This is a genomic window from Amycolatopsis sp. NPDC003865, assembly GCF_053605345.1.
Window position 1 is genome coordinate 151,810 of record NZ_JBSGJA010000018.1, and the last position, 54,515, is coordinate 206,324.

The window sequence follows — 54,515 nt, forward strand, 5'->3', positions numbered from 1 at the left end:
CGAAGACCGGCGGACGCAGGCGCTGGCCGTGGGCATGGCCGGCGCCTGGGAGAACGGCCAGATCGCCGTGCGCTACCGGCCGCTCGCGCGGCTGGCGGACGGCGAGGTCGCCGGGTACGAGGCCCGGCTGCACTGGGACCGGCCGGGCGAAGCGGCCCTGGAGCACGAACGCTGCGCGGAGCTCGCCGAGTCGACCGGGTTGGTGCTGCCGCTCGGGGACTGGCTGTTGCGCGCGGCGGCCCGGCAGGGCGAATGGTGGCGCCAGCGCGCCGGTTCCCGGTTGCCGGTGGTGGCCGGGCTGACCGGTCACCAGGTGTCGGACGAAGCGCTCGGCACGCGCGTGACGCGGTTGCTCTCGGACACCGGCCTGCCGCCGGAGCAGCTGATGCTCGGCGTCCCGGTCGGCGCGCTGAAGGTGTCCGGTGTCCTCGAGAACGTCACCGCGCTCGCCACGCTGGGGGTGACGGTCATGCTCGACGAGTTCGGGCTCGGCCCGGACGACCTGCGCGCGGTCGAAGACCTGCCGGTCGGCATCGTCCGCGTCGACCGCAGGCTCGTGGAGTGGCAGGCGTGGTCGGATTCGACGTTCCTGAGCGCGCTGGTCCCGCTGGTCCGCCAGGTCGGCGCCACCCTGGTCGTCGACGGGATCCACACCGAAGACCAGGCGAGCTGGTGGCGCACGGCCGGCGCGGAACTCGGCACGGGCAGCTACTTCGGCGTCGCGAGGGCGCCGGGCGAGCTGGCGGCCAGCTTCGCCTGAGCCGGACGGCGGGTCCGCGTCAGGCCGACCGCGATCAGCACCACCACCATGCCGCCGAGCACCCGCGGGGACAGCGGTTCGCCGAGGAAGAGCGCGCCCAGTGCCACCGAGACCACCGGGAGCAGGTAACCGACCGTCGCCGCCGCCGTCGGGCCTTCGTCGGTGAGCACCCGGTAGTTGAGGTAGAAGGTGATGCCGGTCCCGAACACGCCGAGGACCGTCACCGCCACCAGCGCCGTCACGTTCAGGTGCGGGGCCGTGGTCGAGACCGGCAGTGCCAAGGCGGTCAACGCGGTCGCCGTCGTCAGCTGGGCGGCCGAGACCGCGAGCGGTGCCCCGCCGGGCGGCAGTTTCCGTGCCATGTAAGCGAACGCGATCGCGTAGCTGAGGCCGGCGCCGAGCAACGCCAGCGCGCCCGTGCTGAGCAGCCCGGCCTGCTCCCAGGGCGCGAAGATCAGCAGCACGCCGGCGAAACCGAGGGCCAGCCCGAGCAGCCGCGCCGGGCCGAGGCGGCGGTCGGTGCCGAGCAGGACGCCGATCAGCAGTGACCACAACGGTGTCGTCGCGTTCATGACACCGGCGACCCCGGAGTCCACCGTGCGTTCCCCGATGCCGAAGAGCGCGAACGGCAGGGCGTTGCAGAAGAACGCGGCGACGACCAGCCGCCCCCACGTCCGGCGGTCACGCGGAAGCCGCTGGCCCGCCGCGACGGCCAGGACCAGCAGCGTCAGCGCGCCGAGGGCGCAGCGGATCAGCGTGAGGTGGACGGGGCTCAGCCCGGTCAAGGCCAGCTTGATCCAGAGGAACCCCGAACCCCACAGCAGGGCCAGCACGGCTATGCGCATCACGTGATCCACGGTGCCGAAGTGAACCCGTCAGGACAAGTGAAGAGTTCTGGAGCGATCTTTAAGACTTGCTACAGTTTTCGGGGGCCAGAGCCGGTCGCCGAGCAGCGCCAGGGCCGCCGGGAGCAGGACGCCGCGCACGAGGGTCGCGTCGAGGAGGATCGCGAACGCCATCCCGAGCCCGAGCATCTTGTACTCGATCGCCGCCAGGCTCAGGAAGACGCTGAACACGCCGGTCATGATCAGCGCGGCGCTCGTCACGACGCCGGAGCTGCGCGCGGTGCCCTCCACGATCGCGTCCCGCGCCGAACCGCCCGCGAGCCTGCGTTCCCTGATCCGGCTGAGGATGAAGACGTGGTAGTCGGTGCTGAGCCCGAACAGCAGCACGAAGAGGAACATCGGCAGCCAGCCGAGGACCCCGCCGTAGGGCGTGAAACCCAGTAACGGCGCGAGAAAGCCGTTCTGGAAGACGAGCGTGAGCACGCCGTAGGCAGCGCCGACCGAGAGCAGGTTCAGCAGGATCGACACCGCGGGCACCGCGACCGACCGGAACACCGCGAGCAGCAGCACGAACGCGAGCAGCAGGATGAACCCGAAGACGTACGGCGCCCGCGCGAGCACCTGCGCGGTGAAGTCGTGCGCCTCCGCGGTCCGGCCCGCCACCGCGTAACCGACGCCGTCGACCCGGCCGATCGTCCGGGGCAGCAGGGTTTCCCGCAACGTCGAGAGCGTGCGGCTCGCGGCTTCGTCGTTGCCGGTGCCGCCGAGCGGGATCCGGACGACGAGGGCCTGGTCCACCGGCACGACGACGGCCGGTTTCGGCGTGCTCGCGGTGAGTTCGCCGATGGCCCGGCGGACCGCGGGCGTGTCGACCGGGCCGCCGCGTTCGTTCCAGACGACGACGTGCGCGGGCATCGTCACGCCGGGAAACGCTTCCTGGACGCGCGCGGCCGCGTCGATCACCGGGATGCCGCGCGGCAGGCTTTCGGTCGGTGCGGGGTCCTGCAGCCGGATTCCCCAGGCGGGCAAGGCGAGCAGAACCAGTGCGGCGGCCGCGATTCCGCTCCAGAGTGCCGGCCGGCGGGTGACGACCCCGGCCACCGCCGCCCAGAACCGCGAGCGTGTGCCGTGGTTGCCGAGCCACGGGATCCGGCCGCGGTCGACGCGGTGGCCGAGCAGCGAGAGCGTCGCCGGCAGCACCGTCACCGCGGCCAGGACGGCCAGGCCGACGACCAGGACGGTGCTCACCGTCAGGCCGCGGAGGTTGTCGAGTCCGGTCAACAGCAATCCGGTCACGCATAGCACGACGGTGAGCCCCGACACGACGATCACGTGTCCGGACGTCCGCGCGGCGATCCGGATCGACTCGTCGGCACCGCGGGCGCGTTCTTCCCGGGCCCGGCGCAGGAAGAACAGCGAATAGTCGACGCCGACCGCCATGCCGATGAGCAACGTCATCGCGGAAGTGGCGCTGTTGACCGGGATCCAGTTGTCCACAAGGGACAGAAAGCCGAACGCGGCGGCCACCGTCGTGCCCGCGAGCAGCACCGGGATCGCGGCCGCGACCAGGGAGCCGAACACGACCAGCAGGATCAGCACGGTGATGGGCAGCGACCGGGTCTCCGACCGCTTGATGTCCTCTTTGATGCTCTGGTCGACCGCGCCGGACACGCTGAGGTCGCCGGCTTGGGCCAGGTGGGCGCCGGGGTGCCGCGAAGCGACGGCCTGAACGGCGGCGGTCGCCGTCGCGAGGTGGGCCCGGACTTCCGTGCCGGTGCCGAGGATCCGGAACGTCACCAGGCCGGACCGGCCGTCGGCGGAGACCCGGGCCGGGTCATCGAGCGGGGAGCGGATGTCCGCGACCGCGCCGGACGTCGTCAATGTCGTCACCAGGTCGGCCACGGCCGGGGAGTCCCGGGGTACGAGGACGTTTTCGAAGAACGGTTCCCGGGTGGCTTGGCGGTCGAGGACGGCTTGGCCGGTCCCGGCGTCACCGGCGGGGTTCGAGCGCGCGTCGGTGCCGGGCACGAAGGTGCCGACGGCCCAGGCGAAAATGACGAGTGCCAGCCAGCCGAGGATCGCGGCGGCGCGGTGGCGCAGCGACCAGTTCGTGACGCGTTCGACCAGCGGGGGTTTCGCGGGCAGCATGAACTAAGGTCCTTCCGTGAAGGAGTGATCCGATGAGAGCTCGCCCTCGGGCGAGTGGGTGCTTCTTCCTCCTGGGCCGCCGAGTTGCCGCTCGGTGGCCCAGGGCCTCAATTCAGTCGACCTCCTTGAGCACGTGCTCGATGGACCGCAGCCGGTCCTGGACGTCCTTCAGCTGCCGTTCGGTCTCCTCCTGCGTCCGGACGGCTTTTTCGGCCAGCGAGCGGTATTCGCTTTCGCGGGCGAGCGCGGCCTTGGCGCGCCAGGTCGAGGCCAGCTGCACGATCGCGATCGACAGCACGACGGTGATCAGGACGAAGACCCCGGTCACGCCGATGATCTCCTGCCACTGGTGCCAGTTCATGTCCGTCCCTCCTCGCCGTCCCCCTGGACGGATTCCGGTGTGGTCAGCGTCGGCACGGCGGCCGCGATCGTCTCCGGCGTCAGCACGACGGAGAACGGGGTGAGCTCGTAGAACCGCAGCGTCTTGCCGTCGTCGCCGACCTCGAAGCTGGCCCGCACCAGGCCGGCGGCTTCGAGCTTGCGCAGGTGCACCTGCAGCAGCGCGCGGCTGATCCGCAGCTCGCGCGCGAGCTTGCTGACGTAGGTGCGCTCGGCGCGCAGGGCGGCGACGATCCGCAGCCGGTGCGGGTTGCCGAGGGCGCCCAGCTGCCGCAGCAGGTCGTCGCCCGTGGTCCACATGCCAACAAAAGTTAGCAGGTGCCGCCGGTCAGGGGTATCAGGGTGATCCCCGGTTTCACATCGGGTGGTCCATCCAGACGTTCGGCTCGACGTACGTCGCGGTGTCGTAGGTGGTCGACGCGTACACCGGGGCGATGCCGCCCGGGATGAAGTTCTCGCCGTCCTCGAGCTTCACGCCGGTCCACGCGCGCCAGTCGGCGAGGGAACCCGCCAGTGTCACCGCGAACGGGCACACCTTCACGACTCGCGCGCCGAGACGCTCGTGGGTGCGCAGCCAGCGGTCGGCGAGCAGGCCGTCTTCGCGGCGGCGGGCCGCGTACTCCGGCATGGGGACCGCCGGTTCGGCCTCCTTGCCGATCGGGCGGACCGACACGATCAGCTTGCGCAGTCCCGTTTCCGCGGCGCGTGCCTTCAGCGCCTTGAGCATCGGCGCGGCCAGCCCGCGGCCGCGCACGTGTGGCGCGATGACGACTTCCAGGGCGCACAACGCAGTGGGCGCACGGCCGTCCATCACGTCCTGGGCGGCCCACTCGATCGCCTGGTCCCAGCCGTGGTCGGGGAGCTCAGCGCGGTCTTCCGCCGGGAACGCGAGCGGGACCGACAACGCGCGCGCCATCGGGACGCCGTCGTCGTCGAGGGCGATCAGGAAGTAGCGGGCCCAGTGCCGCAGGAACCGCTCGCCGGTGATCATCCGGCCACTGGCGCCCTGGTAGATGAACTGGCCGCCGACGTCGCCGAGGCCCAGTGCGGCGTCGAGCAGATCCGGACGGGAGGCAAGATCGACAACGCGCATGCGCCCAGTGAAGCGAAAAGATCACCGGGCGGACACCGGCAACCGGGCGACGCTCAGCGCAGGGCCTTGAGCCGGCGGGTGAGCGCCGAGGGGTCGAGGTTGGCGCGGGTGCCGGCGTCGTGGCCGTCGAGGTAGCCGCTGCCGGACAGCCGCCGGGGCGCGGCCGAGCGCAGGTCGCCGTACTCGGCGTCGAAGGCATGCTGCACCATCTGCGCGCGGTCGCGGACGACCAGCTCGGCCGACTTCTCTCCGGGCGCCGCCGTGCGGACCGCTTCCTGCTCGGCCTCGGACAGCCGCTCGTGCACCGCGCGGGCGAAGCCGTGCAGCCAGGTGCGCCGGTAGGCGGCGAGCGACTCGCCGGGGAAGAAACCGTCCGGCCGCACGCGTGTCAGCTGCGTGCTCGCCTGCAGCAGCAGGCTGGTGAACAGCAGCTCGACCCGGCCGAGGTCGGAGCGGTAGCCGAAGACCGTGACGCTGTCGACCTTCTGGCCGTACCGGTGCAGCAGCGTCCGGCAGCGCAGCGGGTAGGCGACCGAGGTCAGCAGGCTCGCCTTGTCGCGGCTGTAGGGGTCGTTCATCGGGATCTTGAGCGTGCCGATGTCGTCGGAGCTCGCCCCGGACGCGGCGAGCATGGCCTGGTCGATCCCGTACCGCGCGACCAGCTCGGCGGCCTTCTTGTTGTAGGCCTCGGCCTCCGCCTCGGTGACCGCCGGGTCCTCGGCCTTCGCCAGCAGCTTCCGGATGCGCTCGAGCTGCGGGTCTGACTCGGTCATGGAGGGCAGGGTATTCGATCAGGTGTTCGGACGCGCGCACCGGGGGTCGGCGTGTCCTGGAACACTGGAGGTGACGACCGGAGGGGGAGCTTTGGACTTGGAGATCGTGCGGTTCGACGCCGCGGCGGCCGACATCGCCCGCTGCCACGACCTGCTGGTGGCGTGCCACCACGCCGACCGGCCCGGCGAACCGCCACTGCCGCTGGCGGAACTGGCCGGGCGGTGGACGCGGTCGCTGCCCGGCATGGGGCCGGCCGAGCGCCTGCTGGGCTTCCGCGGGGGCGACCTCGTCGCGCTCGCCCAGGTGTACTTCCTCGAAGCCGAGAACAGCGCGATCGGGTTGACGCACGTCGTCGTCCACCCGGCCGCCCGGCGCGCGGGGATCGGCGGCGCGATGCTGCGCGCGGTCCTGCCCCTCCTGCGGGAGCGGGACCGGCGGGTCATCGAAGGCTGGGAAGTCGTCGCCGGCACCGCGGGCGAGCCGTGGGCCGCGGCGATGGGGTTCCGGCCGGTGCGCACGATCGTGCGGCAGGAGCTGGTGACCGCCGAAGCCGACCGGTCGCGCTGGGACGTCCCGGTTCCGGCGGGCTACCGGCTGCTGCGGTGGACCGGTGCCGCGCCGGACGCGGTGCTCGATTCCTACGCCGCCGCGCGTGACGCGATCCACGACGCCCCGCTCGGGGAGTCGGACCTCCGCTGGCCGCAGTGGTCGCCCGCGCGGGTGCGGGCCGCCGAAGCCGAGGCGCGGGCGCAGGGCCTCGAGCAGCGGATCGTGGCCGCGGTCCACGAGCGCACCGGGGACGTCGCCGCCTTCACCGAGGTCTGCGTGCACCCTCGCCGGCCGGACTGGGGCTACCAGCGGGACACCGCCGTGGTGGCCGCGCACCGGGGGCGGGGCCTCGGCCGCTGCGTGAAGGCGCACATGGCGCGGTGGCTGCTCGCCGAGCGGCCCGCCGTCGCCCGGATCAGCACCACCACCGGTGCCGAAAACGAGCACATGATCCGCGTCAACCAGGAGGTCGGCTACCGGACATTGCCGTCGATGATCGCCGTGCAGCGGGAGCTCAGCCCAGGTACGCGTCCAGCGTGACGGCCAGCGCCGACTCCGGCGACGGCGCGAAGCTCGCCCCCGCCAGGCCGCCCCACAACCACAGCTGTGCCAGCCCGTGCAGTGCCGCCCACAGCGAGGCCGCGACCAGCCGCAGGTCGGCGCCCGAGCGGGCGAGCGGGGTCGGGACCGCCGCCACCAGCACCGCGAACGTGTCGAACACCGCGCTCGCCGCCGCCGAGAGCGCCGGGTCGTCCGCGTCCACCAGGTCGCGGCGGAACATCAGCTCGAACATCGCCGGGTTCGCCAGCGCGAAGTCGAGGTAGCTGTGGCACGCGGCCGTCAGCCGTTCCCGGGGCGTGTTCCCCGGCAGCGTGTCACGGCGGGAGAGCAGCTCGGCGTACCCGCGCGTCGCCACGGCGGAGAGCAGTTCCGCGCGGCCGGAAAAGTGCCGCAGCGGCGCGCCGTGCGAAACGCCCGCGGCCTTCGCGATCCCGCGCAGCGTCACCGCGTCGACGCCGCTGCCGGCCAGCAGCTCGGACGCGGTGTCGATCAGGCGTTGCCGGGTGCCCATGCCTCGTCCCGGGTCATGGGGAGCAGCTCCGGGCGCTTCGGGAAGAAGCCGTCGCCGGGCTGGCGGCCGATCAGCCGGTTGCGCGTGCGCGTCACCGCGACCGGCAGGACCTCGCGCAGCAGCCAGTGCGCGTCGGCGCGCCAGCTGCCGGGGGCCGCGACGCCGGGCAGGGGTTCGAGCCACGCGGGGTCGTGGCTGACGCCGAGCAGGCCGAGGACGTACGCGGCGAGCCGGCGATGGCCGTGCGCGGACAGGTGCAGCCGGTCGGCGCCGAAGTACCGCGAGTCGGTGACCGCCTGGTCGGGCCACAGGTCGATGAGCAGGGCGCCGTAGCTGACGGCGGCCTCGCGGATGGCCTCGTTGAGCGCGACGATCCGCGGCCGCATCCGGCGGCCGAGCGGCATCCGGTGGGAGACGTCGCTGAGGGTGAAGGTGACCACGACGGGCGAAATCTCGGTGCACGCGCGGACGGCGGCGTCGACCCGCCGGGCGACGGTCCGCGCGTCCCATCCTCGGCTCATGACGTCGTTGCCGCCGCCGAAGAGGGCGACGAGGTCGGGCTCCAGCCGCGTCGCGGCCGGGACCTGCTCGGGGACGATCTGGTCGAGCCGCCGCCCGCGGACGGCCAGGTTGGCGTAGCGGAAGTCCGGCTCGTCCTGCGCGAGGCGGGCGGCGACGAAGTCGGCCCAGCCCCGGTAGGCGCGCCGGCCGGGGTACGGGTCGTCGAGCCCTTCGGCGCAGCTGTCGCCGAGGACGACGAAACGGTGGTAGCTCATCCCGATCTCCGTAACCCCTGGTTCACCTTGTAGACACTGTCTATCAAACTTCTGTAGACGCTGTCTACATCGGTCGTCACAATCCGGGGTCCCGCTTCGTCAGGCCGGTATGACACTCGAATCGGAAATCCGGCAGCACATCGGCAAGATCGTCGAAGGGCTGCGAGCCAAGGACCTCGAGGCACTGCGGCGGCTCTACGTCTCCGACGTCGTGTCCTACGACGTCGAGCCGCCGCTGCAGCACGTCGGGGTCGACGCGAAGCTCAAGAACTGGGCGAAGGTCTTCGCCCTCTTCGACGAGGTGGACTACGAGCTGCGCGACCTGACCGTCCTCCTGGACACCGACCTGGCCGTCGGTCACGGCTTCGGCCGGGTCAGCGGTACCTTGCGCGACGGGACGGTGGCGCAGGGCATGTGGGTCCGGGCCACCTTCGTGCTCCGCAAGACCGGCGACGGCTGGTCGATCGTCCACGACCAGGCGTCCGTGCCGTTCGACTTCGCGACCGGCAAGGGCGTGACCGACCTCGAGCCGTGACGCTCAGGCGAGGCGCGCGCGGTGGGCCGAGACGGCGGCCCGCCGCGGGTCGGCCGCCGGGAGCGTCCGCAGCAGGGCGTCCAGCACCGCGAAGTCGTCGACGCCGCAGGCGGTTTCCCAGAACGACCACAGCACACCCGGGTCGCCGCTGTTCAGCGCCACTTGGCGCACCTGGGCCGTGAGCGTCTCGCGCTCCTCGCGGATCGCGGGCGCCTCCGACTCCGGCAGCAGCGGTCCGCGGAAGAGGCGTAGCACGTCGGACGCCGATCCGGCACGCAGGCGCGCCTTGGCCGTCGCGAAGTCCGCGTCGACGTCGGCCGCCAGGCGGTACGGGCGCGTCTGCACGACCGAGGCGCCCAGCTGCGAGCGCAGGCGGTGGATCTCCGCGCGGACCGTCACCGGGTTGCCGGTCTCGCCGTAGAGCTGCAGGGCCAGCCGTTCGGCCGAAAGCCCCTTGGGGTGCAGCGCCAGCAGCGTCAGGATCTCCGCGTGCCGCAACGTCAACGGGACTTCGCGACCATCCACAGTGGTCGTGTGCGGGCCGTCGGTCAGGTACTCCAGCCGCAGCCGCGACCGCCGGCCGCCGCCACCGCCGGAAGCGAGCCGGAGCAGGTAGCCCTCGTCCAGGGGCTCGACCGTGGCGAGCCGGCCGTCGGGCAGGGCGACCGTGCCGCCGCCGCGCCGGACGTCCACTGTGGATGGCAGGAGGCACGCCTGGGCGGCCAGCACGCGGCCGCCGGCCGACAGCAGCGCGCCGGGGCGGCCGCGCAGGGATTCCAGGTGCGGCATGTTGACGCGCCGCAGGCGTTCGTCGCGGATCGCGAGCTGGGCGCGCAGCTGGCCTTCGGCGAGCTGGGCCGTCGCCGTGACCAGCGAGATCATCGCCGGGTGCACCGTGCGCAACGGCCCGCTGACGTCGATCGAACCGAGCAGGACACCGGTCTCGGGGTCGCGCACGGGCGCCGCCGCGCACGTCCACGTGTGGTAGCGCCGGACCAGGTGCTCGGCCGAGTGGATCTGCACCGGCTCGCCGGTGGCCAGCGCCGTGCCCATGGCGTTGGTGCCGATCGCCGCTTCGCTCCACCGGGTGCCCTCGGTGAGCCCGACGCGGTCGCCGCGCAGCAGCTGGCCCGCCGCGCCCTCGCGCCACAGGATCAGGCCTTCGGCGTCGGTCACGATCATCACGTGCTCGGCGTCGTCGGCGATGCTCACCAGCATCTGCCGCAGCACCGGCAGCACCGGGGCCAGTGGATGGGCTTCGCGCAGTGACGAAAGGGCGTCCGAGGAGTACACGAACGGGGCTTCGCCGTCGTCCGGGTCGACCCGGGCGGCGAGTGAGCGGTTCCACGAGGCGGAGACCACTGAGCGTGGCGAGCGCGGGCCCGGGACCCCGGCCAGCACCGCGTCCCGGACGTGCTTCAGCAGCCGCGCGTAGGACTCGGGGTCCCGCAGCATCTCCGGTTCGGGCGCCTCTGCCACGTTCACCAGCGTAGATAGCCCGCACGCCGCGGTGCAACGCGCTTGCAACGTTGCCGGACCTACGTTCGCGGCACTCCGTCACTCCGAGCAACGAGGCAGGGAAGATGGTCCAGTACGCCGCACCGAACACCGAAGGCAGCGTCGTCAGCTACGAGGCGCGCTACGACCACTACATCGGCGGCGAGTACGTGCCGCCCGCGAGCGGCCAGTACTTCGAGAACCCCACCCCCGTCACCGGCAAGACCTTCTGCGAGATCGCCCGGGGCAACGCCGACGACGTCGAAAAGGCCCTCGACGCCGCCCACGGCGCGGCGCCGGCCTGGGGCCGGACCTCGATCGAAGAACGCGCGAACACCCTGCTGAAGATCGCCGACCGGATGGAGCGGAACCTCGAGGCGATCGCGGTCGCCGAGTCGTGGGAGAACGGCAAGCCGGTCCGCGAGACCCTGGCCGCCGACATCCCGCTGGCCATCGACCACTTCCGCTACTTCGCCGGTGCCCTGCGCGCCCAGGAGGGCGGCATCTCGCAGATCGACGAGAACACCGTCGCCTACCACTTCCACGAGCCGCTCGGCGTGGTCGCGCAGATCATCCCGTGGAACTTCCCGATCCTGATGGCGGTCTGGAAGCTCGCCCCGGCGCTGGCCGCGGGCAACGCGATCGTGCTCAAGCCGGCCGAGCAGACACCGGCGTCGATCCACCTGCTGTTCTCGATCATCGGCGACCTGATCCCGCCGGGCGTGGTCAACATCGTCAACGGCTTCGGCGTCGAAGCGGGCAAGCCGCTGGCCTCCAGCAACCGCGTCCGCAAGGTGGCCTTCACCGGCGAGACCACCACCGGGCGGCTGATCCTGCAGTACGCCAGCGAGAACATCATCCCGGTGACCGTCGAGCTCGGCGGCAAGAGCCCGAACATCTTCTTCGACGACGTCGCCGCGGCCAACGACGCCTTCTACGACAAGGCGCAGGAGGGCTTCGCGCTCTTCGCGCTGAACCAGGGCGAGGTCTGCACCTGCCCGTCGCGGGCGCTGATCCAGTCCGGTATCTACGACAAGTTCCTCGGCGACGGCGTCGAGCGCGTCCGCAAGATCAAGCAGGGTCACCCGCTCGACACCGAGACGATGATCGGCGCGCAGGCGTCCAACGACCAGCTCGAGAAGATCCTGTCCTACATCGACATCGGCAAGCAGGAGGGCGCCGAGATCCTCACCGGCGGCGCGCGCAGCGACCTCGGCGGCGAGCTGTCCGGCGGCTACTACGTCGAGCCGACGGTGTTCGCGGGCGACAACAAGATGCGGATCTTCCAGGAGGAGATCTTCGGCCCGGTCGTCTCGGTGGCGAAGTTCGACGACTACGCCGACGCGCTGAAGATCGCCAACGACACGCTGTACGGCCTCGGCGCCGGCGTCTGGTCGCGCGACGGCAACACCGCCTACCGCGCCGGCCGCGACATCCAGGCGGGCCGCGTCTGGGTGAACAACTACCACGCCTACCCGGCGCACGCGGCGTTCGGCGGCTACAAGGCGTCCGGCATCGGCCGTGAGAACCACAAGATGATGCTCGACCACTACCAGCAGACGAAGAACATGCTCGTCTCCTACTCCGACCAGGCGCTCGGGTTCTTCTGATGACGCACCGAGTCGACCTGACACCGGCCGCCGCGGTGCTGCTGCGGCGGCTGGTGTCGCTCCACGGCCCGGTGATGTTCCACCAGTCCGGCGGGTGCTGCGACGGCAGCGCCCCGATGTGCTACCCGGCCGGGGAGTTCCGCACCGGCGCGTCCGACGTGAACCTCGGTTCGCTCGAAGTCGAGGGCATCGAGGACGTGCCGGTGTGGATGTCGGGGCCGCAGTTCGAGTACTGGAAGCACACGCACCTGACGATCGACGTCGTGCCCGGCCGCGGGAGCGGGTTTTCCCTGGAGGCGCCCGAAGGCGTGCGCTTCCTGATCCGCTCCCGGCTGCTCACCGACGAAGAGTCGGCGGCGCTGAACCGATAGCGCCGAACAACGCCGTGGCGAGCACCAGGCCTTCCCGGGCGACCGGGGCGAGCAGGTGCTCGTCCGGCGCGTGCTGCAGGCAGCCGGGGTAGGAGTGCGGCAGCCACAGCGTCGCCAGCCCGAGGACGTCGGTGAAGACGTGGTTGGGCAGCCCGCCGCCGAAGCTGGGCAGCAACGCGACGGGCTTGCCCGCGACCGCGTCCAAAATGGACTTGGCCCAGCTCGCCCACGGGTCGTCGACCGGCGTGCGGCTGGCGAGGAAGGTGGCGTCGGCTTTGACGTGGATCATCGGGAAACCCTGCGCGGCAAGGTGTTTCCGGATGGCGGGCGCGACGCCGTCGACGTCGGTGCCCGCGACGTACCGCAGCTGCAGGACCGCTCGCGCCCGGCCGGGGATCGCGTTGACCGGGCGGCCGGGGTCACCCGCGCCGAGCGCGAGCACCTCCAGGGTGTTCCAGCCGTAGAGCCGCTCGGCGGGGCTGAGCCGCGGGTCGCCCCAGCCCTCGTCCGCCGCGTCGACGGCCACGTCGGCCAGCGCGGCGCGCACGGTGTCCGGCAGCTCCGGCGGCAGCAGCTCCGGGACCTGGATGCGGCCGTGGCCGTCGACCAGGCTCGCGATCGCGGCGGCGAGCGTCGTCGCGGGGTTGCGCAGGATTCCGCCCCAGTTGCCGGAGTGGGCGGCGTCCGGGCGCAGGTCGGCGTCGAGGGCGATCCGGACGCCGCCGCGGGCGCCGAGGAACAACGTCGGGGTCGCCGCGTCGAGGCGTGGGCCGTCGGAGGCGATCAGGACGTCGGCTCGGAGGAGGTCCTTCTCCTGGGCCGCGAACTCGGTGAGGCCGGGGGAGCCGATCTCTTCGCCGGTCTCGAAGAGGAACTTGAGGTTGAAGCCCAGTCTTCCGCGTGCTTCGAGGAGCAGCCGCAACGCCGTGAGGTTGATCAGGTGCTGGCCCTTGTTGTCGGCGGTGCCGCGGCCGTACCAGCGGTCGCCGTCCGCGGTGAGCGTCCACGGGTCCAGGCCGTCACGCCACTGGCCCGCTTCGCCGACGACGTCCGCGTGGCCGTAGCAGAGCAGCGTCGGCAGGTCTTCTCCCTCGGTGCGGACGCCGACGAGGAACGGGCCGCCCGCCGGGTCCGGGTTGGGGTGCTGGGACACCTCGCAGCCGAGGCCGGCCAGCGCCGGGGTCAGGACTTCGTCGAGGTACGCCTGGATCGCGTCCCGGCCCTCGGGAGCGTCGCTCACCGTGGGATAGGAGACGAGCCGGGCGAGTTCGGCGAAGAAGGCGCCGGAGTCGACGTGGGCGCGGGCCTGGTCGAGCAGTTCCATGACCGCCAGCCTAAAGGGCAAAAACAATACGAACGGTCGTGCTATCTTCGGGGCATGAACGTCGACAGCGTCTACGTGGGCGAACCGAGCGTCCTGGGGTACCGGCGGGAGCGGCCGGTGCTGAGCGGGATCACGAAGGCGCTGGTCACCGCGCCGGAGCTGCGGCTGACGGAGCTGAACCTCGACGGCGACCGGCAGGCCGACCTCACCGTCCACGGGGGTCCCGACAAGGCGGTCTACGTCTATCCCGCCGAGCACTACGCGGCCTGGCGGGAAGACGGCTTCGAGGTCGGCACGGCCGACTTCGGCGAGAACGTCTCGCTGTCCGGCCTCACCGAGGACGACGTGCGGATCGGGGACGTCTGGGCCTGGGGCGACGCGCTCGTGCAGGTCTCGCAGCCGCGGTCGCCGTGCTTCAAGCTCGCCATGAAGACCGGCCGCAAGGACATCGCGCCGGCGATGATCGACTCCGGGCGCAGCGGCTGGTACCTGCGCGTGCTGCGGCCGGGTGTCGTGCCGACGTCCGGCGCGCTGGAGGTGGTCGAGCGCGCGGACGGGCCGACGGTCGCCGAGGTGTACGTCATCTCGTTCGCGAATTACGGTCAGCTGCCGGAGGAGCACGTCCAGGCGGCGCTGGACCTCGCCGATCGCGTGCTGGCGACCCCGGCGCTGGCGGAGCAGTGGAGCGCCGGCGTCCAGTCCACTGTGGACCGATGGCGGGCGCGGCGTGCCGGTTGACGGCCGCCTCGCCCGCGGCGACGCGACCCGCCGCCTGGTCCTGCGCCGGGCGGCGGACGTCGCGTCGGTCGACGGGCTGGAGGGGCTGTCCCTCGGCCGGCTGGCCACCGAGCTGGAGCTGAGCAAGAGCGGCGTGTTCGCGCTGTTCGGCTCGAAGGAGGAGCTGCAGCTCGCGACGATCGAAGCGGCTTTCGGCATCTTCGAGGCGCACGTCGTGACGCCGTCCCGCGAGGTCGGGCCGGGCCTGCCGCGGCTGCGGGCGATCTGCGAGAACTGGCTGGAGTATTCGGAAAAACGCGTCTTTCCCGGCGGCTGCTTCTTCTTCAACGTCGGCGCGGAGTTCGACGCGCGACCCGGCCGGGTCCACGACGCGGTGGCTTCGGCGAGCGGCTCGTTCGCCGCGTTCATCCGCGAGACGGCTGTCGAAGCGGTCGCACTCGGCCACCTCGACGCGGACCCGGAAGTCCTGGCTTTCGAGCTGCACGCACTGGGCCGCGCGGCCAACGCCGACGCGGTCCTCCACGGGGGGACGAAGGCGTACGCGCTGGCCAGGCGAGCGATTCGCGCCCGCCTGGCCGGTGCGTGACTACTTCCAGTCGACCTGCGGGCTCCGGTAGAAGTTGATGCCCTGGGTCACCCAGCGGGGGCTCTGCTTGGCCAGGCGCGCCCGGTAGGCATCCCAGTCGTGCGTCGCCTTCGGGGACCAGCCGATCTCCGCGATGCCCGGCAGGCGCGGGAACGCCATGTACTCGATGTCGGCGCTCGTGCGGATCGTCTCGGTCCACAGCGGTGCCTCGACGCCCGCCACCTGCTTCTCACCGACGCCCGTCACGAGCGACGCCGGGTCCCAGTTGTACCCGTCGCGCACCTCGATCAACGCGGCCCAGTCCTGGCCGAGCGGGGTCGAGGGGTTGTACTTCATGTCCAGGTACGCGTAGTTCGCCGGCGACATCAGGATCTTGCTGCCCCGCGCCGCCGCGGCCGCGACACTCGGGTTGTCCCCGCCGAAGTCCCAGTACTGCGGGACCGCCGACGCGGGCGGGTCCGACTTGGCGATCTCGTGCCAGCCGGTGACCTTCTTGCCGTACTTGGCGACGATCGGCTGCACCTTCTTCTCGAACGCGATGTAGTCCGCCGGCGGGGTGGAGTGCGCCTCGTCGCCGCCGATGTGCAGGTACGGCCCGGGGGTGATGGCCGCCAGCTCGCGCACGACGTCCTCGACGAACTTGTACGTGATCGGCGAGGAGATGCACAGCGAGCTGTACCCGACCTCGGTGTCCGTGCGCACCGGGACGGCCTTGCCGTCGCAGTTCAGCTCCGCGTACGTCGACTGCGCCGCGTTCGTGTGACCCGGCATGTCGATCTCGGGGATCACCGTGATGTGCCGCGAAGCCGCGTAGGCGACGATGTCCTGGTACTGCTTCTGCGTGTAGTAGCCGCCCGGGTCGCCGTCGACCGCGGTCTTGCCGCCGACCGTCGCCAGCTTCGGCCAGCTCTTGATCTCGATCCGCCAGCCCTGGTCGTCCGCGAGGTGCAGGTGCAGGGTGTTGATCTTGTACTGGGCGATCTGGTCGATGTACCGCTTGACCTGGTCCGGCTGGAAGAAGTGCCGGGCGACGTCGAGCATCGCGCCGCGCTCGCCGAAGCGCGGGTAGTCGAGGATCGTGCCGCCGGCGACCGTCCACGTCCGGTGCTGGACGCGCTTCGCGTCGATCGCCGACGGCAGCAGCTGCCGCAGCGACTGGACGCCCTCGAAGAGCCCGTCCGCGGTGTTGGCCTTCAGCGAGACGCCGTCGCGCGCGACCTTCAGCTCGTAACCCTCGGTGCCGATCCGCGGGTCGTGCCCGAGCTCCAGCGCGATCGCGGGCCCGCCGGCGGCGTGCGGCACGACCGGCAGCGGGTAGCCGGTGGCCGGGCGCAGCAGGCCGCGCAGGTAGTCCGCGACCTGGCCGGCGCCGCGGCCGGCGGTGATCACGGTGAACGGTGTCAGCTTGAAGCCGCCTCGCGGGTCGGCCTTCGCCGAGACGGGCGCCGGGACGACGTCGGTCACGCTGCGTTCCGGGGCGGCCGGCGCGGCCACCGCGGCAGCGGGGACGCCGACGGCCGTGAGACTCACGATCGCCGCGGTCAAGACGGCTCTGGACAAGCGCATCAGGGCACCTCCGGTCGGGGACTCCTCCCAAAGGTACAGACCAGCCGGGGCATTTGGAACAGTCCTTAACGAAGGGCGGCGCGGATGGCTTCCAGGACGCTCGGGTCCTCGATCGTGGAGGGCACGGCCTCGTCGCGCCCGTCGGCGATCGCGCGCATGGTCTTGCGCAGGATCTTGCCCGACCGCGTCTTCGGCAGTGCGTCCACAATGGACACATCGCGGAACGCGGCGACCGGCCCGATGTCCCGGCGCACCAGCGCCACGAGCTCGTCGCGCAGCTGTTCTTCCCCGATGTCCGCGCCCGCCTTCAGCACGACGAACCCGCGGGGCAGCTGGCCCTTGAGCTGGTCGGCGACGCCGATGACCGCGCACTCGGCGACGGCCGGGTGCGAGGCCAGCACGGCTTCCATCGAACCCGTCGAAAGCCGGTGCCCGGCGACGTTGATGACGTCGTCGGTGCGGCCCATGACGAACAGGTAGCCGTCCTCGTCGAGGAAACCGGAGTCGCCGGTCAGGTAGTACCCGTCGTAGCGGGAGAGGTAGGCCTCGCGGTAGCGCTCGTCGTCGCCCCACAGCGTCGGCAGCGAGCCCGGCGGCAGCGGCAGCTTGACCGTGATGGCGCCCTCGCGCCCGGCCGGCAGCTCGTCGCCCGCCTGGTCGAGGATCCGGACGTCCCAGCCGGGGACGGGCTTGGTCGCGGACCCGGCCTTGACCTCCAGGGGCTCCAGGCCCCGCGGGTTGGCCGCGATCGGCCAGCCGGTCTCGGTCTGCCACCAGTGGTCGATCACCGGCGTGCCGAGCTTCTCGTGCGCCCAGTGGTAGGTCTCCGGGTCGAGCCGTTCGCCGGCCATGAAGAGCGTCCGGAACGCCTTGAGGTCGTGCTTCTCCAGCTCGCGCGCGTCCGGGTCGACCTTCTTGATCGCCCGCAGCGCGGTCGGCGCGGTGAACAGCGCCTGGACGCCGTGCTCGGCGATGACCCGCCAGAACGCGCCCGCGTCCGGCGTGCCGACCGGCTTGCCCTCGTAGAGCACGGTGGTCGCCCCGACCAGCAGCGGCGCGTACACGATGTAGGAGTGCCCGACGACCCAGCCGACGTCGGACGCCGTCCACCAGACGTCGCCGGCGTGGACGTCGTAGATGGCGTCCATCGAGTAGGCGAGCGCGACGGCGTGGCCGCCGGTGTCGCGCACGACGCCCTTCGGCTTACCGGTGGTCCCGGACGTGTAGAGGATGTAGAGCGGGTCGGTGGCCGCGACCGGCACCGGGTCGGCCGGCGTGGCGGCCGCCGCCAGCTCGCGCCAGTCGAGGTCCCGCTTGGCCAGCTGGGCCGGCGCCTGCTCGCGCTGGAGCACGACGACGTGGTCGGGCTGGTGCTCGGTCATCCCGAGGGCGGCGTCGATGATCGGCTTGTACTCGACGACCCGCGTCGGCTCGATGCCGCAGGAGGCCGCCAGGATCACCTTGGGCTTCGCGTCCTCGATCCGCGCCGCGAGCTCCTTCGGCGCGAAGCCGCCGAAGACCACCGAGTGCACCGCGCCGATCCGCGCGCAGGCCAGCATCGCGATCGCCGCTTCGGGCACCATCGGCAGGTAGACGATGACGCGGTCACCCTTCGTGACCCCGAGTGAGCTGAGCGCACCGGCGAACTTCGCGACGGTGTCCCGCAGCTCTTCGTAGCTGTAGGTCCGTTGCTGTCCGGTCACGGGGGAGTCCCAGATCAGCGCGGCCTGGCCGCCGCGGCCGGCCTCGACGTGCCGGTCGAGCGCGTTGGCGGAGGTGTTCAGCTCGCCGTCCGGGAACCACCGGTAGAAGGGTGGGTTCGAGCTGTCCAGAGCCCGTCGCGGGACCTTCGTCCAGCTGATGTTCCCGGCCGCTGCCAGCCAGAACGCCTCCGGATCCGCCAGGCTGCGCCGGTAGGCCTCGGCGTACGCGCCCATGCCCCGCTCCTTCGCGTCGAACGTCCGCACCGACCCCATCATGGCGCGGGAGCGGCGGGCTCGCCGGATTCCGGGCAGGCTGAAGACCCGGCAACCTCACGGCGGCCGGCCGCGTCCTAAGCTGGACCGCGGGGAAATGCCGCGTGGCGGTGCGAAGTGAACACGGACAGTGAGGGGATCCGGCGGTGAACGGACTCGCGAGCGCGTTGCTCTCGCTAGCCCATTCCTTGTTCGGCCCGGGCTTCTGCCCCGGCGACTGGGTCTGGGCCACGAGTGCGGCCGGCGCGCTCGTCGCGCTGATCCCGCCGGCCGGCGCGCTCGCCGTGTCGATCATCCGGAAGGGCACCGGCAACCGCTACGACGCCACGACGCTGGGCGTCTTCGCCGCGATCGGGCTGGTCAGTGCGCTCGTCCTGCCGTGGCTGCTGTCCAACGGCGTCTCGGGCGTCTACCGCGCCGCGTTCGCCAAGGGCAAGACCGGGCTGTCGGCGACCGAGCTGTCGACGCTGCGGGGCCCCGGCGGCTGCTGGGTCGATTCCCAGGTGGACTACCTGGGTGGCCGGCAGACCGTCTTCGACGTCTTTTCCTCCCGCAGCACCGGCGCCGACGACCTCCCGTTCTTCGTCTACCTGCTGGCGTTCATCGTGCTGGGTGCCGGTTCGCTGCTGTTCGTGATGCTGCAGGGCCGCACCGCCTTCCGCCGCGGCCCGAAGTGGCCGTCGCGGTTCTTCTGGATCCCGTTCGCCGCGATGCTCGCGTTCAGCGTCGGCATGGAGGCGAACACCGCGCTGCACTTCTGGCTCGGCTTCCTGCCGTTCAGCGTGCTGGGCCTGATCCCGGTCGCGATGGTCGGGCCGCCGCCGTGGTCGGTGATCAACCGCTCGGACGCGCCGCCGCGCCGCGACCAGGAGCCGCAGGGCCCGCCGCCGTCGCAGGTCCAGCCGCGCCCGACCCCGCCACCGCCTCCGCCGCCCCCGGTCAACCGGCCGTACCCCAAGACGGCGCTTGCGTCGGCACCCGAGCCCCCGCCGATGGCCGGCGCGCTGGCCGCGGCCCCCGGCCCGATCCCGCCGCCGCCCGGCTCGCGCAACGCGGGCGGCAGCCGCTACCGCCGCGTCAAGCAGCTCGGCGCGGGTGGCTTCGGCACGGTCTGGCAGGCCGTCGACACCCAGCTCAACCGCACGGTCGCGCTGAAGATCGCGCACGCGCCGGACCGCGACACCGCCGAGCGCATGCAGCGCGAGGCCCGCGCGCTGGCCGTCGTGAGCCACCCGAACTGCGTCAAGGTGTACGACCTGGCCGAGGAGCCGGACGGGCTCGCGCTGGTCATGGAGTACCTCGAAGGCCGTCCGCTGGCCGAGCTGGTCGACGGCCAGGGCCCGCTCGACGACGTCGCGGCCGGCCGCCTGTGGGCGACGATGGCCGGCGCGCTCGCCGCGGCGCACGAGAAGGGCGTCCTGCACCGCGACATCAAGCCGTCGAATGTCATCCTCGACCCGAGCGGCCTGGCCCACCTGATCGACTTCGGCATCGCCCGCAGCCAGGGCGACTCCAAGATGACGGCGACCGGGATGATGATCGGTACGCCGGACTTCGTAGCCCCGGAGCAGGCGATGGGTTCGGCGGCTTCGCCGGCGTCGGACGCGTGGCAGCTGGCGGCGACGATCAGCTACGCCCTGTCCGGCCAGCCCCCGCGTGGCACGCGCGAGACTCCGATGGCGGCCCTGATGGCCGCGGCCCGGGCCGAACCGGTGTCCCGGCTGCCCCAGCGCAGCGCGCACGCGCGGCTGCTGGCGGCCTCACTGGACCCGGAGCCGCGCCGGCGTCCGACGCTGAACGCCGTGCGGCGCGAGGTCGAGGGCTGGCTGTCGCGGGCGGGCAAGTCGGCCGACGGCCCGGTGACGCGCGTGGTGCCGCGTCAGCCGGGCGGCCAGATGCCCCGCCGCTAAGCGGGCTTCACGGCCTCGAAGATCAGCAGCTCCTTGGGGTGGTGCTGGATCTTCACCTGCTCGAAGCCCGCCTTCTCCAGGCGCGCCGGGAACGTCGCCGCGTCGACGACGTTCATCGTGTCGCCGATGTGCAGCAGGCGGAACCTGAGGTTGAGCTGGCCGTCGCTGCCGCAGTACGTGCCGCCCGGGCGCAGGACCCGCGCGGCCTCGGCGAAGATCGCGTCCTGCAGCTCCTTCGTCGGGACGTGGTGCAGCATCGTGAAGCACACGACGGCGGAGAAGCGGCCGTCCTCGAACGGCATCTCCGCGCCGCTGCCCTCGACGACCTCCGCGCGGTCGCCGTACTTCGCCCGCAGCAGCTCGCTCGACGCGGGGTCGATCTCCAGGACCGTCAGCTTGGGGACCGCCTTGAGCAGCACGCTCGTGGTAGCGCCGAAGCCGGGCCCGATCTCGAGGACGTCGTCACCGAGGTCGCGTTGCTCCAGCCACGGCGTCAGCCGCTCCTCGACGGTGGCCGCCCATTTCTCCGAGCTGCAGATCTTGCGGTGGATCAGGTTCATCGGCATGCGTCCGACGCTATTTCGGGGCGGGAGTGGCCGGTAGCCGATAGCCTGCCAACTGATGTCGCGAAACAGCCAAGCCATGCTGATCGGCGAGGTCGACCTGCCCGCGGGCACCTGGTTCCCCTGGCACGAGCACCCGGTCCACCAGCTGGTCTGGTCCGCCCGCGGCGTCGTCGGGGTGAAGGCGGGCGACGCGGGCTGGGTCCTCCCGCCGACCCGCGCGCTGTGGATGCCGGCGGGCGTCCAGCACCGCACGGGCGCGATCGGCCGGGCGGCGCTGCGCGGCATCTACGCGGATCCCGCGTTGTCCCCGGTCTCGTGGCCGGTGCCCCGGGTGGTGGTGGTCCGGCCGCTGCTGCGCGAGCTGCTGGAGTACCTGACCGGCGACGGCGTGGCCCCGGACGCCCGGCTGCGCGCCGAGGCGGTGGCGTTCGACCTGTTGGAACCCCTGGACGTGGTGCCGATCGTGGTGCCGTCGCCGTCCGACCCGCGGGCTCGCGACGTCGAGCGCGCGGTGGTCGCGAACCCGGCGGACCCGCGGAGCCTGGCGGAGCTCGGCCGGGACGTCGGCGCGGCGGAGCGGACGCTGGCGCGCATCTTCGTCCGCGAGTGCCGGATGCCGTTCGGGACGTGGCGCACGCAGGTGCGGCTGCGTGCGTCGTTGCCGCTGCTGGCCCAGGGAGCACCACTGGAGACGGTGGCGCACCGGGTGGGCTACAGCTCGGCGAGCGCGTTCGTCGCGGCGTTCCGGCGCGCGGTCGGCGTCACGCCGGGGGCGTACTTCGCGGGGTGAGCCGGCACCAGTAGCGCAGCCGCCCGGCACGGCTGGTGTCCGCGAGAACGCCACCGTTGCGCTCGATCACGCGCCGCGAAGCGTGGTTGTCGGGAGCGCAGGTGAGCAGGACGTCGTCGATGCCGGACTCCCGGGCGACCCGCAGAGCCGCGCGCAGGAGTGCGGTGGCGTGGCCCCGCCCGCGCGCCGACGGCCGGACGTCGTAGCCGAGGTGGCCGCCGAACTCGGCCAGCTCGTCGTTGAGCCGGAGGTTGAGCCGGACGCGGCCCAGGTACTCGTCGCCGGTGACCCACCAGAGGATCCGATGCGGGACCCGGTCGCGGTCGATGGTGCCGGTGCCCCGCAGACCGGCGTCGCGCACGCTTTCGAGCCAGCGCCGGAACTGCTCCGGGTCGGCGAGCAGGTCCGGGTCCAGTTCGGTGTGCGAACCCTCCCGGTGGTACTCCCGCAGGGCGGCGAGGAACGACCGGTGGTACCGCGGCGACGGCTCGACCAGGCTCACCGCCAGGACGGCAGCCAGCGCTCGGCCTCCCACTGGCCCGTCGTGATCGCGACGCCGTTCAGGATCGGCCACAGCCACGCGAAGTTGGCCACCACCAGCCCCACGTACAGCGACACGACGAGCAGGCCCGTCCCGCGTCTCTCGAACCCGCGCCGTGCGCTGCCCAGGATCTGGCCGAGGCACAACGTCAACCCCAGCACCAGGAACGCGGCCAGCGGAGTCGCGTAGAAGAAGTACATCTGGCGGTCGATGTTGGTGAACCAGAAGACGTACCCGCCGAGGTAGCCCACCAGCACCGCCGCGTAGCGCCAGTCCGCGCGGAACACCGAGCGCCACACCGACCAGCCGAGCATCGGGATCGCCAGCCACCACATCGCCGGCGTGCCGATCAGCATCGTCGCGCTCACGCAGCGGGCCTCGCCGCAGCCGGTGACGTCGCCGTCGTAGCTGTAGAGCATCGGGCGCAGCCCCATCGGCCACGTCCACGGCTTCGACTCCCACGGGTGCGGGTTGTCCTTCGGCGTGACCAGCGTTTCGTGGAAGTGCAGGACGTTGCCCGTGTAGTCGGCGAGCGACCGCAGCGACGCCGGGACCCACGACCAGAAGCCCGGCGCGATGTCCTTGATCTCCGTGTAGTGCCGGTCGGTCGCCGTTTCGCTCGCGAACCAGGCCCAGTACGCGCCCAGGTACATCAGGAACGGGATGAGCAGGATCGCCCACAGCGCCGGCAGCACGTCCCGGCGGATCGTGCCCAGCCACGGGCGCTCGACGCCGGCCGCGCGCCGGGCCGCCACGTCGAAGAACACGCACAGCAGCCCGAACGCGACGATGTAGTACAGCGCCGACCACTTGACGCCGAAGGTCAGCCCGATCATCAGCCCGGTCGCGAACCGCCACCAGCGGAAGCCCAGCTTGGGGCCCCACACGGACTCGTTGACCCAGCCTTCGCGCACCGCTGTCGCGAGCCGGGTGCGCACCTGGTCGCGGTCGACGAGCAGGCACGCGAACGCGGCGAGCACGAACAGCGCGATGAAGATGTCGAGCATCCCCATCCGCGACTGCAGGTGCAGCACGCCGTCGCTGATCACCAGGATGCCCGCGATGCCGCCGAGCAGCGTCGAGCGCGTCAGGCGGCGGGCGACGCGGATGGTCAGGAAGACGATGAGCGTGCCGGCCAGCGCGGGCATGATCCGCCAGCCCCAGCCGTTGTAGCCGAACAGCCATTCGCCGATCGCGATCAGCTGCTTCGCCAGCGGCGGGTGGACGACCAGCTCGTAGCCGTAGTTGTCCTCGTAACCGCCGTTGCGCAGCACCTGCCACGCCTGCGGCACGTAGTGCTTCTCGTCGAAGACCGGGCTGCCCTTGTCCGTCGGCACGCCGAGGTTCTGCAGCCGGACGATGCCGCCGATGACGGTCAGCACGAGGGTGACGACCCAGCCGCGCAACCGGTCGGTCGGCATGCCGCGGCCGAGCAGGGTCACTTCGCGGTCGGTCGGCGGCCGGAGCGCCTCGACCGGGTCCGGCCGGACGCTCTCGTCGTCGGCACGGGTCAGCAGCGCGGTCACGGGGGCGATCCTACGGGCGCGGCGGGGCGTACGTCGTCGGGATCCGCTGATCAGCCTAGGCTGACCCGGTGACCTCCGGCCGCCTCATCCTCGCCGCGACCCCGCTCGGCGACGTCCGTGACGCCTCACCGCGCCTGGCTTCGGCCCTGGCGGAAGCCGACGTGATCGCGGCCGAAGACACGCGGCGGCTGCGATCGCTGGCTGCCGCGCTGGAGGTGACTCCCCGGGGCCGGGTGGTGAGCTTCTACGAGGACGTCGAAACGGCGCGCCTGCCCAAGCTGCTCGAATCGTTACGCGCGGGCGAGACGGTGGTGCTGGTGACCGACGCCGGTATGCCCAGTGTGTCCGATCCGGGCTTCCGGCTGGTGTCGGCTTGTGTCGCCGCGGACTTGCCGGTGACGTGCCTGCCCGGCCCGTCCGCGGTGACCACGGCGCTCGCTTTGTCCGGTTTGCCGTGTGACCGGTTTTGTTTCGAGGGGTTCGCGCCGCGCAAGCCGGGGGAGCGGACCCGGTGGTTGTCGACGTTGGTGTCCGAGCCGCGCACGGCGGTGTTCTTCGAGTCTCCGCACCGGTTGGCGTCGTTGCTGGCGGACGCGGTTTCGGTGCTGGGTGGTTCCCGGCAGGCCGCGGTGTGCCGAGAGTTGACGAAGACGTACGAAGAGGTGAAGCGCGGGTCTCTCGCGGAGCTGGCTTCGTGGGCCGAGGAGGGCGTGCGCGGGGAGATCACGGTGGTGCTCGCGGGCGCCGAGCCCCGCTCGGTTTCGGTGGCGGACCTGGTGTCGGAGGTTTCCGAGCGGGTGGCGTCGGGGGAGCGCCTGAAGTCCGCGGCCGCGGAGGTCGCCGAGGCCGCCGGGGTGTCCAAAAAGGAGCTTTACGACGCCGTGCTGGCGTCGCGGGTCAAGTGAGCAACGCCGTGACCGCGGCATGCGCCTTCTCCGCGTCCGGCGCATCCCCGGTGATCACGTCCGTGTACACGAACGACTCCCCGATCCGCACCAGCAGGTAGGCCAGGTCCGGCACCGGCAACGGCGGCTCCAGCCGTCCCGCCGCGACCTCCTCCGACAGCAGCTCCGCGAGCCGGGACGTGGTCCGCTGCTGGCAAACGCTTGCGCGGGTCGTCAGCAGCCGCAACGCCCGCTCCGGTTCGCGGCGGAGGAAGTCCCGGAACGGCGGCGATTCGTTCGCGAACCGGACGTACCCGCGCACGAAGTCCGCCACCCCGGCCGCCCCTCGGCCGACACACGACGGCCACAGCCGGGCGATCGACGCCGACGACAGCGACCACAGGATCTCCCCCAGCAGCAGATCCCGGGATCCCACCCGGCGGTGCAGCGTCGCCCGGCTGATCGACAGCGACTCCGCCAGTTCGCCCATGTCGACGCGGCGGCCGGACAGGAACCACTCACGTGCCCGCTCGAACTCCTGAGACATATGCCAGAATGTCTCACAGCCACCACGGGAAGGGAAACGCAGATGCGCGCAGTGCAGGTGACCGAGTTCGGCGGACCCGAGGTGCTCACGCCGGTCGAGCTGCCCGATCCCGTGGCCGGCCCCGGCGAGGTCCTCATCGACGTCGAGCGCATCGGCGTCAACTACGCCGACACCCACCAGGCCGAGAACTCCTACCTCGCGCCGTCGAAGCTGCCGCTCGTGCCCGGTGGTGAGGTGGTCGGCACGCACGATGGCAAGCGGGTCGTCGCCCTGCTCAACGGCGGTGGCGGGTACGCCGAGAAGGCCGTCGCGCCCGAGGCGACCACCTTCCCCGTCCCTGACGGCGTCGACGACCTCGCCGCGCTGTCCATGCTGGTCCAGGGCACCACCGCGTGGGTTCTGCTGAAGCGGAACGCCCACCTCGAACCGGGCGAATCGGTCGTCGTGCACGCCGCCGCCGGCGGGGTCGGGACCGTCGCCGTCCAGCTCGCCAAGGCCTGGGGCGCCGGCCGCGTCATCGCCACCGCCAGCAGCGACGAGAAGCGCGCTCTCGCGCTCGAACTCGGCGCCGACGTCGCCGTCGACTCGCGGGCCGAGGACATGACCCAGACCCTCGTCGAGGCCAACGAGGGCCGCCGCGTCGACGTCGTGCTCGACATGGTCGGCGGCACCACGACCGACCAGAGCATCGCCGCGCTCGCGCCGTTCGGCCGGCTCGCCTTCTACGGCATGGCCGGCCGGGAGGCGCCGAAGCCCGTCGAACTCCGCAACGTCCTCGGCCACAGCACGACCATCAGCGGCATGTGGCTGCCGCACGTCTTCCGCCTGCCGGGCAACGTCTTCGGGACGGCGCTGAACGAGCTGTTCGCGCTCGTCGGAGAAGGCAGGCTCAAGGCGATCCCGGGCGGCGAGTACCCGCTGTCGGACGCCCGCGGCGCGCACGAGGCCCTGCGCTCCCGCAAGACGGTCGGCAAGCTACTGCTCGACCCCGGCAAGTAGGCGTTCCAGGGGTGCCGCCTTGTGCAGGCACTCCTGCCACTCCGCCTCCGGGTCGGAATCGGCCGTGATACCGCCGCCCACGCCCAGGGACACCGTGCCGTCGGCGATCTCGAACGTCCGGATCGCCACGTTCAGCTCCAGCCCCGCCGCCGGGGACACCAGGCCGATCGCTCCCGTGTAGACCCCGCGTCCGCACGGTTCCAGGTCGGCGATCAGGTCCAGCGCGCGGATCTTCGGCGCGCCCGTCACGGAACCGGGCGGGAAGGCCGCCGCCAGCAGGAGACTGTCCGAAACGGACGGTCGCAGCGTCCCCGTCACCGTCGAGTCCAGGTGCCACACCCCCGGTGCCGGCCGGACCCGCAGCAGCGACGGCACCGTCACCGACCCCACCTCGCACACCCGGCCGAGGTCGTTGCGCACCAGGTCCGTGATCATCACGTTCTCGGCGACGTCCTTCACCGACTGGCGCAGCAACAGGGCGTTCCCGTCGTCGGCCGGGCCCCGGCGGGGGAGCGTGCCCTTGATCGGTGTCGACCGGACCGCGCGGCCGTGGCGGGCGAGGAACAGCTCCGGGGAGAACGAAACCACCGACCCCCACGGGCCCGAGACGAACGCCGCCCGCCGCGGATCCAAAGAGGACACCCCGGCCGCGAACAAAGCGGCGGGGGACCCCGAAAACGACCCCGTGAACCGGCTGCAGATGTTCGCCTGGAACAGCTCGCCGGCCTCGATCGCGTGCACGCACGCCTTCACCGCGTCCCGGTGCTCCGACGGCAACGGACGCCGCAGGGGTCCCGAGGACCAGGAAAGCGCCCCGGCCGAAGACGTCAGCAGTGACTCCATTGTGGACACCGACGGCCCGCCGCCGTCGAGGGACTCCAGGTAGCAGGTGCCCGAAGCGGACCACCGCAGCACGTGGTCCGCCCAACCCCACGCGGCCGGCGGGAGCGCGCCGGAGCCGTCGTACGCCAGGTACCCGAACCAGCCGCCGCCGATCACGCCCGGCGGGGCATCGACCTCCGGGCACGCGGGAAAGCCGCCAGGCGCGACCGCGAGCGAAGGCGCGATGACCGCCCGTGAAGAGAACCAGTCGCCGGACACCATCGCCGGTGGCGGCAGCCCGCGCGACGCGTTGTGGTGGGCAAGCACCGAAAAAGCGCGCGCGGGCGTGACTTCCGTCCGGAGTGCCCTGCTCGTCACGCGCATGGCGACATACCACCACACGTCAGAGCAGCAGGTCACCCAATGTGAACGGGTACACGACGGCGTTCTGCTCCACCGGCCCGTCGACGCCCCGCACGTCCGGGCCGTACGCGTGCTGGTGCACGCCGAGCCGCGAGTGGAACCAGCCCGGCCGCCCGGGGATGCCGTTGTGCCGGACCAGCCACAGCACGACCTCGCTGTCGGCCCAGCGGTCCGGGTGCAGCCGGTTGGCCCAGCAGTCGTGGTCGGCGTAGACGAGCACCCGCTCGATGCGCGCCGCGTGCCGGACGTGCTTGATCCACGTCTTGATGAACCGGTCGTCCACGCTCGGCGCCGCCACCTCCAGCGCCGGCGCCAGCGAACCGGGCGCGAACGCGCCGAGCCTGCTGGCCGTGCGGACGAAGTGGTCGGCCTGGTCGTGCGCCGCGCCGGGGCGGGCGTAGTGCCGGCCGCCGACGTGCAGGCCCGCCTCCTGCGCGCCGGCCAGGTTGCGCTCGGCCGCGGAGCTGGTCCAGTTGACGTTCTCGCTGATCGTCACCGACACGAACCGGGTCTCCGCCCCGCGGACGGCGTGCCAGTCGGTCACCCGCTCCCGGTGGGACAGCGAGATCCCGCGTTCGCTCTCCGGTTCCGTCACAGTCCGCCCCCGGCACGTCGGTGGAGAGCACACCATACGTCGCCGGAGGCGGACCCGCAGTGACAACCCGCTGGTTGATCAGGCGTTTTCGACAAGCGGGGGGTAGCGCTGGACGGCCGGCCGGCCCACCGCCCCGGACGACATCACCACCTCGGCGCGACGCCGGGCCGGCCAGGTCGAGCTCGCCGGCAACCTCGGTCTCCGGCGTGCGGCCGCCGCCCTGGGTGACGTAGCCGGTCGCTCGGGCACCCCCGGCCGGTCGCGGGCTCCCTCGGCCACTTGCCGGCCGGGCGGCTCGCACCACCCCGAGTCCGGCAACCGGGGCCTCCCTCCCGACAAAGCGCGTGACGCCCTCCGTAGGCTAATAAGGTATGAGCACCCCTGTGTTGACCGCGGTGGCCTGGCCCTACGCCAACGGCCCCCGCCACATCGGCCACGTGTCCGGATTCGGCGTCCCGTCCGACGTCTTCTCCCGCTACCAGCGAATGGCCGGCAACCGGGTGCTCATGGTGTCCGGGACCGACGAACACGGCACCCCGATCACCGTCCAGGCCGACAAGGAGAACTCGACCCCGCAGCAGACGGCGGACAAGTACACCCGCCAGATCGGCAACGACCTGCAGGGCCTGGGCCTGTCCTACGACCTGTTCACGCGGACCACCACCGGCAACCACGCCGAGGTGACGCAGCAGATCTTCCTGGCGCTGCACCGCAACGGCTACGTCGTGCCGAAGACCACGCGCGGCGCGATCAGCCCGTCCACCGGCCGCACGCTGCCCGACCGCTACGTCGAGGGCACCTGCCCGATCTGCGGGTACGACGGCGCGCGCGGCGACCAGTGCGACAACTGCGGCAACCAGCTCGACGCCGCGGAGCTGATCAACCCGAAGTCGCGGATCAACGGCGAGACGCCGAAGTTCGTCGAGACCGAGCACTACTTCCTCGACCTGCCCGCGTTCACCAAGACCCTCGGCGACTGGCTGGGCACCAAGACCGACTGGCGCCCGAACGTCCTCAACTTCACCAAGAACCTGATCGACGACATGCGGCCGCGGCCGATCACCCGCGACCTCGACTGGGGCGTCAAGATCCCCCTCGACGGCTGGCGCGACCAGCCGCTGAAGCGGTTCTACGTCTGGTTCGACGCGGTGATCGGGTACTTCTCGGCCAGCGTCGAGTGGGCCCGCCGGTCCGGCAATCCGGACGCGTGGCAGGAGTGGTGGAACAACGCCGACGCCCGGTCGTACTACTTCATGGGCAAGGACAACATCACCTTCCACGCCCAGATCTGGCCGGCGCTGCTGTTCGGGCACAACGGCGAGGGCGACAAGGGCGGCGAGCCGGGCAAGTACGGCCGGCTGCACCTGCCCGACGAGATCGTCTCCAGCGAGTTCCTCACCATGAGCGGCTCGAAGTTCTCGACCTCGCGCGGGCGCGTGATCTACGTCGAGGACTTCCTGCGCGACTTCGGCCCGGACACGCTGCGGTACTTCATCTCGGTCGCCGGCCCGGAGACCCAGGACACCGACTTCACCTGGGACGAGTTCGTCCGCCGGACCAACTTCGAGCTGGCCAACGAGTGGGGCAACCTGGTCAACCGGTCCATCTCGATGGCGCACAAGAACGTCGGCGCCATCCCGCGGCCGGAGGCCCCGACCGCGGCCGACGAAGAGCTGAAGGCGCTTTCCCGCAAGGCGTTCGACACCGCGGGCGCGCACCTGGCCCGGTCCCGGTTCAAGCTGGCGGCGAGCGAGGCGATGAAGGTCGTCACCGCGGCGAACAAGTACATCTCCGACCAGGAGCCGTGGAAGCTCAAGGACGACCCGACGCGGCGCGACACCGTGCTGCACACCGCGTTGCAGGTCGTCTCGGACGCCAACACGCTGCTGACGCCGTTCCTGCCGCACTCGGCCCAGAAGGTGCACGAGGCCCTCGGCGGCACCGGCGTCTGGGCCGCCCAGCCGGAGCTGAAAGAGGTCGAGGACCTCGACATCGACGGCCGGGTCAACCCGATCCTGACCGGCGACTACGCGGCCGAGCAGGCGAAGTGGGAGTCGACGCCGATCGAGGTCGGCAAGCCCCTGGCCAAGCCGTCGCCGCTGTTCACCAAGCTCGACCCGGCGCTCGGCGAGACCGGTCCGGAGTGGGCGCCGATCATCAAGGAGTAAGAAGAACGCATGGGTGATCAGAAGCGCGAGCTGCCGCCGGTCCCGGACCGGCTCCCGGTGACGGTGGTGGACGCGCACACCCATCTCGACGCGTGCGGCGCGGTCACCGCGGCCGATGTCACGGCCATGGTCGACCGCGCCGAGCGCGCCGGCGTCGCCCGCGTCGTCACGGTGGCGGACGACCTCGCTTCGGCCCGCTGGGCCGCCGAGGCCGCCACCTGGGACCGCCGGGTCTGGGCCGCCGTCGCCGTCCACCCGACGCGGACCAAGGAGTTCGGCGAGGCCGAGAAGTCCGAGGTGGAGCGCCTGGCCGCGACCGACCGCGTGGTCGCCGTCGGCGAGACCGGCCTCGACTACTACTGGGACTACTCGCCGCACGACGCCCAGCAGGAGGCGTTCCGCTGGCACATCGACCTCGCCAAGCGGCTGGACAAGCCGCTGATGATCCACGACCGCGAGGCCCACGACGACGTGCTGCGCATCCTGGCCGAAGAGAATGCGCCGAACGCCGTAATCTTCCATTGTTTTTCCGGGGACGCGGAAATGGCCCGCAAGTGCCTGGACGCGGGATACGTCCTTTCCTTCGCGGGCACGGTGACGTTCAAGAACGCGAAGGGACTGCACGAGGCGGCCCGGCTCTGCCCGGCGGACCAGTACCTCGTCGAGACCGACGCGCCGTTTCTGACCCCCCACCCGTTCCGTGGGCGGCCGAACGAGCCGTTCGGCGCCGCTTACACCGTCCGTCACCTCGCGGCGCTCAGGGGCGAAGCTGTCCACGAAGTCGCCGAATCGGTCCGGACCACCGCCGAGCGCGTCTACCGACTCCCCAGTGTCACAACGGGTTGAACGCATTGCGACATCAGGGGTCCTTGATCGTCCACCTGATGGAGTGACGGGGATCACGACACTCCGGGGGGTGTTTGCGCAACCCGCCGCGACCCGTTACTGTCCCGTGATCGTGCCGGTCGGACCTGCGCTCAGCAGTTCCCGATCGTCACGCCCAGTCGTAGAGACGGCGCCCCCGACCGCCGTCTCGTGAAAGGGAACGATCCCCGGTGACAGGTAGCAGACAGGCTGGAGCGCGCTCCGCCGTCCTCGAACGCAGTTATTTCGAGGACACCGCATACGGCCAGCTCGACTTCTCCGACGACCCGAACATCACGCAGCAGGACATCCTCGCCGCGCTCGGCCCCGACGCCGACGCGATGATGGCCGAGATCGACGTCGACGTCGACGAGCTGATCCGCCTCATCAACGCCGAGACGACGTACCTGCCGCCGATCGTCATCCCGGACGGCCTCGAGGAGGACCGCACCGCTTCCCCCGAAGCGCGTCGTGCGGCTCTGGACGAGGGCCTCCGCCAGACGACCAAGGTCTGGAAGCGCCGCTTCCTCAAGGGCGCCGTCCTCAGCGTCATGATTTCCATCGCCGGCGGCGGCGCGGCCGCGCTGGCGATGAACAAGAGCATCACCGTCGACGTCGACGGCCAGCAGACCACCGTGCACTCGTTCGGCGACACCGTCGGCGAGGTGCTGGAGGACGCCGGCCTGTCCGTGGGCGCGCACGACTCGCTCTCCCCCTCCCCACAGGCGGAGGTCGGCGACGGCGGCGTCATCAAGCTCGAGCGCGGCCGCCAGCTGAAGATGATCGTCGATGGCGCGGAGCACACCTCCTGGGTCCGCGCCACCCACCTCGGTGACGCCCTGGGCCAGCTCGGCATGACCGAGCTGGACAAGCCCGGCACGTGGATGTCGATGCCGAAGGACGGCGAGCTGCCCCTGCAGGGCGCCACCGTCGAGATCAAGACCCTGAAGAACATCACCCTGTACGACGGCGCCAACGCGCCGAAGCAGGTGAAGACGACCGCGGTCACGACGAAGGAGTTCCTGGGCGAGTACAAGCTCACCCTGGGCCCGGAGGACCAGGCCGAGGGCGGCCTGGACGTCAAGCTGACCGACGGCGCCGAGGTGCACATCAGCCGCACCGGCGTCTCGACGGTCGTCCAGAAGGAGAGCATCGACCCGCCCGAGCAGCGCGTCGACGACCCGGACCTCGCCAAGGGCAAGACCTCGGTCGAGGACCCGGGCACGCCGGGCGAGAAGATGGTGACCTACAAGGTCACGCAGAAGAACGGCAAAGAGGTCTCCCGCGAGAGCATCTCCGAGCAGGTCATCACCCAGCCGAAGCCGAAGATCATCCACGTCGGCACCAAGCAGGCCCCGACGCCGGCGATCGGCGACGGCTCGGCGTGGGACCGCATCGCGCAGTGCGAGTCGGGCGGCAACTGGGCCATCAACACGGGCAACGGCTACTACGGCGGCCTCCAGTTCGACAAGCGCACGTGGGACGCCTACGGCGGCGACGCGTACGCGGCGTACCCGAACCAGGCGTCGCGCGAGCAGCAGATCGCGATCGCGGAGAAGGTCCGCGACGCCCGTGGCGGCTACAGCGCCTGGCCGGTCTGCGGCAAGAAGGCCTGAGAGCTTTTCCGAACGGCCCTCACCTCGACGAGGTGGGGGCCGTTCGCGTTCCTGGGTCTGCCACGACGACTTGCACCGAGCGGAAGCCCGCCGGACCACGATCGGTAAGCTCGTCCGGTGGTTGAACTGCTGGGACCGGCCGAAATCCGCGGGCTGGCGGCCGAACTCGACGTGCGGCCGACCAAGAAGCTCGGGCAGAACTTCGTGCACGATCCCAACACCGTCCGGCGGATCGTCGAGCTGGCCGGCGTCGCCGAAGACGACGTCGTCCTCGAGGTCGGGCCCGGGCTCGGCTCGCTGACCCTCGGCCTGCTCGCCACCGGTGCGCACGTCGTCGCCGTCGAGATCGATCCCAAGCTCGCCGAACGGCTCCCCAAGACCGTCGCCGAGCGGGGGCCCGAGGCCGCGGGCCGGCTGACCGTCGTCGGGGCCGATGCCCTCCGCGTCACCCGCGAGGAACTGGGCGAGCCGACCGCGCTCGTCGCCAACCTGCCCTACAACGTCGCCGTCCCCGTCGTGCTGCATCTGCTCGCCGAAGTGCCCTCGCTCGCCAAGGGTCTCGTCATGGTCCAGACCGAGGTCGCCGACCGGATGGCCGCCGGACCCGGCAGCCGGATCTACGGCGTCCCCAGCGTCAAGCTCGCCTGGTACGGCCCGGCGCGCAAGGTCGCCGCCGTGCCGCGCTCGGTGTTCTGGCCGGTGCCCAACGTCGACTCGGCGCTCGTCGCCTTCGAGCGCGGTGACGCTCCGGCGTCGGACGACCGCGATCGGCTCTTCGGCCTCGTCGACGCCGCCTTCTCGCAACGCCGGAAGACCCTCCGCGCCGCGCTCGCGGGCTGGGCGGGCTCCGCCGAGCGCGCGGGGGAGCTGCTCACGGCCGCCGGGATCGATCCGAAGACCCGCGGTGAACAACTGGACGTGCACGACTTCGCCCGGATCGCCGCCGTCCGTTAGCAGGTCCACAGTGGAAGTCGACGCCGGTCGGCGAAAAGCACGCCTCTTGCCGTGCCATGTCGCGATTCGGACACCTCCAGTCGTGTGATCTGGGCCGACGGGCTTGCGTTCGCTCCTCGGGATCGGTTTTACTCAGTACGTCCATCCCGAGCGACTGAGAGACCTGGCTCGCCGAAGTCGCAGCAACCACCCTCCGCAGGGCAGGTGCTACCGCCAGGACCGATGGAGGCCGTTTCCGATGAAGAGGGTAGCCCGCCCCCTGCTCCTGACCAGGCGTCGCGTTGTCGACGAAGGCCGCCGCTCCGTGACCGCATGTCGACGCTCCCACTGAGCTCGTCGTAGCCGGTCCACCTCTTCTTCACGCACCGTCCACTTAGGACGACTTTCGCTTGCGGCCGGGTGCCGCGCGCCGCGCGCACCCCGTTTTCTGGAGCCTTCGTGATCACCGTCGAAAACCTGTCCAAATCCTTTGCCACCAACGGAAATTCGGTCCTCGCCCTGCGCGACGTGAGCGTCGACGTCCAGGCGGGCTCGCTGTTCGGCGTGGTCGGTCCCGCCGGGTCCGGCAAGTCCGTCCTCGCCCGCTGCATCGCGCTGCAGGAGCGGCCCGACCGCGGTGTCGTCCGGCTCGACGGCCTCAACACCGGCACCCTCGACGGCCGCCGCCTGCGCGAGATCCGCCGCCAGCTCGGCGTCGTCTCGACCAAGCCGGAGCTGATCGCCGAGCGCACCATCGCCGGCAACATCGCCTCCCCGCTCGAGCAGCTCGGCGTCGACGGCCCGCAGCGCCGCAGCCGGGTCGGCTCGCTGCTCGACCTGGTCGGCCTGACGCAGCGCGCGACGCAGCGTCCCGGCGAGCTGTCGGAGGGTCAGCTCCGCCGCGTCGCGGTCGCCAAGGCCCTCGCGGCGGCGCCCGCCGTGCTGCTCGCCGACGACCCGACGGCCGGCGTCGACCCGGAGGAGGCCGGTTCGGTCCTCGCCGTGCTCGACCGCGCCCGCTCCGAGCTGGGCACCACGGTTGTCATCACGACGCCGGACGCCGGCGTGGTCCGCCGGGTCTGCGACGACGTCGCGGTGCTCGAGGACGGCACAGTCGTCGAGCGCGGCACGGTGCTCGACCTGATCTCGAACCCGGCCAGCCGCACCGCGCAGGCGCTGCTGCCCGCCATCGAGACCACGCGCTCGCAGGCGTCGCGCTACGACCGCTCGGTCGACGTCGTGCTGGTCGGCTTCGCGTCGGTCGGCGCGCTGCTGCCCGAGGCGGCGGGCCGCTTCGACGTCGAGTTCGCCACCATCGGCGGCGGCCTGACCCGGATCGGCGACACCCCGGTCGGCCGCTTCCGCCTGGGTGTCCGCGGCGAGCGCGCCGACGCGGCCCTGGCCTGGGTCGCCGAGCGCGGCGGCCACGTGACGCACACCGCTCGCGGCCCCCAGGGCGTCGCGGCCTGACCCGAACCCCGAGAACGCCCCGATGCGCATGGCGCATCGGGGCGTTTTCGCGGGCACGTAGGCTGGTCGGGTGCTCGCCGTAGTTCCGCCCCCAGTCACCGTCCGGGTTCCGGCCAAGGTCAACCTGCACCTGGCGGTCGACGACCTGCGCGAAGACGGTTACCACGAGCTGGTGACCGTCTTCCAGGCGCTGTCGCTGACCGACGAGGTGACCGTCGCGGTCACCGAAGAGCCCGGCATCGAGGTCTACGGCGAGGGGGAGGGCTCGGTCCCGACCGGCCCCGAAAACCTGGCCTGGCGCGCGGTCGAAGCGCTGTCCGCGCACGTCGGGCGCTCCGGCGACCCGAAGGTCCGGGTGGTGCTGCGCAAGGGCATCCCGGTCGCGGGCGGCATGGCGGGCGGCAGTGCCGACGCGGCCGCGACCCTGGTCGGGCTGGCGAGCCTGTGGAACCTCGACGTCACGCGCGACGAACTCGCCGAAATCGCCGCCGGCCTGGGCAGCGACGTCCCGTTCGCGCTCTACGGCGGCACCGCGCTGGGCACCGGGCGCGGAGAGCGGCTCGTCCCGGTGCTCTCCCGGCACACCTTCCACTGGGTGCTCGCCTTCGACGAGCAGGGCCTGTCGACGCCGAAGGTGTTCGGCGAGCTCGACCGGCTGCGCGCGGACGGCAACCCGCCGCGGATCGGCTCGCACACCCCGGTCGTCGAGGCGCTGGCATCGGGTGACCCGCGGCAGCTGGCGCTGCTGCTGGGCAACGACCTCCAGGCGGCGGCGGTGTCGCTGCGGCCGGGCCTGCGCCGCACGCTGCGCGCGGGCGTCAACGCGGGCGCGCTCGCCGGCACGGTCTCCGGCTCCGGCCCGACCTGCGCGTTCCTCTGCGAGGACGCGCAGACGGCGGTCGAGGTCGCCGCCGAGCTGTCGGGTGCCGGGGTGTGCCGCACGGTCCGGGTGGCGCACGGCCCGGTCCCCGGCGCCCGCGTCGTCGGTGGCGACGACGCGCCGCGCCCGGCCCCGCCGCGCGTGCACGCTTGATCGTCCACTGTGGACTTCTGTTACTGAGGAAAGGATCCGGATGGCCAACCTGGTCAACCTGGAGGCGGTGAGCAAGTCCTACGGGGTTCGCCCGCTCCTGGACGGCGTGTCGCTGGGTGTCGCGGCCGGGCAGCGCATCGGCGTCGTCGGCCTCAACGGCGGCGGCAAGACCACCCTGCTGGAAGTCCTTTCCGGACTCGCCGAGCCGGATTCCGGTCGGGTGAGCCAGGTTCGCGACCTCCGGATGGCGGTGGTCACCCAGCGCACCGAGCTGCCGGACGGCAGTACGGTCGGCGACGTCGTCCTCGAACGCTACGGCGCCGAGCACGAATGGGCCGCCGACGCCCGCGTTCGCTCCATTGTGGACGGACTCGGGATCACCGCGATCGGGCTGGACACGCCGACCGCGAACCTCTCCGGCGGCGAGCGGCGCCGCGTTTCACTCGCCGCCGCGCTGACCGGCGAGCTCGACCTGGTCGTGCTCGACGAGCCGACCAACCACCTGGACGTCGAAGGTGTCCGCTGGCTCGCCGACCACCTCCTGTCCCGCCGGATCGCCGTCGTGGTCGTCACCCACGACCGGTGGTTCCTCGACACGGTCGCGACGCTGACGTGGGAGGTCGCGAACGGCCGCGTCGAGCAGTACGAAGGCGGTTACGCGGACTGGATCTTCGCGCGCGCCGAGCGGGCGCGGCTGGCCGCGACGGCGGAGGAGAAGCGGCAGAACCTGGCCCGCAAGGAACTGGCGTGGCTGCGCCGCGGCCCGCAGGCGCGCTCGTCGAAGCCGCGCTACCGCGTCGAAGCGGCCGAAGCGCTGATCGCCGACGTCCCGCCGCCACGCGACTCCGTCGAGCTGCAGGCGTTCGCCAAGCGGCGGCTCGGCAAGACGGTGCTGGAGCTGGAGGACACGACCTACCAGGTCGGCGAGCGGACGCTGCTCGACCACGTCACCTGGCGGATCGGCCCGGGCGACCGGATCGGCCTGGTCGGGGTGAACGGCTCGGGCAAGACGTCGCTGCTGAAGCTGCTCGGCGGCGACGTCGAGGGCTCGACCGGCCGCCGCATCGAGGGCAAGACGGTCGCGCTCGCGCACCTGCGCCAGGAGCTCGACGACCTGCCCGGCGACCTGCGCGTGCTGCAGGCGATCGAGCAGGTGGCCGGGCGCGTGGTGTTCGGCAAGCAGGAGATGACGGCGTCGCAGCTGGGCGAGAAGCTCGGGTTCCCGCAGGCCCGCCAGTGGACCCCGGTCGGCGACCTGTCGGGCGGCGAGCGGCGCCGGCTGCAGCTGTGCCGGCTGCTGATGGCCGAGCCGAACGTGCTGCTGCTGGACGAGCCGACGAACGACCTCGACATCGACACGCTCCAGCAGCTGGAGGACCTCCTCGACGGCTGGCCGGGCACGATGGTCGTGGTGTCGCACGACCGCTACCTGGTGGAACGGGTCTGCGACACGATCGTCGCGTTGTTCGGAGACGGCCGGATCACGCACCTGCCGGGCGGGATCGAGGAGTACCTGAACCGCCGCGCGGCCGCTCAGCCGGCCGCGGGCCCGGCGCCCTCCGCGGAGAAGGTCGAAGCGAAGAAGTCGGCGGCGGACCTGCGTGCGGCGCAGAAGGAACTGGGCCGGCTGGAGCGCAAGCTGGACCAGCTGCACGCGAAGGAGGAGAAGCTCCACGCGTCGCTGCTGGAGGCGGCGACGGACCCGGCGAAGCTGATGGAGCTGAACGCGGAGCTGAAGGGCGTCCAGGGCGAGATCGAGGACGTCGAGGGCCGGTGGCTGGAGACCTCCGAACTGCTGGAGTGACACAGCTCCCAGTAATGTCTGCTCCATGAGCAGGTTCGTGGACACGCTCGTCGCCACCGCGGCGGGCCGGGGTCAGCAGCGTGGCATGGTCACCGGGGAGCCGAAGGAGCCGGTCCGGCGGACCTGGGGTGAGGTGCACGAAGAAGCCCGGCGGATCGCCGGGGGCCTCGTCGCCGCGGGGTTCCGGCCGGGAACCGCCGTCGGCGTGCTCGCCGCCGCGCCCGTGTTGATCGCGCCGACCGTGCAGGCCGTCTGGCTGGCCGGGGGCAGCGTCACCATGCTGCACCAGCCGACCCCGCGGACCGATCTCGCCGAGTGGGCCGAGGACACCGTGCGCGTGCTCGGGATGATCGGGTCGGACCTCGTGCTGCTGGGCGAGCCCTTCGACCAGCTCGCGCCCGTGCTCGAAGAAAAGGGCATCGGGTTCAAGCTGATCACGGACCTCACGAAGGCCGCGCCGCTCGACGAGGTCGTCGCCACCGACGAGGGCGACACCGCGCTGCTGCAGCTGACCAGCGGCTCGACCGCCGACCCCAAGGCCGTGCGGATCACCTACGGGAACCTGTACTCCAACGTCAAGGCCATGGTCGACCGCGCGGAGTTCGACTTCGACGTCGACGTCATGGTGTCGTGGCTGCCGACCTTCCACGACATGGGCATGGTCGGCTTCCTGACCGTGCCGATGACCTTCGGCGTCGAGCTCGTCAAGATCACGCCGGTCGAGTTCCTCTCCGGGCCGTTGATCTGGCCGGAGCTGATCACCAAGTACGGCGGCACGACGACGGCGGCGCCGAACTTCGCCTACGCCATCGTCGGGCGCCGGATGGCCCGCGTCGACGACGACAACGCCTACGACCTCTCGAAGCTGCGCATCGCCCTCAACGGCGCCGAGCCCATCGACGAGACCGCCGTCCAGACCTTTGTGGACGCCGGGGCGCGGTTCAAGATGCCCGCGGAATGCGTTTTCCCGGCCTACGGCATGGCCGAGGCGACGCTGGCCGTGTCGTTCGCGCCGCTGTTCACCGGGCTCACGCTCGACGTCGTCGAAGCCGACGCGCTCGAAGCCGACAACCGGGCGGTGCCGGTGCCGGAAGGCGACCCGCGCCGCGGTACCGACAGCGTCCGGTCGTTCGCGCTGCTCGGCCGTCCGCTGGACGGGCTGGAAGCGGAGATCGTCAACGAAGCGGGGGCGCGGGTCGGCGACCGCGAGGTCGGCGAAATCCGGCTGCGCGGCGAGGCCGTGACGCCCGGCTACCTGACCATGGAGGGCCCGGTCGCGACCCAGGACGACGAGGGCTGGCTGAACACCGGCGACCTCGGGTACCTGGTGGACGGTCAGATCGTCATCTGCGGCCGCCGCAAGGACGTCATCATCATGGGCGGCCGCAACCTGTACCCGACGGACATCGAGCGCGCGGCGACGTCGGTCGACGGGGTCCGGGCGGGCAACGCCGTGGCGGTCCGGCTGGACGCGGGCAGCCGCCGCGAGCGGTTCGCGGTGGTCGTGGAGTCGAAGCTGGCGGGCGACGCCGAGGCCGAGAAGAACCTGATGAAGCAGGTCTCGGCGCGGGTCCGCGACGCCGTGGACATGCGGCCGTACGCGGTGGTCGTGCTGCCGGCGGGGAGCCTGCCGAAGACGCCGTCGGGCAAGGTCAAGCGCGCGGCCACGGCGGTCCAGTTCGCGGAGAAGATCTCGAAGAACGCCGACGCCTGACGCACTCCGGCGGCGGGCCGTGACGACCCGCCGCCGGCGTGGTCAGCGCTGCTGGAGGCGCTCCGCGCGCAACGTCGGCGGGGTGGCGCGCGAGGCCGTGGCTTCCGAGGGCGTGCGGGCGCCCGGGAGGTCCGGGGCATGGCCGGTGCGGGCGGCGAGCTGGTCCTCGACCCGGTCCAGGAAGTCGTCGACTTCGCGCTCGTCGTAGCCGCGCTTGCCGATCAGCGGCTTCGCGAACACCACGTGGTGCACTTCGGCGGCGGTCAGGTCGTCCTCCTCGGCGAACGTCTTGGCGATGCGCCGGACGAACTCGTCGACCTCCTGCTTCGCGTAGCCGCGGCGGCCGATCGGGGCGTTACCGAAGGTGACCTCGGCGAGGTCTTCGGCGGTGAACGACATGCAACTCTCCGATTCCGGGGGTTGGGCGGTGCTAACTGCCGTACACCGTCCTAACCCGCGGACGGGCTCCCCCGGAAGAGTCGGACCCCGAAGCTCACCCCGACGGGCGGTCGCCGGCCGCCTGTGGGTGAGCAGGGATTACCCAGCGCGTTGTGGCCGGTCTCACACGCCTCAGGACCGGCCGAACCACTTCTTCGGGCCCTGCGGGCGCTCCTCGACGGCCGGCCGCGGGTTCCGCAGCTCCACCAGTGCGGCCTCGGCCTCGTCGAGGAACAGGTCCACCTGGCCCTGGTCGTAGGAGCGCATGCCGACCGGCATGATCGTGAACTCGACGTAGTGGATGTCGTCCGCGGTCAGGATGTTGCGACCGGACAGCGCCTCGGCGATCAGGTCGAGGAACGCGTCGACCTCGTCCTCGTTGTAGCCGCGCCGGCCGAAGCGGGGTTTGCCGAACGCGATCGCCCGGACTTCGTCAGGGGTCATGGGCTCACCTTGCCACCGGAGTCAGCCCGCATGGAAGGCGTTCTGCGCGGCCGCGAGGCCGGTACCGACCAGCGCCTCGGTCGCGTCCGCGCAGCGGTCCACCTCGAACGGGAGCTCCTTGCGCTCGACCGTCGAGAAGTCCTTCAGGACGAAGTCCGCCGGGTCCTGGCGGCCGGGCGGGCGGCCGATGCCGAACCGGACCCGGTAGTAGTCGCGGGTGCCGAGCGACTTCGTGATCGAGCGGAGTCCATTGTGGCCGTTGTCGCCGCCGCCGAACTTCAGCTTCAGCGCGCCGAAGTCGACGTCCAGCTCGTCGTGCACCACGACCACGCCGGACGGCGGCACCTTGTAGAACCGCGCGGCGCCGACCACCGGGCCGCCGGAAACGTTCATGTACGACCGCGGCTTCACCAGCACGACGCGGCGGCCGCCCAGCCGGCCTTCGAGCACCTCGCCGCCGCTCTTGTGCGCCTTGAACTTGCCGCCGATGCGGGTGGCGAGCTCGTCCAGCACCATGAAGCCGACGTTGTGCCGGTTTCCGGCGTACTGGGGCCCGGGATTGCCGAGGCCGGCGAGCAGGATCAGCTCGCCGGCCCCGGGCAGGTCTTCGGTCATGCGCAAAAATGTAACAGCGGAGCGAAGCTCCTCCGTTGAGGGTGGTGGTGGGGAGGAAGGCGGATTATTCGGCGGCTTCGGCCGACTCTTCGCCCGCCTCGGCGGCGGCCTCGTCCTCGGTCTCTTCGCGCTGCGGCTCGTTGACGGCCACGACCAGCGCCTCGGGGTCGGTGACCAGGGTCGCGCCCTTGGGCAGCTCGACCTGGCCGGCCAGCACCTGGCTGCCGATCTCGAGGCCCTCGATGGAGACCTCGAACTGCTCCGGGATGTGCAGCGCCTCGACCTCGACCTGCAGGGTGTCGACGTCCTGGTTGACCAGGCCGCCGGGGCCGGGGGTGCCGGAGACGACGACCGGGACGTCGACGACGATCTTCTCGCCGCGCTTCACGACCAGCAGGTCGACGTGCTCGATGTAGTTCTTCAGCGGGTGCACGACGATCGTCTTCGTCAGCGCGAGCTCGTCGGAGCCCTCGATGGCGAGGGTGATGACGGCGTTGGAGCCGTTCTCACGGACGACGCGGGCGAACTCGATGGCCGGCAGCGCGAAGTGCCGCGGGTCCGAGCCGTGGCCGTAGAGAACGGCGGGGATCTTGCCGGCGCGACGCGTGCGACGCGCGGCGCCCTTGCCGAACTCGGTGCGCGGCTCGACGGACAGACGTACCTCGGACACGGTGTGGCACTCCTTCAAATCACGAACATGGTGCGGGAGACAGCATGCTGCGGCGGGGGATGCTTGCGTTGTTCTGTTCAGGCGGTTGCGTTCGGCGGCGAGTTTCCGGGCGTGCACGACGACGGGGGCTACTCGAGCCGCCGCGTCGATCACGCCGGGCACCCCAGAAGGGCCCCGCCTCGCCGAGACAACCTCAAGAGTGTAAACCAACCTCATCACGGTGGGTTGCGGCGGGGGCCCGGCCCAGGCTAGAACCCTCCTGAACCCCGGTGCGTGACGACACAAATCCGGTGGCGGGACTTCACCGGCCGAGGTGTCCTCGGGTACAGCGGGAGAGCAGGGGGCGGAAGATGCGGGCTCGACGGGCCACGACGGCGGCGGCGGTGCTGCTGCTGGGCGGACTGCTGGCCGGCTGCCAGGTGGCGGTCCCCGGCACCGCCGGGGTCTCCGCGGCCGGGCAGCAGACGGCCGACCGGCGCGCCGAGCAGCGCACCGCGGTCGACGCCGCGCTGACCGCGCTGGGCCAGGCACCCGCGCTCGCCTTGAAGTCGGCGGTCAACGGCGCCGAGCAGCAGTTCCGGGTCACCCGCGGCGGCAACGCGCTCGGCGGGCTGCCGCTGGAGGGCCGCGTCGTCCAGGTGACCGCCGCCGCGGGGCAGTTCTACCTGCAGGCCGACGCCGACTACTGGAAGGCGCACGCCATCGACGAGGGCACGCAGTTCGGCACGAGCTGGGTGCGTTCCCTCGGCTCCGAGCTGCCGCTCGACCCGGCCGCGCGGTTCGCCCCGAAGGCGCTGGCCGACGGGCTGCGCAAGGCACTGTCCGGCCTCGACCGGCTGGGCGACCCCGTCAAGGCGAAGCTCCCGGACGGCACCGAGGTCTACCAGCTCGGCGCGGCACCCAGCGTCCTGCGCGTCACGACGGCGAAGCCGAACCGGGTGGTCAGCTTCGCCCCGGCGCTGCTCGACCCGCAGGCCGGCCCGAAGTTCGGCACCGAATTCCGCGTCGACCAGCTCACCGGCGACGCGCTCAAGACGTTCCACACCGACCTCGACAACACCGTCGGCGGGCTGGGCCAGCCGTTCGAAGGCCTGGTGCAGGCCAGCGCCGTCGTCACGAACGACAAGCTCGACTGCAAGGACTTCGTCGGCTCCTGCACGACGACCGTCGACGTCTCCACCAGCGTCGTCGGCTCGCCGTCGGGCGGCGGGAAGAGCGTCGTGCACATCAACCTCTCGGTCGAGGTGAGCGCCGATTCGCTCGGTTCGCAGACCTGCACGGCGGCGGCCGACGCCGAGCCGTACGCGACGGTCAAGATGTCCTGCACGGTCAAGTTCAAGCTGCCGAACCGCACGGCGAGCTACCAGGTCCTGTCCAAGCCGAACGCGACCGCGGAGGTCCGCGCGGCCCTCGACGTCAACGCCGTGAAGCAGCAGGTCGCGGCCGAGTTCGCCGGCCTGGGCGGCTGAGCTGGACACCTACCCCGGGGTGCGTTGCTTCCGTTGAAGTAGGTGATCTTCCGTTCCTAGCATCGGCTGCGGACAGCCGAACTGAACGGAGAAACAGACATGGCCAAGCTGGTCATTTTCGGGGGAACGGGCTACGCCGGGGGCAAGATCGGCGCCGAGGCGGTGCGCCGCGGGCACGAGGTGGTCGGCGTCGCGCGCAACGCGGGTTCCGCACCCAAAGGCGTCGACGAGCGGCAGGGTTCGCTGCACGACGAGGAGTTCGTGGCCGGGCTGGCCAAGGACGCCGACGTCTTCGTGGTCGCCACCCCGGCCCGCGCGATCGACGGCAAGAAGCTGATCGACGCCGTGCCGTCGCTGGCCCGGATCGCGCGCGAGAACGACGTCCGGCTGTCCTTCGTGGGTGGCGCGGCGAGCCTGCTGGTCGCCGAGGGCGGCCCGCGGCTGTTCGACACCCCGGAGTTCCCGGCCGAGTACAAGGACGAGGCCGGCAGCCACGCCGAGGTGCTCGGCCTGCTGCGTGAGCAGCCCGAGGGCCTCGACTGGTTCTACGTCAGCCCCGCCGCCGAGTTCGGTGCCTGGACCCCGGGCGAGCGCAAGGGTGCCTACCGCGTCGGCGGCGAGGTCCTGGTGACCGACGAGAACGGCAAGTCGCACATCGGTGGCGACGACTTCGCGATCGCGTACGTCGACGAGATCGAGCAGCCGAAGCACCACCGCGCGCGGTTCACGGTCGCCTACTGAAGCTCTTTCAGTACCGGCGCGAAGGTCTCCGTGAACGGCTCGAAGACCGTGATGTAGGAGAAGCCGTAGCGCTCGCGCCGCGTTTCGAGCTGCCCGGCGATCTCCTCGACCGTGCCCAGCAGGAGCTGGGGCGCGTCGAGGAGTTCCCGGGCGTCGGGGACGGCGCTGCGCTCGGTCAGCTCGTGCCAGGCTTCGGCGGCCTTTTCGCGGTCGTCGGTGACCTCGACGTGCTGGACGAGCATGTTGTACTCGACGTCGCGATCGGTCTTGGCCCGGAAGTACGCGACGCGTTCGTCCATCGCCTCGGCGTTGTCGAGCTTGAAGGTGCCCGGCGGCTTGCCCGGCTGCTGCCGGAGCCCGCCGAACCCGACGACGTCCGCGTGGCCGGCGGCCAGCTCCAGGACGCCGTCGCTGTTGCCCGCGATGAGCAGCCGCGGCTGCGGGATGCCCTCGTCCTCGAAGTGTTTCCGCAGGTAGCCGAGGCTCTCCTCGAGGTAGCCGATCCGGGCCGACGCCCTGTGCCAGGGCAGTCCGGCGTTGTCGAATTCGGCCTTCATGTGCCCGGCGCCGAGCCCGAGGTCGAGGCGGCCGTCGAGCAACGCGGCCGTCGAGGAGGCTTCGCGGGCGAAGAGGGCGAGGTTGTAGAAGGGCACATTGGACACGAGCGTGCCCAGCCGCGGCCGCTCGGTGACGGCGCCCGCCATGGCCAGCACCGGGAACGGCGCGAACCGGCCGGTGCCGAGGTGGTCGGGCACGGTGATGACGTCGTAGCCGAGTTCCTCGGCGCGCCGGCACTTGGCGATCCAGGCGTCCCGGCCGCCGATCTCGCGGAGGCTGACACCGAACTTGAAGTTCCCCATGCCGGCGACGCTAGCGCCGGGAACCGCCGCCGGGCGCGGAGTTCGCGCCCGGCGGACGGATCAGGCGTTGCCGTCGAAGAGGGACGTGACCGAGCCGTCTTCGAAGACCTGCTGGATGGCTTCCGCCAGCATCGGCGCGATCGACAGGACCGTCAGCCCCTCGAAGCGCTTCTCCTCGGGGATCGGCAGCGAGTTCGTCACGATGACCTCGCGCGCCTTGCACTGCGAAAGCCGCTCGGTCGCCGGGTCCGACAGGATGCCGTGGGTCGTCGCGATGACGACGTCGGCCGCGCCTTCGTCGATCAGGGCCTCGGTGGCCTTCACGATCGTGCCGCCGGTGTCGATCATGTCGTCGATCAGGACGCAGAGCTTGCCCTCGACCTTGCCGACCACGCGGTTGGCGACGGCCTGGTTCGGCTTGTCCGGGTCGCGCGTCTTGTGGATGAACGCGATCGGCCGGTCGCCCAGCGTCTGCGCCCACTTCTCGGCCAGCCGCACGCGGCCGGAGTCCGGCGAGACGACCGTGATGTCGGCGTCGCCGTAGGTCTTCTTGATGTGCTCGGCCAGCACGGTCTGCGCCATCAGGTGGTCGACCGGGCCGTCGAAGAAGCCCTGGATCTGCGCGGTGTGCAGGTCGACGGTCATGATCCGGTCGGCGCCCGCGGTCTTGAACAGGTCCGCGATCAGCCGCGCCGAGATCGGCTCGCGGCCCTTGTGCTTCTTGTCCTGGCGCGCGTACGGGTAGAACGGCATCACCACGGTGATCCGCTTCGCGCTCGCCCGCTTGAGCGCGTCCACCATGATCAGCTGCTCCATCACGTACTCGTTGATGGGCGTGGTGTGCGCTTGGATGACGAAGGCGTCGGTGCCGCGCACGGACTCCTCGAAGCGGACGAACAGCTCGCCGTTGGCGAACGTGTGCGCCGTCTGCGGGGTGATCGTCACGTTGAGGTGCTTCGCGACCTCTTCGGCGAGCTCCTGGTGCGCCCGTCCGGAGAAGAGCATCAAGTTCTTCTTCGGCGTACCTGACTTCGGACTCATGCTGGCGACTCCCCGTCGGTTCCTGCTGCTGACTCGGCGTCGAGCGCGGCCTGGGCCGCTTCCGCCGCGGGCGTACCCGGCCTGCGCCGGATCGCCCAGCCTTCGATGTTGCGCTGCGGCGGCGCCGACACCGCGAGTGTGCCTGGCGGGACGTCTTCGCGGATCACGGCACCCGCTCCACTGTAAGCGCCATCACCGACCCGCACCGGGGCGACGAACGTGTTGTCCGCGCCCATCCGGACATACGACCCGATAACGGTCCGGTGCTTGTTCACCCCGTCGTAGTTCACGAACACGCTGGAGCAGCCGATGTTGCTGTGCTCACCGATCGTGGCGTCGCCGACGTAGGTCAGGTGCGGCACCTTCGTGCCGGCGCCGATGTCGGCGGACTTCGTCTCGACGAACGCGCCGAGCTTGCCCTTCTCGCCCAGCTTGGTGCCCGGTCGCAGATAGGTGAACGGCCCGACGTTGACCCCGTCGCCCAGCTCGGAGTCCGAGCCGTGCACACGCACCACCGAGGCGCGGGCGCCGATGGTCATGTTCGTCAGGGTGCTGTCCGGACCGACCGTGGCGCCTTCGCCGACCGACGTCGTGCCCTTGAGCTGCACGCCGGGCTCGATGACGACGTCGCGCGACAGCGTCACGCCGGCGTCGATCCAGGTCGTGGCCGGGTCGACGACCGTGACGCCCTCGCGCTGCCAGCGCCGCACGATCCGGCGGTTGAGCTCGGCGCCGAGCACCGACAGCTGGACGCGGTCGTTGACGCCCTCGGTCAGCCACGGGTCGTCGACGACCAGCGCGCCGACGTGCAGCCCGTCGCCGTTCGCGATGCCGAGGACGTCGGTCAGGTAGAGCTCGCCCTGCGCGTTGTCGGTCGAAAGGCGCGAAAGGCCGTCACGCAGGACAGTGGCGTCGAAGGCGTAGACACCCGAGTTGATCTCGGTGATCTCCGACTGGTCCGGGGTGGCGTCCTTGTGCTCGACGATCCCGGTGACCTTGCCGCCCGCGTCGCGCACGATGCGGCCGTAGCCGGTCGGGTCGGCGACGACGGCGGTGAGCACGGTGACCGCGTTCTTCGCCTCGGTGTGCTCGTCGAGCAGGGCGCGCAGCGTCGTCGTGTCGAGCAGCGGGACGTCGCCGTAGCTGACGATCACCGTGCCGGTGAGGTCGGCGGGCAGGGTCGCCAGCGCGCAGGACACGGCGTGGCCGGTGCCCTTCTGCTCCTCCTGCACGGCGGTGCCGACCGTGCGCCCGAGGGCTTCCCCGACCCGGGCGAGGTGCTCCCCGACGGCTTCGCGGCCGTGGCCGGTGACCACGACGAGGTGCTCGGGACCCAGGCCGGCGGCGGCCCGGACGGCGTGCTCCACGAGGGGCCGCCCGGCGATCGGGTGCAGCACCTTCGGGGTCGCGGATCGCATGCGGGTGCCCTCACCCGCGGCGAGGATCAACGTGCTCAGCGGGCCGGTCAACGGCGCTCCCAACGGTTACCAGCAGGTGGCTTCTGTCGGGCTCAGATCCTAACTGTGGTCCTCGGCGTCCCACGCGGGGTCGGTCGGTGGGGCCTCGCCCGCCCACGCGGCGGCCGGGTCGGCGGCCATCGAGTTGGCCGACGCCACCTGGTTGCCGCCGCCGCGTTTCGCCTGGTACATGGCCGCGTCCGCGCGCGCGAGGACCTGCTCGCCGCGCTCCTGCGGCCGCAGCGAGACGAGCCCGATGGACAGCGTCACGCCGTGCGAGAGGTGGTGCGGCAGGTTCGACACGGACTTGACCGCGCGGCCGAGCGCCATCTTCGCCGCGGACGCCGGCGTGCCCGGCAGCAGGACGATGAACTCGTCGCCGCCGTAACGCGCCACGAGGTCGTCGCCGCGCAGGGCGTCACGCAGCGTGCTCGCGACGACACGCAGCACGTTGTCGCCTTCGGCGTGGGACTGCTTGTCGTTGACACCCTTGAAGCCGTCGAGGTCGACCAGCGCGACCGCGAGGGGCTGCGCGTCGGCCGAGGACGCGAGCTGGCGCAGCTTCTCGTCCAGCGCGCGCCGGTTCGGCAGGCCGGTGAGCGGGTCCTGCAGCGCCTGCTGGGTGATCGCGCCGTGCTCGGCGGACAGCCGTTCGTGCTCGCGGCGCGCGTTCAGCGTGGCGATCTGCGACTCGCGCAGGCTCCACATCTCGGACTCGAGGCGGGTCGCGTAGTCGATCAGCGACTGGCTCGCGCCGGACGCGTAGTCCGGGCTCGTGTCGAGCCGGGCCAGCTCGCGCGCGATGTTCAACCGCATCGACGGCTGCGAGGTGTCGTCGGTCAGCGACTCGCGGGCGTGGCGCAGCACGTCGAGCGCCTCTTCGCGGCGGCCGGCCGTGTCGAGGCAGCGAGCCAGCGCGATGGCGACGATCTCGCGTTCGCCTGGGTAGCCGGTGCCCTCGTGCAGCTGGCGGAGCCGGTCGATCTGGTCGGCGCTCGGGTTGTGCAGCGCCTGCGCCGAGGCGAGGACGCCGACCTGGTCCACGGCCGGGACGCCCGCCTTCCGCGGGAACAGCGACTCGGTGAACGGGCCTTCGGCGGCCACGGCCATCGACGCGGCGGTGCGGAACTTCTCCGCGCTCTCGTCGTACTCGTCGATGCGCTCGAGCCGCAGGCCCCAGCCGAGCAGCATCTTGACGCGGTTCATCAGCTGCAGCGTGATCTCGTGCGGGCTCGCGCTTTCGCGGATGGCGCCGGCGGCGCGGCCGATGACCTCTTCGGCGGCCTCGTACACGCCGAGCTGGTTCAGCACGATCCAGCAATCGTTCAGCGCCGACCACAGCATCCGGTTCCAGGCGCGGATGCCGACCTGCCGGTTCGGGATCGCGGAGTCGTCGAGGATGGCCAGCGCGCGGGCGATCTCGGTGAGCGCGGGATCCTCCTGCGCGGCGATCACCAGCCGGCGGCCGCGCAGCGCGTGCGCGTCGGCCCGCAGCAGGGCGAGGCCGTGGCGCCGGGTGTGGGCGAGCATCTCGTCGAGCCGCGGCTCGGCCTCGGCCGCCAGGCCCTTGGTGATCAGCCGGGCGATCGCCGACGCGCGCAGGAGCTGCGCGATCATCGTCGGCTCGCCGCGGCGCTGGGTCTCGTCGAGCAGCTCGTCCATCATCTCGACGATCTGCAGCTGCTGGGTGTACTCCTGCCGCTGGACCGCGGCGATGAGCTCCCGCGCGCGCCCGACGAGCCAGGCGTCGGACATCTCGGCCAGCGCGGGACGCCTGGCCGCCACCGGGTCGGTCGCCTCGTCGGTCAGCGCCAACCTCCCGGAGTCGTGGGTTCGGGTCCTTCTGCTGCTCCGCCGCCAGGATTCGAACCTGAACTGTCAGAACCAAAATCTGAAGTGCTGCCGATTACACTACGGCGGATCGAACCTGGTCAGGATAGCGACGATCGGGTGTCGTCCGCGCGGGGGATGCGTTACGCACCTGTCCGCCGGGTATCCCCCTACGAAGGACCGGTGTGAGGTTCAGGCTCTCCCCAGCCGCCGAAACCTCCTGTACCGTAACTTACGGCATCGTAGGTTAGGTCACCCTTCGTAAGGGCGCCCGCGTAGGAAGAAGTGAAGCGTATGACGGCCACGCTCGACCGTTCTCAGCCCGCCGGGGAGCCTTCGGCCCCGAAGGGCCCCAAACCCGTTATCGAAGGCACGCGCGGCATCGGCGTGCAGCTGTCGGTGTACTTCGGCGTGATCGCGCCGCTCGTGGCACTGCTGGTCGCGGTGCCCTTCGCCTGGGGCTGGGGACTGAGCTGGGTCGACGTCGCCATCTTCGTCGTGTTCTACGCGGTCAGCGGGCTCGGCATCACGGTGTCGTACCACCGCTACTTCACGCACGGCTCGTTCAAGGCCAAGCAGTGGCTGCGCGTGTTCATGGCCATCGCGGGCAGCATCGCCCTGCAGGGCCCGGTGATCACCTGGGTCGCCGACCACCGCCGCCACCACGCGTTCTCCGACCGCGACGGTGACCCGCACTCGCCGTGGGCGTTCGGCACCTCGCCGTGGGCCATCGCGAAGGGCTTCTGGCACGCCCACATGGGCTGGCTGTTCGAGCGCGACCAGACCAACGCCGAGCGCTTCGCGCCGGACCTGGTCAAGGACCCGGCGATCAAGAAGGTCGACGACCTGTTCTGGCTCTGGGCACTGGTCAGCCTGGTGCTGCCGGCACTGCTGGGCGGCCTGATCTCGTGGTCGCTGTGGGGCGCGGTCACCGCGTTCTTCTGGGCGGGCCTGGTGCGCATCTGCGTGCTGCACCACGTGACGTGGTCGGTCAACTCGATCTGCCACATGATCGGCGAGCGCCCGTTCGCCGCCCGCGACAAGTCGGCGAACTTCTGGCCGCTGGCGATCTTCTCGTTCGGCGAGTCGTGGCACAACCTGCACCACGCCGACCCGACGTCGGCCCGCCACGGCGTCAAGCGCGGCCAGATCGACATCTCGGCGCGGCTGATCTGGATCTTCGAGAAGTTCGGCTGGGTGCACGACGTCCGTTGGCCGACTCCCCAGCGATTGGCCCGTATCGCGACGGAAAAGGGCTAGTCAACTAGGCTGCCCCGATGGCGGGGAGACGACGTTCCAAGCGAGAACAGCAGGTCACCGGGGCGCGTCCGGTCGCCCCGGTGACGCGCGTCCGGATGACGGGCACCGAGCGGCGCCAGCAGTTGCTGAACGTGGCGCGGGCGTTGTTCGCCGAGAAGGGCTTCGACGGAACGTCGATCGAGGAGATCGCCCACCGCGCCAACGTCTCGAAACCCGTGGTGTACGAACACTTCGGCGGCAAAGAGGGCATCTACGCGGTGGTCGTCGACCGCGAAACGCAGCTGCTGCTGGACCGCATGGTGTCCACCCTGCACGGCGGCCACCCCCGCGTGATGCTCGAACAGGCGGCGACGGCGTTGCTGTCCTACGTCGAGGACTCCCACGACGGGTTCCGGATCCTGGTGCGCGACTCGCCGGTGGCCAGTTCGACCGGCACGTTCTCGACGGTGCTGAACGACATCGCGAGCCAGGTGGAGCACATCCTGGCTCAGCAGTTCGCGGCCCGGGGGTACGACGAGAAGCTGGCGGCGTTGTACGCGCAGGCGTTGGTGGGCATGGTCGCGCTGACCGGCCAGTGGTGGCTGGACGCGCGGAAGCCGAAGCGGGACGAGGTCGCGGCGCACCTGGTCAACCTGGCTTGGAACGGGTTGTCGCACCTGGAGGACAAACCGAAGCTCCGGCTGGGTTAGCTGTTCGCTACGCGAGCCGGCCGGTTTCGTGGAGGTGGTCGAAGATGATCCGGTCCACCGCCGACACCGCGCCCCGGTCCGCGTACGCCAGCCAAACGATCTCTTCGATCTCGCTGCTGGCGGCCAGCGTCCCGGCGTACTCCGCCGTGTAGCAGGTCATCCGGACGAGCGTGCCAGGGTGGCCGTGTGCCTCCGCTTCGAACACTCCCACCGGGGCGATCGACTCCTCGCTGATCGCCACGTCGAGTTCCTCGCGGATTTCGCGGACCAGCGTCTCGGCGTCCGTTTCGCCGGGCTCGCGTTTGCCGCCGGGGAGGTAGTACACCTCCTTGCCGCGCGATCGCGTGCTCAAGATCCGGCCGTCGACCAGGTGCAGCCACGCGATCTTGTCGATCACCGCAGCGCGCCGGTTTCGTGGAGGTGGTCGAAGATCAGCTGCGCGACCAGCGACACCCGCGGCCGGTCCTCGTAGCCGAGCCACGCGATCTCTTCGATTTCGCTGCTCGCCTTCAGCGTCCCCGCGTATTCCGCCGTGTACGCCGACGTCCGCACGATCGTGCCCTCGGCCTTCCCGTGCGCTTGGCCCTTGAACGTGCCCGCCGGGGCGATCGACTTCTCGTCGATCGCCACGTCGAGTTCCTCGCGGATTTCGCGGACCAGCGTCTCGGCGTCCGTCTCGCCCGGTTCGCGCTTGCCGCCGGGCAGGTAGAACTTGTCCTTGCCCCGCGAGCGCGCCGCCAGGACCCGGCCGCCCGCCACCTCGATCCATGCCACCTTGTCGATCACGCCAGGACCTCGTCCGTCGTCATGACCGCGCCCAGGCGCGGGAAGATCTTGGTGATCGCGTTCTCGTGCGAGATGTCGGACAGCGCCGTCATCGCGTCCGCCACCGCGACGACGTCGTAACCGTGGTCGGAGGCCGCGCGCAGCGTCGACTCCACGCCGAATTCGGTCGCGATGCCGCCGATCGTGTGCTTCGTGACGATCTTGCCGTCCTGCGCGTCGAAGACGAGGTCGCTGCCCGGCGGGTTGTCCGGCCGCGACACCTTGACGACCACCACCGGCGCCCCGGCCTCGCGGAACGCCGTCCGCAGCCGCAGCGCGTTCGCGACGACGTCCTCGCCCGAGTACGGCGTGGTCGGCAGCGCGACGATCCGTTCCTGCAGGTCGACGAGCACGAGCGCGGACGTGGCGGGATCGATCTCGGTCATGCCCCGATCCTAGGCACTAAGCTCGAAGGCATGGGGAACAGCAGGGAAGTCGTGGTCACGGGCGGCGGCACCGGCATCGGGTACGCCGTCGCGGCGGCGTTCGCCGAGGCCGGCGAGCGGGTCACCATCACCGGGCGCCGCGAGCAGGTGCTCTCCGAAGCCGCGACGCTGCTGGGTGCGCGGCCCGTCGTCTTCGACGCCGCCGATCCCGCGGCCGTCGAGTCCGCACTCGGGGAGTTGCCCGAGCGCGTCGACGTCCTCGTCAACAACGCCGGTGGCAACACGGACTTCCTCGAGTCCGAAGGCGACGGGCTCGCCGGCTTCGCGGCCGCGTTCGAGCGCAACCTCCGGTCCAATGTGGTCAGTGCCGCCCTGGTGACGCACGCGCTGCGCGAGCGGCTCGCCGACGACGCGCGCATCGTGACGATCGGGTCCATCGCCGCCCGCACCGGCGCCGGCTCGTACGGGGCGGCCAAAGCCGCGGTCGAGGGCTGGAACGTCAGCGTGGCCCAGGAGTTCGGCCGGCGCGGGATCACCGCGAACGTCGTCGCGCCGGGACTGATCGGCGAGACGGAGTTCTTCCACGGCAAGCTTTCCGACCGGCGGCGCGAACAGCTGATCGGGAACACGATGAACAAGCGGCCGGGCACGGTGGACGACATCGCGGCCGTCGTGACGTTCTTGGCGAGCCCCGCCGCCGGGCACGTCACCGGACAAGTGGTGCACGTCAACGGCGGGGCTCACCTGGGGAAATAGTACGTTGGATACCGGTCCCCGATCGTCAGGTCGGCGGTGACGATCGAGGACCGGCGCGGTGCTGCCGCGGGAACGCTTTCTTCGGACCGCGTCCAACACTCGTCGGGGGCGGGCGAAAACTCTTGGTGCACACCATGTTCCGCGATCCGCCGCCCCGGCGGAAGTGTCCACGGCACGCCACGGCCGTGTTTTTCTCATGATCAGGCGGGCGTGACCTTCAGCAGCTTGTCGTCCGTGCCGTCCGAAGTCGTCACGTACAGCGCGCCGTCCGGCCCGCTTCGCACCGCGCGCAGGCGGCCGAACTTGTCGTCGAACTCCGGCGGGAGCGAGACGTCCAGGACCTTGCCCGCCGCGTCCAAGTGGTACAGCAGCAGCTTCTGGCCCTTCAGCGCCACGACGACCAGCGCGCCGTCGTTCGGGCCCCACTGCGCGCCGGTCAGGAACGCGTCACCGCTGATCGCCTCGGTGATCTTCCCTGAAGTCCACAGTGGACTCACCGCGTCCGGGAAGCGCTTGAGGTCCGTCATCGGCACGCTCTCGTCGTAGCTGGAGTCCGTGCCGCCCTTCGACGGGTCCCAGCCGTAGTTCGCGCCCGGCTTGAGCAGGTTGACCTCGTCGTCGAACGTCGGCCCGTGCTCGGCCGTGACCACCTGGCCACTGCCCGGCCGGATCGCCACCCCCTGGACGTTGCGGTGCCCGTAGGTGTAGATCAGCCGCTCGCGCGGGTCGGCCGAGGTGATGAACGGGTTGTCCGGCAACGGGTTCCCGGTCTTCGCGTCCAGCCGCAGCACCTTGCCGCCGAGCGAATGCCGGTCCTGCGCGATCGACGCGCGGGCCGTGTCGCCGGTGCCGACCAGCAGCGCGCCGTCCGGGGCGAACGTCGGGCGGCAGCCGGAGTGCCGTCCGCTCGGGTTCACCGGCAGCCCGGTGAGCAGGTTCTTGACGCGCGACGCGCTCGTGCCGTCCTCGGCGAGCTTCCACGTGACCAGCCGGATGTCGACGGCCTTGCCGCCCTCCTTGTGGTCCTGGCAGGTGATGAACTCGCGGCTGGTCGAGAAGTCCGGGCTGATCACCATGCCGAGCAGGCCGCCTTCGCCCTGCACGAGGACGTCGGAGAAGTCCGCCTTGACGTCGGTCGCCTTCCCGCCGCGGACGAGCGCGAGCTTGCCGGGCCGCTGCGGCACGAGCATGCCGCCGTCGGGCAGGAAGC

At 71.3% G+C, this 54,515-nt stretch carries 54 protein-coding genes, 1 tRNA gene and 1 riboswitch (2 of these 56 only partly in view); of the genes, 24 read left to right on the forward strand and 31 right to left on the reverse strand.

Annotation, left to right across the window (positions count from 1 at the left end; all coding sequences use genetic code 11):
- On the forward strand, positions 1-760 hold the 3' end of the coding sequence (locus ACWEVP_RS35325) for a putative bifunctional diguanylate cyclase/phosphodiesterase (protein ID WP_452066913.1). It extends 1,358 nt beyond the left edge of the window; only the last 760 of its 2,118 coding nucleotides appear in the window; the start codon falls outside the window, past its left edge; its stop codon occupies positions 758-760.
- Here ACWEVP_RS35325 and ACWEVP_RS35330 read toward each other — a convergent pair.
- From ACWEVP_RS35330 to ACWEVP_RS35355, 6 genes are all read right to left on the reverse strand, one after another.
- On the reverse strand, positions 709-1,605 hold the full coding sequence (locus tag ACWEVP_RS35330; protein ID WP_452066997.1) for a DMT family transporter: 897 nt from the start codon (positions 1,603-1,605) through the stop codon (positions 709-711). The two genes, ACWEVP_RS35325 and ACWEVP_RS35330, sit on opposite strands and share 52 nt — an antisense overlap.
- A 30-nt stretch (positions 1,606-1,635) precedes the next feature.
- Positions 1,636-3,753, reverse strand: a complete 2,118-nt coding sequence (locus ACWEVP_RS35335) for an MMPL family transporter (protein ID WP_452066914.1) — start codon at positions 3,751-3,753, stop codon at positions 1,636-1,638.
- 112 nt (positions 3,754-3,865) lie between these two features.
- Complete coding sequence (locus ACWEVP_RS35340; RefSeq protein ID WP_364451598.1) at positions 3,866-4,114, reverse strand: hypothetical protein; 249 nt, start codon at positions 4,112-4,114, stop codon at positions 3,866-3,868.
- Positions 4,111-4,452, reverse strand: a complete 342-nt coding sequence (locus tag ACWEVP_RS35345) for an ArsR/SmtB family transcription factor (protein ID WP_452066915.1) — start codon at positions 4,450-4,452, stop codon at positions 4,111-4,113. The genes ACWEVP_RS35340 and ACWEVP_RS35345 overlap by 4 nt, the downstream gene beginning before the upstream one ends.
- 55 nt (positions 4,453-4,507) lie before the next feature.
- A complete protein-coding gene (locus tag ACWEVP_RS35350; RefSeq protein WP_452066916.1) occupies positions 4,508-5,245 on the reverse strand; it encodes a Long-chain-fatty-acid--CoA ligase in 738 nt (245 codons plus the stop codon).
- 53 nt (positions 5,246-5,298) lie between these two features.
- Positions 5,299-6,018 carry a DUF2786 domain-containing protein gene (locus ACWEVP_RS35355; RefSeq protein ID WP_452066917.1) on the reverse strand — a complete coding sequence of 240 codons (720 nt, stop codon included), beginning with the start codon at positions 6,016-6,018 and terminating at the stop codon, positions 5,299-5,301.
- A gap of 91 nt (positions 6,019-6,109) precedes the next feature.
- On the opposite strand from ACWEVP_RS35355, the gene ACWEVP_RS35360 reads away from it, so the two are divergent.
- On the forward strand, positions 6,110-7,108 hold the full coding sequence (locus ACWEVP_RS35360; RefSeq protein WP_452066918.1) for a GNAT family N-acetyltransferase: 999 nt from the start codon (positions 6,110-6,112) through the stop codon (positions 7,106-7,108).
- Here ACWEVP_RS35360 and ACWEVP_RS35365 read toward each other — a convergent pair.
- Both ACWEVP_RS35365 and ACWEVP_RS35370 read right to left on the reverse strand, forming a co-directional pair.
- Positions 7,083-7,640, reverse strand: coding sequence for a TetR/AcrR family transcriptional regulator (locus ACWEVP_RS35365; protein ID WP_452066919.1), 558 nt, complete (start codon positions 7,638-7,640; stop codon positions 7,083-7,085). The genes ACWEVP_RS35360 and ACWEVP_RS35365 overlap by 26 nt on opposite strands.
- On the reverse strand, positions 7,619-8,416 hold the full coding sequence (locus ACWEVP_RS35370) for an SGNH/GDSL hydrolase family protein (RefSeq protein ID WP_452066920.1): 798 nt from the start codon (positions 8,414-8,416) through the stop codon (positions 7,619-7,621). The genes ACWEVP_RS35365 and ACWEVP_RS35370 overlap by 22 nt, the downstream gene beginning before the upstream one ends.
- 109 nt (positions 8,417-8,525) lie before the next feature.
- Between ACWEVP_RS35370 and ACWEVP_RS35375 the strand changes: the two genes are divergently transcribed.
- Positions 8,526-8,951 carry a YybH family protein gene (locus ACWEVP_RS35375; protein ID WP_452066921.1) on the forward strand — a complete coding sequence of 142 codons (426 nt, stop codon included), beginning with the start codon at positions 8,526-8,528 and terminating at the stop codon, positions 8,949-8,951.
- Between the two features lie 3 nt (positions 8,952-8,954).
- On the opposite strand, the gene ACWEVP_RS35380 is transcribed toward ACWEVP_RS35375, so the two are convergent.
- A complete protein-coding gene (locus tag ACWEVP_RS35380; RefSeq protein WP_452066998.1) occupies positions 8,955-10,406 on the reverse strand; it encodes a GAF domain-containing protein in 1,452 nt (483 codons plus the stop codon).
- Positions 10,407-10,534: 128 nt separating this feature from the next.
- Between ACWEVP_RS35380 and adh the strand changes: the two genes are divergently transcribed.
- Together adh and ACWEVP_RS35390 are read left to right on the forward strand one after the other, a co-directional pair.
- A complete protein-coding gene (gene adh, locus ACWEVP_RS35385; RefSeq protein ID WP_452066922.1) occupies positions 10,535-12,058 on the forward strand; it encodes an aldehyde dehydrogenase in 1,524 nt (507 codons plus the stop codon).
- A complete protein-coding gene (locus ACWEVP_RS35390; protein ID WP_452066923.1) occupies positions 12,058-12,429 on the forward strand; it encodes a DUF779 domain-containing protein in 372 nt (123 codons plus the stop codon). Before adh ends, ACWEVP_RS35390 begins: the two co-directional genes overlap by 1 nt.
- Here ACWEVP_RS35390 and ACWEVP_RS35395 read toward each other — a convergent pair.
- Positions 12,395-13,753, reverse strand: coding sequence for a M20 family metallopeptidase (locus ACWEVP_RS35395; RefSeq protein ID WP_452066924.1), 1,359 nt, complete (start codon positions 13,751-13,753; stop codon positions 12,395-12,397). The genes ACWEVP_RS35390 and ACWEVP_RS35395 overlap by 35 nt on opposite strands.
- A 54-nt stretch (positions 13,754-13,807) precedes the next feature.
- On the opposite strand from ACWEVP_RS35395, the gene ACWEVP_RS35400 reads away from it, so the two are divergent.
- Together ACWEVP_RS35400 and ACWEVP_RS35405 are read left to right on the forward strand one after the other, a co-directional pair.
- Positions 13,808-14,491, forward strand: a complete 684-nt coding sequence (locus ACWEVP_RS35400; protein WP_452066925.1) for an MOSC domain-containing protein — start codon at positions 13,808-13,810, stop codon at positions 14,489-14,491.
- Positions 14,481-15,077, forward strand: coding sequence for a TetR/AcrR family transcriptional regulator (locus ACWEVP_RS35405; RefSeq protein ID WP_452066926.1), 597 nt, complete (start codon positions 14,481-14,483; stop codon positions 15,075-15,077). The genes ACWEVP_RS35400 and ACWEVP_RS35405 overlap by 11 nt, the downstream gene beginning before the upstream one ends.
- Here the strand turns inward: ACWEVP_RS35405 and ACWEVP_RS35410 are convergent, their stop codons facing one another.
- Both ACWEVP_RS35410 and ACWEVP_RS35415 read right to left on the reverse strand, forming a co-directional pair.
- A complete protein-coding gene (locus ACWEVP_RS35410; RefSeq protein WP_452066927.1) occupies positions 15,078-16,643 on the reverse strand; it encodes a beta-N-acetylhexosaminidase in 1,566 nt (521 codons plus the stop codon).
- A gap of 65 nt (positions 16,644-16,708) precedes the next feature.
- A complete protein-coding gene (locus ACWEVP_RS35415) occupies positions 16,709-18,580 on the reverse strand; it encodes a propionyl-CoA synthetase (protein ID WP_452066999.1) in 1,872 nt (623 codons plus the stop codon).
- A 185-nt stretch (positions 18,581-18,765) separates the two neighbouring features.
- Here ACWEVP_RS35415 and ACWEVP_RS35420 point away from each other — a divergent pair, with 185 nt between their 5' ends.
- On the forward strand, positions 18,766-20,529 hold the full coding sequence (locus tag ACWEVP_RS35420) for a serine/threonine-protein kinase (protein ID WP_452066928.1): 1,764 nt from the start codon (positions 18,766-18,768) through the stop codon (positions 20,527-20,529).
- On the opposite strand, the gene ACWEVP_RS35425 is transcribed toward ACWEVP_RS35420, so the two are convergent.
- Positions 20,526-21,095, reverse strand: a complete 570-nt coding sequence (locus ACWEVP_RS35425; RefSeq protein ID WP_452066929.1) for a class I SAM-dependent methyltransferase — start codon at positions 21,093-21,095, stop codon at positions 20,526-20,528. The two genes, ACWEVP_RS35420 and ACWEVP_RS35425, sit on opposite strands and share 4 nt — an antisense overlap.
- A 76-nt stretch (positions 21,096-21,171) precedes the next feature.
- On the opposite strand from ACWEVP_RS35425, the gene ACWEVP_RS35430 reads away from it, so the two are divergent.
- Complete coding sequence (locus ACWEVP_RS35430) at positions 21,172-21,885, forward strand: AraC family transcriptional regulator (protein WP_452067000.1); 714 nt, start codon at positions 21,172-21,174, stop codon at positions 21,883-21,885.
- Here ACWEVP_RS35430 and ACWEVP_RS35435 read toward each other — a convergent pair.
- Both ACWEVP_RS35435 and ACWEVP_RS35440 read right to left on the reverse strand, forming a co-directional pair.
- Positions 21,857-22,387 (reverse strand): GNAT family N-acetyltransferase, encoded by a 531-nt coding sequence (locus ACWEVP_RS35435; RefSeq protein WP_452066930.1) that lies wholly within the window; start codon positions 22,385-22,387, stop codon positions 21,857-21,859. The two genes, ACWEVP_RS35430 and ACWEVP_RS35435, sit on opposite strands and share 29 nt — an antisense overlap.
- A complete protein-coding gene (locus ACWEVP_RS35440) occupies positions 22,384-23,952 on the reverse strand; it encodes a dolichyl-phosphate-mannose--protein mannosyltransferase (protein WP_452066931.1) in 1,569 nt (522 codons plus the stop codon). The genes ACWEVP_RS35435 and ACWEVP_RS35440 overlap by 4 nt, the downstream gene beginning before the upstream one ends.
- Positions 23,953-24,020: 68 nt before the next feature.
- Between ACWEVP_RS35440 and rsmI the strand changes: the two genes are divergently transcribed.
- Positions 24,021-24,857 (forward strand): 16S rRNA (cytidine(1402)-2'-O)-methyltransferase, encoded by an 837-nt coding sequence (rsmI, locus tag ACWEVP_RS35445; protein ID WP_452066932.1) that lies wholly within the window; start codon positions 24,021-24,023, stop codon positions 24,855-24,857.
- Here the strand turns inward: rsmI and ACWEVP_RS35450 are convergent.
- The gene (locus ACWEVP_RS35450) at positions 24,850-25,383 is read right to left on the reverse strand and encodes a QsdR family transcriptional regulator (protein ID WP_452066933.1); all 534 of its coding nucleotides are present in this window, start codon (positions 25,381-25,383) and stop codon (positions 24,850-24,852) included. The genes rsmI and ACWEVP_RS35450 overlap by 8 nt on opposite strands.
- Positions 25,384-25,425: 42 nt before the next feature.
- On the opposite strand from ACWEVP_RS35450, the gene ACWEVP_RS35455 reads away from it, so the two are divergent.
- Positions 25,426-26,382, forward strand: a complete 957-nt coding sequence (locus ACWEVP_RS35455; protein ID WP_452066934.1) for a quinone oxidoreductase family protein — start codon at positions 25,426-25,428, stop codon at positions 26,380-26,382.
- On the opposite strand, the gene ACWEVP_RS35460 is transcribed toward ACWEVP_RS35455, so the two are convergent.
- Entirely contained in the window at positions 26,359-27,588 is a 1,230-nt protein-coding gene (locus ACWEVP_RS35460) for an aminodeoxychorismate synthase component I (protein ID WP_452066935.1), read from the reverse strand. The two genes, ACWEVP_RS35455 and ACWEVP_RS35460, sit on opposite strands and share 24 nt — an antisense overlap.
- A gap of 19 nt (positions 27,589-27,607) precedes the next feature.
- Positions 27,608-28,222 carry a glycoside hydrolase family 25 protein gene (locus tag ACWEVP_RS35465; RefSeq protein ID WP_452066936.1) on the reverse strand — a complete coding sequence of 205 codons (615 nt, stop codon included), beginning with the start codon at positions 28,220-28,222 and terminating at the stop codon, positions 27,608-27,610.
- Between the two features lie 371 nt (positions 28,223-28,593).
- Between ACWEVP_RS35465 and metG the strand changes: the two genes are divergently transcribed.
- The 8 genes from metG (at position 28,594) to ACWEVP_RS35505 (ending at position 39,824) form a co-directional block, all read left to right on the forward strand.
- Positions 28,594-30,390, forward strand: a complete 1,797-nt coding sequence (gene metG, locus ACWEVP_RS35470) for a methionine--tRNA ligase (RefSeq protein ID WP_452066937.1) — start codon at positions 28,594-28,596, stop codon at positions 30,388-30,390.
- 9 nt (positions 30,391-30,399) lie between these two features.
- A complete protein-coding gene (locus ACWEVP_RS35475) occupies positions 30,400-31,236 on the forward strand; it encodes a TatD family hydrolase (protein WP_452066938.1) in 837 nt (278 codons plus the stop codon).
- A 209-nt stretch (positions 31,237-31,445) separates the two neighbouring features.
- Complete coding sequence (locus ACWEVP_RS35480) at positions 31,446-32,870, forward strand: transglycosylase family protein (RefSeq protein ID WP_452066939.1); 1,425 nt, start codon at positions 31,446-31,448, stop codon at positions 32,868-32,870.
- A 117-nt stretch (positions 32,871-32,987) separates the two neighbouring features.
- Positions 32,988-33,824: a 16S rRNA (adenine(1518)-N(6)/adenine(1519)-N(6))-dimethyltransferase RsmA gene (gene rsmA, locus ACWEVP_RS35485; RefSeq protein WP_452066940.1), complete on the forward strand. Its 837-nt coding sequence runs from the start codon at positions 32,988-32,990 to the stop codon at positions 33,822-33,824.
- A gap of 138 nt (positions 33,825-33,962) precedes the next feature.
- Positions 33,963-34,053: riboswitch (SAM riboswitch) on the forward strand.
- 209 nt (positions 34,054-34,262) lie between these two features.
- Positions 34,263-35,273: a methionine ABC transporter ATP-binding protein gene (locus ACWEVP_RS35490; RefSeq protein ID WP_452066941.1), complete on the forward strand. Its 1,011-nt coding sequence runs from the start codon at positions 34,263-34,265 to the stop codon at positions 35,271-35,273.
- Positions 35,274-35,343: 70 nt separating this feature from the next.
- The gene (locus tag ACWEVP_RS35495; protein WP_452066942.1) at positions 35,344-36,306 is read left to right on the forward strand and encodes a 4-(cytidine 5'-diphospho)-2-C-methyl-D-erythritol kinase; all 963 of its coding nucleotides are present in this window, start codon (positions 35,344-35,346) and stop codon (positions 36,304-36,306) included.
- 40 nt (positions 36,307-36,346) lie between these two features.
- The gene (locus ACWEVP_RS35500) at positions 36,347-38,110 is read left to right on the forward strand and encodes an ABC-F family ATP-binding cassette domain-containing protein (protein WP_452066943.1); all 1,764 of its coding nucleotides are present in this window, start codon (positions 36,347-36,349) and stop codon (positions 38,108-38,110) included.
- 25 nt (positions 38,111-38,135) lie between these two features.
- Positions 38,136-39,824 carry a fatty acyl-AMP ligase gene (locus ACWEVP_RS35505; RefSeq protein ID WP_452066944.1) on the forward strand — a complete coding sequence of 563 codons (1,689 nt, stop codon included), beginning with the start codon at positions 38,136-38,138 and terminating at the stop codon, positions 39,822-39,824.
- Positions 39,825-39,866: 42 nt separating this feature from the next.
- Here ACWEVP_RS35505 and ACWEVP_RS35510 read toward each other — a convergent pair whose 3' ends face one another.
- The 4 genes from ACWEVP_RS35510 to ACWEVP_RS35525 all read right to left on the reverse strand — a co-directional run bounded on the left by ACWEVP_RS35510 (position 39,867) and on the right by ACWEVP_RS35525 (position 41,991).
- Complete coding sequence (locus ACWEVP_RS35510; RefSeq protein ID WP_452066945.1) at positions 39,867-40,223, reverse strand: DivIVA domain-containing protein; 357 nt, start codon at positions 40,221-40,223, stop codon at positions 39,867-39,869.
- Between the two features lie 171 nt (positions 40,224-40,394).
- Positions 40,395-40,706, reverse strand: coding sequence for a DivIVA domain-containing protein (locus ACWEVP_RS35515; protein ID WP_452066946.1), 312 nt, complete (start codon positions 40,704-40,706; stop codon positions 40,395-40,397).
- 21 nt (positions 40,707-40,727) lie between these two features.
- Positions 40,728-41,321, reverse strand: a complete 594-nt coding sequence (gene pth, locus ACWEVP_RS35520; RefSeq protein WP_452066947.1) for an aminoacyl-tRNA hydrolase — start codon at positions 41,319-41,321, stop codon at positions 40,728-40,730.
- A 64-nt stretch (positions 41,322-41,385) separates the two neighbouring features.
- Positions 41,386-41,991 (reverse strand): 50S ribosomal protein L25/general stress protein Ctc, encoded by a 606-nt coding sequence (locus ACWEVP_RS35525; RefSeq protein WP_452066948.1) that lies wholly within the window; start codon positions 41,989-41,991, stop codon positions 41,386-41,388.
- Positions 41,992-42,341: 350 nt separating this feature from the next.
- Here ACWEVP_RS35525 and ACWEVP_RS35530 point away from each other — a divergent pair, with 350 nt between their 5' ends.
- Both ACWEVP_RS35530 and ACWEVP_RS35535 read left to right on the forward strand, forming a co-directional pair.
- Positions 42,342-43,460, forward strand: a complete 1,119-nt coding sequence (locus ACWEVP_RS35530; RefSeq protein WP_452066949.1) for a hypothetical protein — start codon at positions 42,342-42,344, stop codon at positions 43,458-43,460.
- A 99-nt stretch (positions 43,461-43,559) separates the two neighbouring features.
- Complete coding sequence (locus ACWEVP_RS35535; protein ID WP_452066950.1) at positions 43,560-44,201, forward strand: NAD(P)-dependent oxidoreductase; 642 nt, start codon at positions 43,560-43,562, stop codon at positions 44,199-44,201.
- On the opposite strand, the gene ACWEVP_RS35540 is transcribed toward ACWEVP_RS35535, so the two are convergent.
- The 5 genes from ACWEVP_RS35540 to ACWEVP_RS35560 all read right to left on the reverse strand — a co-directional run bounded on the left by ACWEVP_RS35540 (position 44,195) and on the right by ACWEVP_RS35560 (position 49,480).
- Positions 44,195-45,061 carry a TIGR03621 family F420-dependent LLM class oxidoreductase gene (locus tag ACWEVP_RS35540; RefSeq protein WP_452066951.1) on the reverse strand — a complete coding sequence of 289 codons (867 nt, stop codon included), beginning with the start codon at positions 45,059-45,061 and terminating at the stop codon, positions 44,195-44,197. The two genes, ACWEVP_RS35535 and ACWEVP_RS35540, sit on opposite strands and share 7 nt — an antisense overlap.
- Positions 45,062-45,121: 60 nt before the next feature.
- On the reverse strand, positions 45,122-46,102 hold the full coding sequence (locus ACWEVP_RS35545; protein WP_452066952.1) for a ribose-phosphate diphosphokinase: 981 nt from the start codon (positions 46,100-46,102) through the stop codon (positions 45,122-45,124).
- Entirely contained in the window at positions 46,099-47,571 is a 1,473-nt protein-coding gene (gene glmU / locus ACWEVP_RS35550) for a bifunctional UDP-N-acetylglucosamine diphosphorylase/glucosamine-1-phosphate N-acetyltransferase GlmU (protein ID WP_452066953.1), read from the reverse strand. Before glmU ends, ACWEVP_RS35545 begins: the two co-directional genes overlap by 4 nt.
- Before the next feature lie 48 nt (positions 47,572-47,619).
- Positions 47,620-49,374 (reverse strand): diguanylate cyclase domain-containing protein, encoded by a 1,755-nt coding sequence (locus ACWEVP_RS35555; RefSeq protein WP_452066954.1) that lies wholly within the window; start codon positions 49,372-49,374, stop codon positions 47,620-47,622.
- Between the two features lie 34 nt (positions 49,375-49,408).
- Positions 49,409-49,480, reverse strand: a tRNA-Gln gene (locus tag ACWEVP_RS35560).
- A 203-nt stretch (positions 49,481-49,683) separates the two neighbouring features.
- Between ACWEVP_RS35560 and ACWEVP_RS35565 the strand changes: the two genes are divergently transcribed.
- Positions 49,684-50,649 (forward strand): acyl-CoA desaturase, encoded by a 966-nt coding sequence (locus ACWEVP_RS35565; protein ID WP_452066955.1) that lies wholly within the window; start codon positions 49,684-49,686, stop codon positions 50,647-50,649.
- Positions 50,650-50,744: 95 nt separating this feature from the next.
- Positions 50,745-51,338 carry a TetR family transcriptional regulator gene (locus tag ACWEVP_RS35570; RefSeq protein ID WP_452067001.1) on the forward strand — a complete coding sequence of 198 codons (594 nt, stop codon included), beginning with the start codon at positions 50,745-50,747 and terminating at the stop codon, positions 51,336-51,338.
- A 7-nt stretch (positions 51,339-51,345) separates the two neighbouring features.
- Here ACWEVP_RS35570 and ACWEVP_RS35575 read toward each other — a convergent pair whose 3' ends face one another.
- Genes ACWEVP_RS35575 through ACWEVP_RS35585 form a run of 3 tightly spaced genes read right to left on the reverse strand, consistent with a single transcriptional unit; the run spans position 51,346 to position 52,549 of the window.
- Positions 51,346-51,735 carry an NUDIX hydrolase gene (locus ACWEVP_RS35575; RefSeq protein WP_452066956.1) on the reverse strand — a complete coding sequence of 130 codons (390 nt, stop codon included), beginning with the start codon at positions 51,733-51,735 and terminating at the stop codon, positions 51,346-51,348.
- A complete protein-coding gene (locus tag ACWEVP_RS35580; protein WP_452066957.1) occupies positions 51,732-52,124 on the reverse strand; it encodes an NUDIX hydrolase in 393 nt (130 codons plus the stop codon). The genes ACWEVP_RS35575 and ACWEVP_RS35580 overlap by 4 nt, the downstream gene beginning before the upstream one ends.
- Positions 52,121-52,549 carry an isochorismatase family protein gene (locus ACWEVP_RS35585; protein WP_452066958.1) on the reverse strand — a complete coding sequence of 143 codons (429 nt, stop codon included), beginning with the start codon at positions 52,547-52,549 and terminating at the stop codon, positions 52,121-52,123. The genes ACWEVP_RS35580 and ACWEVP_RS35585 overlap by 4 nt, the downstream gene beginning before the upstream one ends.
- Positions 52,550-52,579: 30 nt before the next feature.
- On the opposite strand from ACWEVP_RS35585, the gene ACWEVP_RS35590 reads away from it, so the two are divergent.
- Positions 52,580-53,305, forward strand: a complete 726-nt coding sequence (locus tag ACWEVP_RS35590) for an SDR family NAD(P)-dependent oxidoreductase (protein WP_452066959.1) — start codon at positions 52,580-52,582, stop codon at positions 53,303-53,305.
- Positions 53,306-53,505: 200 nt separating this feature from the next.
- On the opposite strand, the gene ACWEVP_RS35595 is transcribed toward ACWEVP_RS35590, so the two are convergent.
- A protein-coding gene (locus ACWEVP_RS35595; protein ID WP_452066960.1) for a PQQ-dependent sugar dehydrogenase crosses the window boundary here: on the reverse strand, positions 53,506-54,515 show its 3' portion. It continues 172 nt past the right edge of the window; only the last 1,010 of its 1,182 coding nucleotides appear in the window; its start codon lies beyond the right edge, outside the window; the stop codon is at positions 53,506-53,508.

Bases quoted from the DNA above. Each gene is read 5' to 3' on its own strand.
- ACWEVP_RS35505 (WP_452066944.1), top strand. From the start codon at position 38,136: ATGAGCAGGTTCGTGGACACGCTCGTCGCCACCGCGGCGGGCCGGGGT.
- ACWEVP_RS35340 (WP_364451598.1), bottom strand. From the start codon at position 4,114: ATGAACTGGCACCAGTGGCAGGAGATCATCGGCGTGACCGGGGTCTTC.
- ACWEVP_RS35460 (WP_452066935.1), bottom strand. From the start codon at position 27,588: ATGCGCGTGACGAGCAGGGCACTCCGGACGGAAGTCACGCCCGCGCGC.
- ACWEVP_RS35545 (WP_452066952.1), bottom strand. From the start codon at position 46,102: ATGAGTCCGAAGTCAGGTACGCCGAAGAAGAACTTGATGCTCTTCTCC.
- ACWEVP_RS35590 (WP_452066959.1), top strand. From the start codon at position 52,580: ATGGGGAACAGCAGGGAAGTCGTGGTCACGGGCGGCGGCACCGGCATC.
- ACWEVP_RS35430 (WP_452067000.1), top strand. From the start codon at position 21,172: ATGCTGATCGGCGAGGTCGACCTGCCCGCGGGCACCTGGTTCCCCTGG.
- ACWEVP_RS35530 (WP_452066949.1), top strand. From the start codon at position 42,342: ATGCGGGCTCGACGGGCCACGACGGCGGCGGCGGTGCTGCTGCTGGGC.
- ACWEVP_RS35410 (WP_452066927.1), bottom strand. From the start codon at position 16,643: ATGCGCTTGTCCAGAGCCGTCTTGACCGCGGCGATCGTGAGTCTCACG.
- ACWEVP_RS35395 (WP_452066924.1), bottom strand. From the start codon at position 13,753: ATGGAACTGCTCGACCAGGCCCGCGCCCACGTCGACTCCGGCGCCTTC.
- ACWEVP_RS35350 (WP_452066916.1), bottom strand. From the start codon at position 5,245: ATGCGCGTTGTCGATCTTGCCTCCCGTCCGGATCTGCTCGACGCCGCA.
- ACWEVP_RS35510 (WP_452066945.1), bottom strand. From the start codon at position 40,223: ATGTCGTTCACCGCCGAAGACCTCGCCGAGGTCACCTTCGGTAACGCC.
- ACWEVP_RS35450 (WP_452066933.1), bottom strand. From the start codon at position 25,383: ATGTCTCAGGAGTTCGAGCGGGCACGTGAGTGGTTCCTGTCCGGCCGC.
- ACWEVP_RS35370 (WP_452066920.1), bottom strand. From the start codon at position 8,416: ATGAGCTACCACCGTTTCGTCGTCCTCGGCGACAGCTGCGCCGAAGGG.
- metG (WP_452066937.1), top strand. From the start codon at position 28,594: ATGAGCACCCCTGTGTTGACCGCGGTGGCCTGGCCCTACGCCAACGGC.
- ACWEVP_RS35500 (WP_452066943.1), top strand. From the start codon at position 36,347: ATGGCCAACCTGGTCAACCTGGAGGCGGTGAGCAAGTCCTACGGGGTT.
- ACWEVP_RS35400 (WP_452066925.1), top strand. From the start codon at position 13,808: ATGAACGTCGACAGCGTCTACGTGGGCGAACCGAGCGTCCTGGGGTAC.
- ACWEVP_RS35425 (WP_452066929.1), bottom strand. From the start codon at position 21,095: ATGCCGATGAACCTGATCCACCGCAAGATCTGCAGCTCGGAGAAATGG.
- ACWEVP_RS35570 (WP_452067001.1), top strand. From the start codon at position 50,745: ATGACGGGCACCGAGCGGCGCCAGCAGTTGCTGAACGTGGCGCGGGCG.
- ACWEVP_RS35330 (WP_452066997.1), bottom strand. From the start codon at position 1,605: ATGCGCATAGCCGTGCTGGCCCTGCTGTGGGGTTCGGGGTTCCTCTGG.
- ACWEVP_RS35380 (WP_452066998.1), bottom strand. From the start codon at position 10,406: ATGCTGCGGGACCCCGAGTCCTACGCGCGGCTGCTGAAGCACGTCCGG.
- pth (WP_452066947.1), bottom strand. From the start codon at position 41,321: ATGACCGAAGACCTGCCCGGGGCCGGCGAGCTGATCCTGCTCGCCGGC.
- ACWEVP_RS35565 (WP_452066955.1), top strand. From the start codon at position 49,684: ATGACGGCCACGCTCGACCGTTCTCAGCCCGCCGGGGAGCCTTCGGCC.
- ACWEVP_RS35415 (WP_452066999.1), bottom strand. From the start codon at position 18,580: ATGGGCGCGTACGCCGAGGCCTACCGGCGCAGCCTGGCGGATCCGGAG.
- ACWEVP_RS35475 (WP_452066938.1), top strand. From the start codon at position 30,400: ATGGGTGATCAGAAGCGCGAGCTGCCGCCGGTCCCGGACCGGCTCCCG.
- ACWEVP_RS35355 (WP_452066917.1), bottom strand. From the start codon at position 6,018: ATGACCGAGTCAGACCCGCAGCTCGAGCGCATCCGGAAGCTGCTGGCG.
- ACWEVP_RS35455 (WP_452066934.1), top strand. From the start codon at position 25,426: ATGCGCGCAGTGCAGGTGACCGAGTTCGGCGGACCCGAGGTGCTCACG.
- ACWEVP_RS35540 (WP_452066951.1), bottom strand. From the start codon at position 45,061: ATGGGGAACTTCAAGTTCGGTGTCAGCCTCCGCGAGATCGGCGGCCGG.
- ACWEVP_RS35390 (WP_452066923.1), top strand. From the start codon at position 12,058: ATGACGCACCGAGTCGACCTGACACCGGCCGCCGCGGTGCTGCTGCGG.
- ACWEVP_RS35535 (WP_452066950.1), top strand. From the start codon at position 43,560: ATGGCCAAGCTGGTCATTTTCGGGGGAACGGGCTACGCCGGGGGCAAG.
- ACWEVP_RS35585 (WP_452066958.1), bottom strand. From the start codon at position 52,549: ATGACCGAGATCGATCCCGCCACGTCCGCGCTCGTGCTCGTCGACCTG.
- adh (WP_452066922.1), top strand. From the start codon at position 10,535: ATGGTCCAGTACGCCGCACCGAACACCGAAGGCAGCGTCGTCAGCTAC.
- ACWEVP_RS35345 (WP_452066915.1), bottom strand. From the start codon at position 4,452: ATGTGGACCACGGGCGACGACCTGCTGCGGCAGCTGGGCGCCCTCGGC.
- ACWEVP_RS35365 (WP_452066919.1), bottom strand. From the start codon at position 7,640: ATGGGCACCCGGCAACGCCTGATCGACACCGCGTCCGAGCTGCTGGCC.
- ACWEVP_RS35375 (WP_452066921.1), top strand. From the start codon at position 8,526: ATGACACTCGAATCGGAAATCCGGCAGCACATCGGCAAGATCGTCGAA.
- ACWEVP_RS35515 (WP_452066946.1), bottom strand. From the start codon at position 40,706: ATGACCCCTGACGAAGTCCGGGCGATCGCGTTCGGCAAACCCCGCTTC.
- ACWEVP_RS35335 (WP_452066914.1), bottom strand. From the start codon at position 3,753: ATGCTGCCCGCGAAACCCCCGCTGGTCGAACGCGTCACGAACTGGTCG.